Annotated in this window: 37 protein-coding genes and 1 tRNA gene (1 of these 38 running past the window's edge); 27 read left to right on the top strand and 11 right to left on the bottom strand. The window is 63.1% G+C overall.

The genetic code is table 11. From position 1 onward, the window contains the following. Positions 1–392 precede the first annotated feature (392 nt). The 9 genes from FQP90_RS20180 to xerD all read left to right on the top strand — a co-directional run bounded on the left by FQP90_RS20180 (position 393) and on the right by xerD (position 10,763). Positions 393–2,372 (top strand): hypothetical protein, encoded by a 1,980-nt coding sequence (locus tag FQP90_RS20180; RefSeq protein WP_144652850.1) that lies wholly within the window; start codon positions 393–395, stop codon positions 2,370–2,372. Beyond that, positions 2,365–3,351 (top strand): HAD-IIA family hydrolase, encoded by a 987-nt coding sequence (locus FQP90_RS20175; RefSeq protein ID WP_144652849.1) that lies wholly within the window; start codon positions 2,365–2,367, stop codon positions 3,349–3,351. Before FQP90_RS20180 ends, FQP90_RS20175 begins: the two co-directional genes overlap by 8 nt. Before the next feature lie 9 nt (positions 3,352–3,360). Next, positions 3,361–3,618, top strand: coding sequence for a hypothetical protein (locus tag FQP90_RS20170; RefSeq protein WP_144652848.1), 258 nt, complete (start codon positions 3,361–3,363; stop codon positions 3,616–3,618). Positions 3,619–3,621: 3 nt separating this feature from the next. Next, the gene (locus FQP90_RS20165) at positions 3,622–4,434 is read left to right on the top strand and encodes a TlyA family RNA methyltransferase (RefSeq protein WP_144652847.1); all 813 of its coding nucleotides are present in this window, start codon (positions 3,622–3,624) and stop codon (positions 4,432–4,434) included. Between the two features lie 13 nt (positions 4,435–4,447). Further along, entirely contained in the window at positions 4,448–5,479 is a 1,032-nt protein-coding gene (locus tag FQP90_RS20160; RefSeq protein WP_144652846.1) for an NAD kinase, read from the top strand. Positions 5,480–5,482: 3 nt separating this feature from the next. Then, positions 5,483–7,222, top strand: coding sequence for a DNA repair protein RecN (gene recN, locus FQP90_RS20155; protein WP_144652845.1), 1,740 nt, complete (start codon positions 5,483–5,485; stop codon positions 7,220–7,222). A gap of 142 nt (positions 7,223–7,364) precedes the next feature. Continuing rightward, on the top strand, positions 7,365–9,110 hold the full coding sequence (locus FQP90_RS20150) for a CTP synthase (protein WP_144652844.1): 1,746 nt from the start codon (positions 7,365–7,367) through the stop codon (positions 9,108–9,110). Positions 9,111–9,138: 28 nt separating this feature from the next. Continuing rightward, positions 9,139–9,801, top strand: a complete 663-nt coding sequence (locus tag FQP90_RS20145) for an NUDIX domain-containing protein (protein ID WP_144652843.1) — start codon at positions 9,139–9,141, stop codon at positions 9,799–9,801. After that, positions 9,774–10,763, top strand: a complete 990-nt coding sequence (gene xerD, locus FQP90_RS20140; RefSeq protein ID WP_144652842.1) for a site-specific tyrosine recombinase XerD — start codon at positions 9,774–9,776, stop codon at positions 10,761–10,763. The genes FQP90_RS20145 and xerD overlap by 28 nt, the downstream gene beginning before the upstream one ends. Before the next feature lie 32 nt (positions 10,764–10,795). Here xerD and FQP90_RS20135 read toward each other — a convergent pair whose 3' ends face one another. Then, positions 10,796–11,566: a hypothetical protein gene (locus FQP90_RS20135; RefSeq protein WP_144652841.1), complete on the bottom strand. Its 771-nt coding sequence runs from the start codon at positions 11,564–11,566 to the stop codon at positions 10,796–10,798. A gap of 56 nt (positions 11,567–11,622) precedes the next feature. On the opposite strand from FQP90_RS20135, the gene FQP90_RS20130 reads away from it, so the two are divergent. Next, complete coding sequence (locus FQP90_RS20130) at positions 11,623–12,120, top strand: 8-oxo-dGTP diphosphatase (protein ID WP_144652840.1); 498 nt, start codon at positions 11,623–11,625, stop codon at positions 12,118–12,120. Positions 12,121–12,194: 74 nt separating this feature from the next. On the opposite strand, the gene FQP90_RS20125 is transcribed toward FQP90_RS20130, so the two are convergent. The 6 genes from FQP90_RS20125 to FQP90_RS20100 form a co-directional block, all read right to left on the bottom strand. Continuing rightward, complete coding sequence (locus FQP90_RS20125; RefSeq protein ID WP_144652839.1) at positions 12,195–13,334, bottom strand: bifunctional 2-methylcitrate synthase/citrate synthase; 1,140 nt, start codon at positions 13,332–13,334, stop codon at positions 12,195–12,197. A 77-nt stretch (positions 13,335–13,411) separates the two neighbouring features. After that, positions 13,412–14,317 (bottom strand): methylisocitrate lyase, encoded by a 906-nt coding sequence (gene prpB / locus FQP90_RS20120; RefSeq protein WP_144652838.1) that lies wholly within the window; start codon positions 14,315–14,317, stop codon positions 13,412–13,414. After that, positions 14,318–15,838: an MmgE/PrpD family protein gene (locus FQP90_RS20115; RefSeq protein WP_144652837.1), complete on the bottom strand. Its 1,521-nt coding sequence runs from the start codon at positions 15,836–15,838 to the stop codon at positions 14,318–14,320. Positions 15,839–15,848: 10 nt separating this feature from the next. Next, a complete protein-coding gene (locus tag FQP90_RS20110) occupies positions 15,849–16,490 on the bottom strand; it encodes a GntR family transcriptional regulator (protein ID WP_144652836.1) in 642 nt (213 codons plus the stop codon). Between the two features lie 119 nt (positions 16,491–16,609). Further along, positions 16,610–17,323: a response regulator gene (locus FQP90_RS20105; RefSeq protein WP_144652835.1), complete on the bottom strand. Its 714-nt coding sequence runs from the start codon at positions 17,321–17,323 to the stop codon at positions 16,610–16,612. Continuing rightward, positions 17,320–18,966, bottom strand: coding sequence for a sensor histidine kinase (locus FQP90_RS20100; protein WP_144652856.1), 1,647 nt, complete (start codon positions 18,964–18,966; stop codon positions 17,320–17,322). Before FQP90_RS20100 ends, FQP90_RS20105 begins: the two co-directional genes overlap by 4 nt. 138 nt (positions 18,967–19,104) lie before the next feature. Here FQP90_RS20100 and FQP90_RS20095 point away from each other — a divergent pair, with 138 nt between their 5' ends. From FQP90_RS20095 to FQP90_RS20050, 10 genes are all read left to right on the top strand, one after another. Next, positions 19,105–20,451 (top strand): cation:dicarboxylate symporter family transporter, encoded by a 1,347-nt coding sequence (locus FQP90_RS20095; protein ID WP_144652834.1) that lies wholly within the window; start codon positions 19,105–19,107, stop codon positions 20,449–20,451. Between the two features lie 249 nt (positions 20,452–20,700). Further along, positions 20,701–21,600 (top strand): ParA family protein, encoded by a 900-nt coding sequence (locus FQP90_RS20090; RefSeq protein WP_144652833.1) that lies wholly within the window; start codon positions 20,701–20,703, stop codon positions 21,598–21,600. 6 nt (positions 21,601–21,606) lie between these two features. Then, positions 21,607–22,530: a segregation and condensation protein A gene (locus tag FQP90_RS20085; RefSeq protein ID WP_144652832.1), complete on the top strand. Its 924-nt coding sequence runs from the start codon at positions 21,607–21,609 to the stop codon at positions 22,528–22,530. Further along, positions 22,523–23,179 carry an SMC-Scp complex subunit ScpB gene (gene scpB / locus FQP90_RS20080; RefSeq protein WP_144652831.1) on the top strand — a complete coding sequence of 219 codons (657 nt, stop codon included), beginning with the start codon at positions 22,523–22,525 and terminating at the stop codon, positions 23,177–23,179. The genes FQP90_RS20085 and scpB overlap by 8 nt, the downstream gene beginning before the upstream one ends. Before the next feature lie 152 nt (positions 23,180–23,331). Continuing rightward, a complete protein-coding gene (locus tag FQP90_RS20075) occupies positions 23,332–24,543 on the top strand; it encodes a pseudouridine synthase (RefSeq protein WP_144652830.1) in 1,212 nt (403 codons plus the stop codon). A gap of 3 nt (positions 24,544–24,546) precedes the next feature. Beyond that, on the top strand, positions 24,547–25,653 hold the full coding sequence (locus tag FQP90_RS20070; RefSeq protein WP_144652829.1) for a prephenate dehydrogenase: 1,107 nt from the start codon (positions 24,547–24,549) through the stop codon (positions 25,651–25,653). After that, a complete protein-coding gene (gene cmk, locus FQP90_RS20065; RefSeq protein WP_144652828.1) occupies positions 25,653–26,366 on the top strand; it encodes a (d)CMP kinase in 714 nt (237 codons plus the stop codon). The genes FQP90_RS20070 and cmk overlap by 1 nt, the downstream gene beginning before the upstream one ends. After that, complete coding sequence (locus tag FQP90_RS20060) at positions 26,356–27,090, top strand: lysophospholipid acyltransferase family protein (RefSeq protein ID WP_144652827.1); 735 nt, start codon at positions 26,356–26,358, stop codon at positions 27,088–27,090. Before cmk ends, FQP90_RS20060 begins: the two co-directional genes overlap by 11 nt. A gap of 10 nt (positions 27,091–27,100) precedes the next feature. Continuing rightward, positions 27,101–28,651: a ribosome biogenesis GTPase Der gene (gene der / locus FQP90_RS20055; RefSeq protein WP_144652826.1), complete on the top strand. Its 1,551-nt coding sequence runs from the start codon at positions 27,101–27,103 to the stop codon at positions 28,649–28,651. Between the two features lie 141 nt (positions 28,652–28,792). Further along, positions 28,793–28,869: transfer RNA gene (locus FQP90_RS20050), tRNA-Pro, on the top strand. A gap of 74 nt (positions 28,870–28,943) precedes the next feature. Here the strand turns inward: FQP90_RS20050 and FQP90_RS20045 are convergent. Next, positions 28,944–29,390: a MarR family winged helix-turn-helix transcriptional regulator gene (locus FQP90_RS20045; protein WP_144652825.1), complete on the bottom strand. Its 447-nt coding sequence runs from the start codon at positions 29,388–29,390 to the stop codon at positions 28,944–28,946. Between the two features lie 172 nt (positions 29,391–29,562). On the opposite strand from FQP90_RS20045, the gene FQP90_RS20040 reads away from it, so the two are divergent. Then, positions 29,563–30,771, top strand: coding sequence for an MFS transporter (locus FQP90_RS20040; protein WP_144652824.1), 1,209 nt, complete (start codon positions 29,563–29,565; stop codon positions 30,769–30,771). Positions 30,772–30,832: 61 nt separating this feature from the next. Here the strand turns inward: FQP90_RS20040 and FQP90_RS20035 are convergent, their stop codons facing one another. Then, positions 30,833–31,414 carry a hypothetical protein gene (locus FQP90_RS20035; protein WP_144652823.1) on the bottom strand — a complete coding sequence of 194 codons (582 nt, stop codon included), beginning with the start codon at positions 31,412–31,414 and terminating at the stop codon, positions 30,833–30,835. Positions 31,415–31,531: 117 nt separating this feature from the next. Here FQP90_RS20035 and gcvH point away from each other — a divergent pair, with 117 nt between their 5' ends. The 5 genes from gcvH (at position 31,532) to FQP90_RS20010 (ending at position 34,601) form a co-directional block, all read left to right on the top strand. Further along, entirely contained in the window at positions 31,532–31,918 is a 387-nt protein-coding gene (gcvH, locus tag FQP90_RS20030; protein ID WP_144652822.1) for a glycine cleavage system protein GcvH, read from the top strand. A gap of 137 nt (positions 31,919–32,055) precedes the next feature. Next, the gene (locus FQP90_RS20025) at positions 32,056–32,532 is read left to right on the top strand and encodes an FHA domain-containing protein (protein ID WP_144652821.1); all 477 of its coding nucleotides are present in this window, start codon (positions 32,056–32,058) and stop codon (positions 32,530–32,532) included. A gap of 20 nt (positions 32,533–32,552) precedes the next feature. Further along, complete coding sequence (ftsR, locus tag FQP90_RS20020; RefSeq protein ID WP_144652855.1) at positions 32,553–33,269, top strand: transcriptional regulator FtsR; 717 nt, start codon at positions 32,553–32,555, stop codon at positions 33,267–33,269. Further along, a complete protein-coding gene (locus FQP90_RS20015) occupies positions 33,269–33,772 on the top strand; it encodes a bifunctional nuclease family protein (RefSeq protein ID WP_144652820.1) in 504 nt (167 codons plus the stop codon). Before ftsR ends, FQP90_RS20015 begins: the two co-directional genes overlap by 1 nt. Before the next feature lie 235 nt (positions 33,773–34,007). Continuing rightward, positions 34,008–34,601, top strand: coding sequence for a MerR family transcriptional regulator (locus FQP90_RS20010; protein WP_144652819.1), 594 nt, complete (start codon positions 34,008–34,010; stop codon positions 34,599–34,601). An 86-nt stretch (positions 34,602–34,687) separates the two neighbouring features. Here the strand turns inward: FQP90_RS20010 and FQP90_RS20005 are convergent, their stop codons facing one another. Then, positions 34,688–35,497 carry a ParA family protein gene (locus FQP90_RS20005; protein ID WP_144652818.1) on the bottom strand — a complete coding sequence of 270 codons (810 nt, stop codon included), beginning with the start codon at positions 35,495–35,497 and terminating at the stop codon, positions 34,688–34,690. Positions 35,498–35,800: 303 nt separating this feature from the next. On the opposite strand from FQP90_RS20005, the gene FQP90_RS20000 reads away from it, so the two are divergent. Further along, positions 35,801–39,196, top strand: coding sequence for a pyruvate carboxylase (locus tag FQP90_RS20000; RefSeq protein ID WP_144652817.1), 3,396 nt, complete (start codon positions 35,801–35,803; stop codon positions 39,194–39,196). A 98-nt stretch (positions 39,197–39,294) separates the two neighbouring features. On the opposite strand, the gene FQP90_RS19995 is transcribed toward FQP90_RS20000, so the two are convergent. Continuing rightward, positions 39,295–40,900, bottom strand: the 3' portion of a protein-coding gene (locus FQP90_RS19995) for an AMP-dependent synthetase/ligase (protein ID WP_144652816.1). It continues 206 nt past the right edge of the window; 1,606 of the gene's 1,812 nt are visible here — the last part of the coding sequence; the start codon falls outside the window, past its right edge — the gene reads right to left on this strand; it ends in the stop codon at positions 39,295–39,297.

Below are 40,900 nucleotides of genomic sequence, written 5' to 3'. Positions count from 1 at the left end.
AGAGTAGGACACCGCCGGACAACCATTCGAAGAGCCCCGACCACAGGTCGGGGCTCTTCACCTTTAACACCCACACAACAAATAACACCCACACAACAAATAACACCCACACAACAAATAACACCCACACAACAAACACCGTTCCAGCGGGCGGGCATGAACAGCGAACGTCCCCCCGCGGCTGATTGTTCCGGCGTCACTGCCACGTTGTGAGACTTGCCACGGGTGGCGCAAAAACACCCTCCGCGTTCTGGGGTGTTGGCGGGGTCGAATAGAATTGAACAAGATATACGAGCCGGGAGCTACGCGCTGCCGGCGGCGTGACAACGAAATAAGGGTTATGAGCGACTACGCACGCGCCAGTGGTCGGCTCGCAACAGGAGGAATCCACCATGGCTGAGCACAACGGCGGCAATCGCGGCGGCAATCGCGGAAACTTCGGCGGGAACCGGGACGACCGGGGTTCGTACCGCCCCAACAACAATTCCGGCGGAGATCCCCGTGGGTTCCGTTCCAGGGAAAACCGGGACGGCAATGACCGTCCCGCACGCGACGGCGATCGTCGCCCCTTTGGCAGCGATCGTCCGGCTCGTGATGGTGAGCGTCGTCCGTTCAACAATGACCGTGGGGATCGTAAGCCGTTCGGTGACCGCGATCGTCCGGCTCGTGATGGTGAGCGTCGTCCGTTCAACAATGACCGTGGGGATCGTAAGCCGTTCGGTGACCGCGATCGTCCGGCTCGTGATGGTGAGCGTCGTCCGTTCAACAATGACCGTGGGGATCGTAAGCCGTTCGGTGACCGCGATCGTCCGGCTCGTGATGGTGAGCGTCGTCCGTTCAACAATGACCGTGGGGATCGTAAGCCGTTCGGTGACCGCGATCGTCCGGCTCGTGATGGTGAGCGTCGTCCGTTCAACAATGACCGTGGGGATCGTAAGCCGTTCGGTGACCGCGATCGTCCGGCTCGTGATGGTGAACGCCGTTCGTTCGGTGACCGTCCTGAGCGCGGCCCGCGGAACTTTGACGGTCCCCGTCGAGACAGCGATGACCGCCGCCCGTTCAACAATGACCGCGTCAACAACGACCGCGGCGGCCGGAAGCCCTTCGGCGATCGTCCGGCTCGTGATGGTGAACGCCGTTCGTTCGGTGACCGTCCTGAGCGCGGCCCGCGGAACTTTGACGGTCCCCGTCGAGACAGCGATGACCGCCGCCCGTTCAATAACGACCGCGTCAATAACGACCGCGGTGATCGGAAGTCATTCGGTGACCGCCCGGACCGTGGCGGCGAACGCCGCTCGTTCGGAGACCGCCAGGACCGCCCGGCACGCGATGGTGAACGCCGATCCTTTGGCGGCGACCGTGGCAATTCCTGGGAAGAGCGCCCGGCCCGCGTGCCGAACGCCAAGGATATCCGCAGCGCCAACCGCCCTGACCGTGAACGTTCGCCCGAGATCGATGAAGACGTCACAGGCAAGGAACTCGACCGCGCCACGGGTCACCAGATCAAGACCCTCGAAGAGCAGAGCGCAGGCTGGGTCGCGAAGCACCTGGTCATGGCAGGCCGCTTGATTGACATCGAGCCTGAGTTGGCGTTCCAGCACGCCCTCGCTGCCAGCCGACGCGGTGGCCGTCTCTCGGCCGTCCGTGAAGCTGTGGGTCTGACCGCCTACGCTGCCGGTCACTATGGAGAAGCCCTGCGCGAATTCCGTACGTACCGCCGCATCAGTGGGTCCAATGTGCATCTGCCGGTGATGGCTGACTGCGAGCGTGGCCTTGGCCGTCCGGACCGCGCACTTGACATGGTCCGCTCTCCGGAAGCCCAGGATCTTGATGCTCCGGGCAAGGTGGAGTTGGCGATTGTGGCGTCGGGGGCGCGCGCTGACTTGAAGCAACTGGATGCTGCTGTCAGCGAGCTGGAGATCCCGCAGTTGGACATCAACCGGGCCTTCTCGTATAGCCCGCGCCTGTTCCGTGCGTACGCTGAGGCACTGAGCGCTGTGGGCCGCAATGAGGAAGCTGACAAGTGGGCCCGGCAGGCGCTCGTAGCCGAGAACGCTTTGGGTGTCGGCGACTTTGCGGAGCCGGAGATCCTTGACCTCGGCTGGGATGAGCAGGACGAGGAAGCCGCACGCAAGCCGCGCTTCCAGAAGCCTGCCCCGGAGGCCGACGTCGTGAAGGCCGAAACTGAAACGGTCATCGTGGAAGCCGCAGCGGCTGACGTTGATCACGATGATGTTGAACTGGATGACGCTGAGTCGGACTACTTCGAGTCGGATGACGCTGAGTCGGACATCGACTCCGTTGAGGACGAGGATGAGCACAAGGAAGCAGCAGAGGCTGACAACGAGGGTACCGAATCCCAGCATGGCTGATTCACTGATCTCATCATTTGATGCTGTCCTGTCCGATCTTGATGGAGTGGTCTACGCAGGACCGCACGCCATCCCTGGGGCTGTGGAGTCGTTGCGGCGTCTCGAAACCGTGGGCGTTGGCCTGGGTTACGTCACCAACAACGCATCCAGGACTCCAGCGCAGGTCGCGGCGCACCTGCGTGAGCTTGGTGCGCCGGCCGAGGACCATCAAGTGGTCAGTTCCTCCCAGGCAGCAGGGGAGCTTCTGGCTTCCATGCTGCCTGCGGGGGCGCATGTCCTCATCACTGGCAGCGCAGCATTGGCCCATGAGATCGAATTGGTGGGCCTCAAGCCGGTTCATAGCGCCGAAGAGTCTCCTGTAGCGGTGGTCCAGGGGTTCAACCCGGAGATCGGTTGGAAGGACCTCGCGGAGGCGTCGTACGTGGTGGCCGGCGGAGCCATGTGGTTCGCAACCAACACGGACATGTCCATCCCGCAGGCCCGAGGCATGGCGCCCGGCAACGGAACACTCGTTGCTGCCGTTGCCGCAGCCACAGGTAAAACACCCCTGGTGGCAGGCAAGCCTGAAGCGCCGTTGTTCCATGCGGCCGCCAAACGGCTAAAAGCCGATCGCCCACTGGTGGTTGGCGACCGCTTGGACACAGACATCCTGGGTGGCAATCGCGCAGGATTTGCGACGGCGGCAGTCCTCACCGGTGTTGACACCACCCACACCATCTTGGCTGCGCGGACCGACGAGCGCCCCGACTACCTGCTGGCGGACCTCGAGGGCCTTTATGCTCCCTATCCCGAGGTCATGGGCGACGCCGGTTCCTACCGATGCGGGGCAGCCTCAGCTGTGGCTGAAAACGGCACGGTGACGGTGACTGGTGACGCACACGACCTCGATGCGTGGCGCGCCGCGTGTGCAGCCTGGTGGGCTGCCGTCCCGGACACGTCGGTAGCGCAGGCGCCGAAGCTGGAATGGCGAACTCACTAGACTGGTGCGATGACCGAGCCCAACACTTCTCCGCTGCCCGAGACTCCCGGGCCCGACCTCGACGTTCAGTGGCCTGACGACGCCACACCCACCGGTGACGCACTTGTTGACAGGGCGCTCGGCTTGCTGGAAGGCGTCCCGGACTCCCCGGTAGCCGAGCATGGTGAACTGTACGCCGGGATTCATGACTCCCTGTTGGAGGCTTTGGATGCGGAGCCGGGGCTCCCGGCCGCGCCGAGGCCCAACAGCCCGGAAGGCGATAGCTAGCGGATGGCACGACTCGATCAGGAACTCGTCACCCGCGGGTTGGCGAGGTCCCGTACCCACGCGGCCAAACTCATCAGTGATGGCAAGGTCAGTTCCGAGGGCCACGTCCTCGGCAAGGCTGCCCACCAGGTGGACCCCGATACGGAGCTCACGGTCCAAGCCCACTTGGAGGACATCTACGTCAGCCGTGCCGGACATAAACTCGCCGGTGCGCTGGAAGCCTTTCCCGCCGTCGTGGTCGCCGGAAGGCGGTGTCTCGACGCCGGTGCCTCCACCGGCGGTTTCACTGACGTGCTGCTTCGGCAAGGTGCGGCGCACGTGGTGGCAGTCGACGTCGGGCATGGACAGTTGGTGCCGCACCTTCGGGACGATTCACGCGTGGACGTCCATGAAGGTCTCAACGTCCGGTACATGAGCCCGGAACAGATCGGCGGCACGGCTGCATTGACCGTCGCGGACCTGTCTTTTATTTCACTGACGCTGGTAGTGGGGCCCTTGGCGTACTGCACCGAGCCTGGTGGTGACCTTGTCCTCATGGTCAAACCCCAGTTCGAAGTGGGCAAGGAGCGGCTGAGCCGGACGGGCGTGGTGTCGTCGGAGAATGAACGACGCCGTGCGGTTGCCCAGGTGGCCCGCGCAGCAGTGGATGCGGGGCTGGATCTACAGGACGTGGCGGCCAGCCCGCTCCCGGGTCAAGACGGAAATGTTGAATACTTCCTGTGGATGAAGCGCAGGATGTCCGCGGAGTTGCCTAAGATCGAAGAGCGGGACGAGCACGTTGCTGCGTTGATCAAGAAACTCTGGCCAAACCACTAGAAAGCAGAACCCGATGAGCAGGCGTGTACTGGTCCTTGCCCACACAGGGCGGGAGGAATCGCTACGCGCAGCATGGGATGCCTGTACGCAACTGCACTCTTCAGGCCTGGTTCCCGTGCTGCAGAAATCAGAACTTGCCGATATCGAGCGGTTCTTCGGTGCCTTGGATACGCCGATCGAGATTCTCAACGACCACGTCAGCCTGGAGGACGTGGAGTTGGTCATGGTCCTGGGCGGCGACGGAACCATCCTGCGCGCGGCCGAACTGGTCCGTGAAGTGGATGTCCCGCTGCTGGGTGTGAACCTGGGACATGTGGGTTTCCTGGCCGAAAGCGAACGGGCTGACCTCGCCCAGACGGTGGAGTGGATCGCGAGCCGCCAGTACACGGTGGAAGAACGCATGACTATCGATGTCCAGGTGTGGATCAAAGGTCAAAAGATCTGGCATACGTGGGCTTTGAATGAGGCAGCCATTGAGAAGGCCAACCGGGAGCGGATGCTGGAGGTCGTCACCGAAGTGGATGAACGTCCACTGACGTCCTTTGGCTGCGATGGCGTGGTGATGGCTACCCCCACCGGTTCCACAGCCTACGCTTTTTCATCGGGCGGACCCGTGGTGTGGCCCGAGGTAGAGGCCCTGGTCATTGTTCCCATCAGTGCGCATGCCCTCTTTGCCAAACCGCTGGTGGTATCGCCGCGCTCCAAGCTGGCCGTCGAGATCATGAACCGGACGGACGCCCTGGGGGTGCTGTGGTGCGATGGGCGGCGGTCGGTGGACCTCCCGCCCGGTGCCCGTGTTGAAGTGACACGCTCGGCAACTCCGGTGCGGCTCGCCCGGACCCACAAAACGCCGTTCTCGGCCCGACTCGTCCGCAAATTCGAGCTCCCCATCCACGGCTGGCGTGGCCCGGCCCCCCGGAGCGGCGAAGTCCACACTGGTCCCATCCCCGTGATCCGGACCCTGTCGCCGGCTCCCTTGCCCAGTCCGCGGGATGTTGAAAGTCCCCGGGACGGTGAACCTTCCGACCCCACGAATGCGAAGTGAACCATGCTTGAAGAACTCCGAATCCGTGACCTCGGCGTCATCACTGACGCCGCCCTGCCGCTGGGCCCCGGGCTCAGCGTCGTCACGGGCGAAACCGGCGCGGGCAAAACCATGGTGGTGACCGCCGTCGGGCTTCTCCTTGGTGCCCGCTCGGACGCGGGAGCTGTCCGGAGCGGCGCCAAGTCCGCCTCTGCGGAGGCCGTGCTGAAGCTCGATCCCGCGCACAGTGCCGTTGAACGCGCCAAGGAGGCCGGCGGTGAGGCCGAGGAGTTCGACGGCGTCGCAGAGCTCCTGTTGGCCCGCACCGTGGGTGCCGATGGGCGCAGCCGTGCTTACGTTGGCGGACGTGCGGCACCTGTGGGCGTGCTGGCGGAGTTGGGCGAAAGCCTGGTGGTGGTCCATGGGCAGTCGGACCAGATCCGCCTCAAGAGTGCTACGGCGCAGCGGCATGCCTTGGACAGGTTCGCTGGCGCCCCCCTCGCCAAAAGCCTGGGGGAGTACCAGGAGCTCTTCAACCATTGGAAGGCCATCCAGGCCGAGCTCGAAACCTTGCGGAGTGAAGCTCGCGAACGTCTCCGTGAAGCTGAGTCGTTGGACGCTGCCCTCAAGGAAATCGACGATGTCGACCCCCAGCCGGGCGAGGACGAAACCCTCAAGGCCGAGGCCGTGAAGCTGGCGAATGTCGAAGAGCTGAGGCTGGCAGCGGCTGCGGCCCATGAATCTCTCATCGCGGAGGAATTCGGGGACGCCGGGGACGCAACCTCCATGGTGGATGCGGCAAAACGGACACTCGAGCATGTGGCCGAGCATGACGAGGAGTTGCGTTCTGCCGCTACCCGGCTTGCTGAAGTCGGGTTCCTCCTCAATGACATCGCGGCCGAGCTGTCCAGCTACCAGGCCGCGTTGGACACGGAAGGGCCGGAACGGCTCTCCGAGATCGAGGACCGCCGAGCCGCTTTGGCCAAGCTGATCCGCAAGTACGCCCCCAGCATCGATGAAGTGCTGGAGTGGGCAGCGGCCGCGAGGACTCGCTTGGACGAGCTGCAGGACGACTCAAGCCGTATCGAGTCCCTGGACGCCGAGGTGGCTTCTGCCGAGGGCACCTTGAGGAAGCAGGCGGCAACAATCAGCAAAGCCCGCCAGAAGGCTGCCAAGGACCTGTCATCAAGGGTCAGCGCGGAGCTGAAGGCCCTGGCCATGGCGGACGCCACGTTGGTCATCGAGGTGGACGGCAGCGGATCGTTGGGCCCGTGGGGCACCGACGAGATCGCCTTCCTCCTGCGGCCGCATTCGGGCGCTCCCGCCAGGCCACTGGGCAAAGGGGCGTCAGGCGGTGAACTCTCCAGGGTGATGTTGGCTATAGAGGTAGTTCTGGCAGCTGTGGATCCCGTCCCGACTTTCGTCTTTGACGAAGTGGACGCGGGCGTTGGCGGCCGGGCCGCCGTCGAAATCGGACGCCGCTTGGCCATGTTGGCCCGCCACGTCCAGGTGCTGGTGGTGACCCACCTGCCCCAGGTGGCTGCTTTCGCCGACCAGCACATCCGCGTGACCAAGACATCCGTGCGGGGCTCCGACGGAAAGACGACCACAGGATTCACCTCCAGCGACGTGCAGTTGCTCAGCGACGACGAACGTGTCAAGGAACTTGCCCGCATGTTGGCCGGGCAAGAGGATTCCGAGTCTGCGCAGGCCCACGCCCAGGAACTGCTGGACGACGCGAAGCTCCTGCCCCAGCGCGCCTAGCCGGCTCAGGCAGGAGGGTTTGACCGACGTGCCCACAATCACATCGCAGCACTTGGTCCGGCCCGGCTCTTGATTGGAACGCGGTCCTGGGCAACTATTGACCATTTGGGGAATCGAACCGGACGCTTGGAAGGCGTAATTGATGATAAGCTCGAATTCCGTGGTGCAGCGATCAAATTCCCGTGTAAATTCCCGGTTCCCGGGCTCGTCCAAGACGACCAAACACATCTTCGTCACCGGTGGTGTGGCGTCCTCGCTCGGTAAGGGTCTGACGGCTTCCAGCCTCGGCCACCTGCTGCGGGCACGCGGTTTGTCTGTAACTATGCAGAAGCTCGATCCCTACTTGAACGTGGATCCGGGCACGATGAACCCCTTCCAGCACGGCGAAGTATTCGTGACGGATGACGGCGCCGAAACCGACCTCGACATCGGACACTACGAGCGCTTCCTCGATGAAAACCTCGAAGGTTCGGCCAACGTGACAACCGGCCAGATCTACTCCACCGTGATTGCCAAGGAACGCCGCGGCGAATACCTCGGAGACACCGTTCAGGTCATCCCGCACATCACGGATGAAATCAAGCGCCGTATGCGACTGCCTGCCGAAGGCAAGAACGCTCCGGACGTCATCATCACCGAAATCGGTGGCACGGTGGGCGATATCGAGTCGCAGCCCTTCCTCGAGTCGGCCCGCCAGGTCCGCCAGGATGTTGGCCGCAACAACGTCTTCTTCCTCCATGTTTCCCTGGTGCCGTACATCGGTCCTTCCCAGGAACTGAAGACCAAGCCGACGCAGCACTCCGTGGCAGCCCTTCGCTCCATCGGCATCCAGCCTGAAGCCATCGTGATCCGCTCGGACCGCGAAGTGCCCGATGCCATGCGCGAGAAGATCGGCCGCATGTGCGACGTCGACATCGACGCCGTGGTCAACGCCGCGGATGCCCCCAGCATCTACGACATCCCCAAGACGCTGCACTCACAGGGCCTGGACTCCTACATCGTCCGGGCACTGGATCTGCCGTTCAAGGACGTTGACTGGAGCAAGTGGGACAAGCTGCTCGAAGCCGTCCACAACCCCAAGCACGAGGTCGAAATCGCCCTGGTGGGCAAGTACATCGACCTTCCGGATGCGTACCTCTCGGTCACCGAAGCGCTCCGTGCCGGCGGGTTCGCCAACGAAGCCAAGGTTAAGATCCGTTGGGTCCCTTCGGACGAGTGTGAAACCCTCGCAGGTGCCACCAAGTCCCTGGCCGGCGTGGACGCCATCTGCGTTCCGGGTGGATTCGGTATCCGCGGACTCGAAGGCAAGCTTGGCGCGTTGAAGTTCGCCCGTGAATCCAAGCTCCCCGTCCTGGGTCTCTGCCTTGGCCTGCAGTGCATGGTCATCGAGTACGCCCGCAACGTCGTTGGCCTGGAAGGCGCGTCCTCGAGCGAGTTCGAGCCGGATTCCAAGTACCCGGTCATCGCCACCATGGAAGAGCAGTTGGACATCGTGGAAGGCAAGGGAGACCTCGGCGGCACCATGCGCCTGGGCCTCTACGAAGCCAAGCTGGACGAGGGCTCGGTCATCGCCGAGACCTACGGCACCACCACTGTCAGCGAACGCCACCGTCACCGCTACGAGGTCAACAACAAGTACCGCGACCAGATCGCGGCCGAGGGCCTGGTGTTCTCGGGTACCTCTCCTGACGGCAAGCTCGTGGAGTATGTTGAGCTTCCCCGTGAAGTGCACCCGTTCTACGTTGCAACGCAGGCGCACCCGGAGCTCAGCTCCCGGCCTACGCGCCCTCACCCGCTGTTCGCTGGCCTGGTCAAGGCTGCACTGGAGCGTCGTGAAGGCGGCCCTGTTGCCACCAAGACCGGTGCCCGCGCGGTAGCTGCCAAGTAAACGCAAGAAAAAAGCAAAGGACGGCGCGATGCCCGGTATCTCTGAAACCCCCCGCACATCAAGGCAGGTTTCGGACATGCCGAGCCCGCGCCGTCTTTTGTCTACCAGCAAGGTTTACGAAGGCCGCATTTGGGATGTGGTCAGCGACTCGTTCCAGCTGAGCGAGGACACTGACGCCCTGGTCCGTGACTACATCGACCACCCTGGCGCAGTAGCCGTGCTCCCCATGAACGTGGACGGTGAGGTCCTGCTGCTGAAGCAGTACCGCCACCCCGTGGGCATGGATCTTTGGGAGATTCCGGCTGGCCTGCTGGATGTCGAAGGTGAAGATTTTGTGGTGGGCGCAGCACGGGAGCTCGCTGAGGAAGCCGACCTCGTTGCAGCTACCTGGAATGTACTGGTGGACTTTTTCAACTCTCCGGGCTCCTCCAGCGAAGCGGTTCGGATCTACCTGGCCCGTGGCATCACCGATGTCCCGGAGGCCGAGCGACACGTTCGCACCGACGAAGAGGCGGAGATCGAGCTCCAATGGGTTCCGTTGGACGAGGCCGTGCGTGCCGTCCTCGAAGGTAGGCTGCACAACCCCTCGGCAGTCCTCGGAATCCTCGCGGCCGCCGCTGCCAAGGCTGACGGATTCAGCAGTCTGCGTCCTGCCAACGCACCATGGCCGGCTCACCCGAGCCAGCGCTGAGCATGGCCGAGGCCGCCACGCGAACCGTCAACGGCGTTGACCGCGCAGTGACTGACTATCTTCAGCACGTCGGCGTGGAACGCGGTTTGGCCGCGAACACCTTGGCCGCTTATCGCCGTGACCTCGCAAGGTACTCAAATTTCCTCGCGGCCCAGGGGGTGGAACGGCCTGGCGACATTACCCGCCACCATGTCACCGCTTTTGTTCAAGCGTTGTCCGACGGTTCGGATGGGGCTGCCGTCCTTGGTGTCCGCTCAGCCGCACGCACGGTGGTAGCTGTCCGTGGACTACATAAGTTTTGGGCCCTGGAAGGAACAACGACGGTGGACCCCGCCAGCGATGTCCACCCGCCCATGCCGGGCAAGCGGCTTCCGAAAGCCATCAGCGTCGGTGAGGTTACGCGCATCCTGGAAGCTGCCGGCTCGGATAGTGCCACAGGACTTCGGGACCGCGCCCTCCTGGAATTTCTGTACTCCACCGGGGCCCGCATCAGTGAAGCCGTGGGACTGGACGTGGACGACGTTTCCCTCGAGGACACCGGCGGCGATCCTGCCATCGTGAGGTTGTTCGGCAAAGGTTCCAAGGAACGGCTGGTGCCGCTGGGCTCCTACGGTGCACGCGCCGTCGGGGCTTATGTTGTCCGTGGCAGGCCCTTGCTGGCGTCCAAAGGCAAAGGCACTCCGGCTCTGTTCCTGAACGCCCGGGGCGGGCGGATCAGCAGGCAGAGCGCATGGACCATCCTCAAAACGGCTGCCGAGAAGGCCAATATCACCAAGGACGTCTCGCCGCACACCCTGCGCCACTCTTTCGCCACGCATCTCCTGGAGGGCGGGGCGGATGTCAGGGTGGTGCAGGAACTGTTGGGCCATGCGTCCGTGACCACCACGCAGGTTTATACACTGGTCACCGCGGACACGTTGCGCGAAATCTACGCAGCGGCACACCCGAGGGCGCTCGGCTAGTTGCTATCGTCCCGCCTAAAACGTCCGGCCAATTAGTCCAGTACGTTCAGCGTCAGTTCCACGGCGTCCACAAACAGCGCCAGCAGCGACGTTCCCAAACCTGCTACCAGCAGGAGACCGGGGTGCGCGAGCCCTACCACTACACGCTTGAGCCGGGGCCGTCCGCGGAGGAACTTCTTAGGCACACGGGTCTTTACCGGTATCTGCCGCCAGCCGCGCAGCCTCCGCAGGAACCAAGCACAGCGCACGATGAAGGCCATCCACAGGATTGAGAGCACCAGCGGAACCGCCGCCAGCATGAGGTTGAAGCCGAGAGCAGTAACTTCCTTCTCGGAATCGCCAATCACGGACTGGACTGTCGTGGAGATCGAGGCACTCATCACGACGGAGGCCGCCCACACCATGAACGCTGCTACAAGCGCCAGGAACCGCACAAAAAAGTGGCCCAGCACGGTGGCGTCCACGGCCCTCAGGTGACTGCGGGGAGTGGCATGCAGCACCACCAGGGTGGAGACCAAGGTGGGGAGGGCGGCCACAAGGACCAGGAGGTACCACGTCCATCCGGCCAGGTCCACCACTTCGTCCAGGATGATGAGCCCTGCCCACACTACTGTCCACGCCCAACCGACGTAGAGGGGGTGCGCCACCAGCCAACGGGGCAGCCAGGAGTCCCGTTCAGGCTTGGCTGCACGGACAGGACCCGTGGCGGTCTCATCCTTGGCGTTCCCTGCCTTTGGCGGCACCTCAGCAACCTCATCGACGGCGGCCACGTTGGCACGCACGTCACCCCCACCTTCGCTCATGGGCTCACTGTAGCAATGGCGGCAACGGCTGGGGAGATCAGGTTAAGGTAGGCAGCATGACTGCAGCCCATGTGACTCTGTGCTTCCTGCTCCGCAACGGCGCGGATGGGGAGTACGTACTTCTCGGCACCAAGAAGACCGGCTTTGGCCGGGGCAAGGTGGTGGGCGTCGGCGGGCACGTTGAACTGGGGGAGACCGCATCCGAGGCGGCATGCCGGGAGGTCATGGAGGAAATCAACGTTGTAGTCCATGCGAACGATCTGGTTCCGGCAGGAACTGTGGATTTCGTGTTTCCGGCCAGGCCTGACTGGAACATGGCCACCACGGTGTTCCTCACCAGAGCCTGGGAGGGCGAGCCGTCGGAAAGCGAGGAGATCGCCCCGGCCTGGTTCCCCGTGGAGCGCTTGCCGGTGGAGCGCATGTGGGCCGATGCCGAACACTGGCTGCCGGCCATGATTTCCGGTCAACGCATCGCAGTACGCGTCGACTTGGCGGCAGACAATGAGAATGTCGCCAACGTCCACACGGTGGCGTGGACGATCCCCGAGGAGTAGAAGGAACAACGGCGGGCCGGTCGCCTCTTCGGTGACCGGCCCGCCGTCGTTCTTCCTTCTGTAAGCCAGAAGCGTTAGGGCACGTGGCGCTCTTCCGGTCCGTTGTATTCGCTCAGGGGACGGATCAGGGAGTTGGACGCCACCTGCTCCATGATGTGGGCGGTCCAGCCGGTGATGCGGCTGGCGACGAACAGTGGCGTGAACGTCTGGGTGTCGAAGCCCATGAGGTGGTAGGTGGGCCCGGCGGGGTAGTCGAGGTTGGGCTTGATGGCCTTGGCCTCATCCATGGCCTGCTCGAGTCCGTTGTACAGTCCCAGGAGTTCGGGTCGTCCGTAGTGGGCGATCATTTTGTCCAGGGCAGCCTTCATGGTGGGCACGCGGGAGTCGCCGTGCTTGTAGACACGGTGCCCGAAGCCCATGACCTTCTTCTTCTGGGCCAGGGCATCTTCCATCCATGCACGGGCACGGGTGGCGGCTTCCTCAAGGGATTCTTCGCTGCGGATGCCGATCTCGTCAAAGGTGTGCATCACGGCTTCGTTGGCTCCGCCGTGCAGCGGGCCCTTAAGGGCACCGATGGCTGCTGTGACAGCTGAGTGCAGGTCTGAGAGTGTGGAGGTGACCACGCGGGCGGTGAACGTGGAGGCGTTGAAGGAGTGCTCTGCGTACAGGATCATGGAGACGTTGAACGCCTCCACTACTTCGTCCACCGGGTCCTCGCCGAATGTCATCCACAGGAAGTTCGCCGAGTAGTCCAGGTCCTCGCGGGGTTCCACTGCGTCCTGGCCCCGGCGGCGACGCTGGTCGTAGGCCACGACGGCGGGCATGGCGGCCCAGAGGTCGATTGCCTTCTTCATATTGGCTTCGGGCGAGGAGTCCTCAGCCAGCTCGTGCCGGGCGCCGAGCACCGACGTCGCCGTGCGGCAAACATCCATGGGGTGGGCAGTGGTAGGCAACGTATCCACCACAGACTTGACCACCGGGTCCAGGGCACGGCCCGCGCGCTCACGGGCCGTAAACTCGGCGAGCTGCGTTTCGTTGGGCAGTTCGCCATTCCACAGCAGGTATGCCACCTCTTCGAAGCTGCATTTGGCGGCCAGTTCCTGGACCGGATACCCGCGATACAGCAGCGAGTTGGTGTCCGGGTTGACCTTCGAGACGGCGGTGTAGTCCACCACGACGCCGGCTAGGCCCTTTTTGATGTCAACAGCTGCCATGCTGCTCTCCTTCGTTCATTGTGCAGGCGCGCCGGGTGTTTCCGGAGTGCCCGCGTTCCCCTTGATGAATCCGGAACCTAGCGGACGCCAGGAACCTGGAAGTTGAAAACGCCGGTATCGAATTGGTTGTATGCCTCGTAGTCGACGAGTTCGTAGAGGCGCGCACGCGTGAGCATGTTTTCCACTTGCGCTTCTTGGGTCCCCGCAGCCCTAATCGATTCCAGAGTACGCTCTGCAGCGCCCATGGCAATGCGGAGCAGCGTGACGGGGTAGATGACCATGTTTACGCCGACGTTTTGGAGCTGGTCGACGGTGAACAGCTCGCTTTTGCCGAACTCGGTCATGTTGGCCAGGATCGGTACATCCACCGCGTCGCGGATGGCTTGGAACTCGTCCAGGGTTGCCATTGCTTCGGGGAAGATTGCGTCAGCGCCGGCGTCTACCAGGGCCTTCGCACGGTCCTGGGCAGCTTGGATTCCTTCCACGGCCCGGATGTCGGTGCGGGCCATGATGAGGAAGTTCGGGTCCCGGCGTGCGTCTGCCGCGGCGCGGATGCGTTTGGTGGCGGTGTCGATGTCCACCACGTTCTTGCCGTCCAGGTGGCCGCAGCGTTTCGGGTTGAACTGGTCCTCGATGTGGCAGCCGGCCAGGCCTGCGTTTTCGAGTTCCTGGATGGTTCGGGCCACGTTCATGGGCTCACCGAAGCCGGTGTCCGCGTCCACCAGGGAGGGCAGGTCCGTCATGCGGGCGATCTGCCCGGCACGGGTTGCCACCTCGGTGAGGGTGGTCAGGCCGATGTCGGGCAGGCCGAGGTCGTTGGCCAGGACTGCGCCGGAGATGTAGACCCCGGCGAAGCCCTTTTCCTCGATCAGCCGTGCCGAGAGCGGGTTGAACGCACCCGGGAACTGCTGCACGGTCCCTGAGGCGAGGAGCTCCCGCAGCCTCACTCGCTTCTGTTCGGGGGTGACTTTGGAATACAGCATTTAGAACAGTCCCTTGGGTGCGTTGTTGAGGTCGATCACGCCGGGTGCTGCGGTGATGTTCAGTTGGTCCAGTTCGCCTTCGCCCAGTTCGGTGACGCGTTCGACGGCGGCGAGGAACCTTTCGATTTCGGCTTCCTCCACGAGTCCTGCAGCGAGGGTGCGGAACTTGTTGACGTATTGCTCGCGGGCGAACGGCCGGGCACCGAGCGGGTGGGCGTCGGCCACGGCGATTTCGTCGGTGATGACCGTTCCATCAGTGAGCGTGATTTCAACAGTGCCGCCGAAGGCCTTCTCTGCGATGTCCAGCGAGTGGTACCGACGGGTCCATTCAGGGTCTTCCACGGTGGTGACCTTGTGCCAGAGTTCCACGGTGTCCTGACGCGCTGCACGCTCGGGGGCGTAGGAGTCCACATGGTGCCAGGCGCCGTCCTGCAGGGCGACGGTGAAGATGTACGGGATGGAGTGGTCCAGGGTTTCGCGGGAGGCGGTGGGGGAGTACTTCTGGGGATCGTTCGCGCCGGAGCCGATCACGTAATGCGTGTGGTGGCTCGTTTTGATCAGCACGGATTTCACGTTGGCCGGGTCCGTGGCCTCGGGGTGCTCGCGGTTGAGCTTGCGGGCGAGGTCGATCCAGGCCTGGGCCTGGTATTCGGCGGAGTGTTCCTTGGTGTAGGTGTCCAGGATGGCGCGCTTGGCTTCACCGGGCAGTGGCAGCGGGACCTCGTAGGAGGCGTCCGGGCCGTCCAGCATCCAGGCGATCACACCGTCTTCGCCTTCGTAGATCGGCACGGGGGAAGTCTGGCCACGCATGGAGCGGTCCACGGCTTCGACGGCCATCTTGCCCGCGAAGGCCGGGGCGTGGGCCTTCCACGTAGAGATTTCGCCCTTGCGGGACTGCCGTGTGGCGGTGGTGGTGTGGAGGGCCTGGCCCACGGACTGGAAGATGGTCTCGACGTCCAATCCCAACAACGTGCCGATGCCTGCCGCGGCGGAGGGGCCAAGGTGGGCCACGTGGTCGATCTTGTGTTTGTGCAGGCAGATGGCCTTGACCAGGTTCACCTGGATCTCGTACCCGGTAGCAATGGCACGGACCAGATCGGTGCCGTTGGAGCCCACGTGCTGGGCGACTGCAAGGATCGGCGGGATGTTATCGCCGGGGTGGGAGTAGTCCGCGGCTAGGAACGTGTCGTGGTAGTCCAGTTCACGGACGGCCACGCCGTTGGCCCAGGCGGCCCACTCGGGGGAAACCTGCTCTTCGATGCCGAACACGCGGGCGCCCTTGCCGTTGGCGGACGGTGCGTGGGTCAGTGCCTGGGCGCGGGCTGCGACGATCGGTGCCCGGTTCAGCGAGGCGATGGCCACGGAGGCGTTGTCGATGATCCGGTTGATCACCATGTCAGTGACTTCGGGCGATACTTCGACGGGGTCGGCGGCGACCACTGCGATCTTGTGCGCCAGCTGTTCCTCGCGCGGGAGGTTCTCTTCGCTCTTGTAGACGCGGACGTGGTTGTTCTTGACCATGGTGCTCCTTCTAATGAGGGGTATGGGTTGCCTTGACGTGGGTGAGGCTGCGGTGCAGGTGAAGTGTGGTGGCGGCTTCCGCCAGCCGTGGGTTGCCGGCTGCGATGGCCTCGGCAATGGCGGCATGCTCGGCTGCGGCTGCTCGGAGCCGGGTGGCATCGTCAGCCGCCAAACGGCGGACGCGGACCAGATGGACGCGGAGGCTGCGCATGGCATGGGCCAGGTACGAATTGGAGATCGCGGCATCGATTGCCTCATCCAGGCGGCCCACCAGGGCGTAGTAGTCATGCCGGGCTGGGTCGTTGTCACTGAGCAGCTCAGGCGCCAGCAGCAGCTGTGCGTGCAGCTCGGCGAAGACGCCGGGCTCGCCGCGCTCAGCGGCCAGGGCCGCAGCCCGTACCTCAAGGGTTTCGCGCAGTTCGAACAGTTCGTCGATGCTGTCCAGCGAGATATCGGTGACGACGACGCCGCGGCCCCCTGCCGCCATCGTCAATCCTTCAGCGGTGAGCCGGCTCAGCGCCTCCCGGACCGGCGTGCGGGACACACCGAGGCGTTCGGACTGCTCCACTTCCGCCAGGACCGTGCCCGGCCGTAGGCGCCATTCAATGATGTCTTCACGAAGGGCCGTGTAAGCCCGATCACTGGCGCGCATGATCCCAGTGTATACATGAGCGGGGTCATTAAGTCAGCAGAAGTAGGAAATCTTCGCTCTGTGTATACATTGGGCGCCACTCACGGTTGGGTCCTGAGCCCGACAGAAACGGATAAACCCTAGCCCCGGTTCCAGCCGTACTCATTCTCCGGGCGGCCGGGGGTGCCGTACCGCGGCGCCCTGGTGACTGTCCCGGCGTCGGCCAAGTACTCCAAGTACCGGCGGGCGGTGACCCGGGACATGCCCAGCGCCTCCATGACCTCGCTTGCCGACACGGCGTCCTGCCGTGCCCGCACCAGGTCCTTCACTGACTCCAGGGTGGACCCGGAAAGGCCCTTGGGCAACGGCAACTCTGTCGGGGCGCGAAGACTCGCAAAAGCTTGGTCAACGTCGCTCTGCGAAGCGCCCGCCTTTGAGATTCCGGACATCGAACCTGCCAGCTGTTCGCGGAACGTTCGGTAACTGCTGAGCTTGTCGGCGAAGGTCGCGAAGGTGAACGGTTTGATGAGGTACTGCACTACGCCGATGGACACGGCGCTGCGTACGATGTTCAGTTCCCGAACGGCCGTGATGGCGATGATGTCCGCGAAAACGCCGGCCGACCGCATCCTGCGGGCGACATCCAGGCCGTGCAGGTCCGGGAGGTTCATGTCCAGCAGGACCAGGTCCACGGGGGCGCCGGACGCGGCGAACTCGCCAAGGATCCGCAGCGCCGATTGGCCATCCGGGGCGGTTCCCACCAGCGTGAACCCGTCCAACCGGCCGATGTAGACGGAGTGGGCGTCCGACGCTATCGGCTCGTCCTCCACTACCAGGACGCGGATGTCTGTCATGCCTTCTCTTCCTCGGGAACCGGCGCGGGCAGCACAACATGGAACTGTGCACCGCCGGGATTGCTGATGGTCATCGTACCGTCCAACCGCTGGACGGCCTGACGTACCAACGCGAGGCCAACGCCGCGGCCGTGGGCACCACGAGGATTCCCTTCCGCTGACTTGGTGCTGAAACCGTACTGCAGAACATCATCGATCGAGTCAGGATCAATGCCGCGGCCGGAGTCCTTCACCAGGAACTCGACGGCGGCCGGACCCGCTTCCACTGACAACTCCACCTGCCGCGGGAACTCGCCGCCGGCCGCAGCGTCGATGGCGTTGTCGAGCAAGTTTCCAAGGATGGTCACCAGATCCTGGATTTCCAAGCCGCGAACGCCCGAACTCCCGGAAGTCCGCACCACCAGTTCCACGCCACGCTCGTGGGCCTCCGCTGCCTTGCCCATCACCAGGGCACTCATCACGGGCTCATCCACGGAAGCAACCATGTCATCGGTGAGTTGCTGGCTGAGCTCCAAGTCCTTGGTGGCAAACTCCAAGGCTTGCGGCGTTCGCCCCAGTTCCAGCAACGAGACAATCATGTGCAGCCGGTTCGCGTGTTCGTGGGTCTGCGCCCTCAAGGCGTCCGAGAGAGTCTTCATGGTCTGGAGTTCCGTGCCCAGTGATTCGATCTCCGTGCGGTCCCGGATGGTGGCGACCGTGCCATAGACCGCGGGCTTCTGGCGGCTGCGCTCAGGCACGGGCCCTACGGCAGGAGCTTGGTTGACCACCAGTATCCGTGAACCCGTGAGGTGGATTTCGTCATGGGCCGGCCTGCCGGATTCGAACAGCGCTCGCAGGCTGCCATCGAAGGGTAACTCGGACAGTTTTGGAGCAGCGTCCGGCGACCGGTCTGCGTCGGAGGGCTCCAACCCCAGCAACTCCGCCGCTTGGTCGTTGTACATCACGGCCTTGCCGTGCGTGTCGATCAGGATCACGCCTTCGCGGACGGAGTGCAGCACGGATTCGTAATAGGCGAAGAGCTGGGCCAGTTGTTCAGGGCCCCAGCCCCGGGTGACCGAGCGGAGGTAGCGGCCCAGGAGCCAGGAGGCAAAGGATCCGAACGTCAAAACCACCAGCGCTATCCCACCGATCACGCCCAGCCGTTCGGCAACGTCAGTGTCCACCGTGCGGACCGTAACGCCCGCGGCGACCAGGGCCTTAACCGTCCCGTCCGTGTCTTTGACGGGTGCGATGGTCCGGACGGAGGGCCCCAACGTTCCAGCGGTGACTTCAGTGAAGATCTCACCCCGCAGGGCAGGCTCGATAGTGCCGATATATGGCTTTCCCAGCTCTTCGGAGCGGGGATGTGTCCAGCGTGTCCGGTCGGGGGCCATGATCGTGATGAAATCGGCGTCGGCGTCCTCCATGACGTCCCGGGCATAAGGCTGCAGGACGCTGGAGGGGTCTGCCGTGCCGGCCGCTTCCAGGACCAGAGGATTGTTGGCGATCGACGTGGCGAGGGAGAGCATCCGTCCGCCGGCATTGTCATAGGCCCTGTCCCTCGCCTCCACCACGGAGAACGCGCCGAAGACGGCCGTCAGTACCAGGACGAACAGCAGGTTTGCCACGAACAAGCGGCGGGCGATGCTCCAGCTGTGAAACACGTGGACCTCCATGACCAATATGACCGCAACGGTGATGTGTGTCACCAACGGCTCAATGATGGATATCACACAAGGGCAGCGGATTGGACATCAGTGCAGGACCGCAGCGCCTTACACAGTATCCAGAAGGAGAATCCCATGACCTCTCAACGAGGAGAGTCGGCAGTAGCTGCCAAAGGTGGACGCAAGGGGCTCGATAAGTCGCACTACCTGTACATCGCTGTCATCCTGGCCGTAGTGCTCGGCGCCTTGGTCGGCTTGATGTTCCCTGAGGTCGGCAAGTCGCTCAAGCCACTCGGCGACGGCTTCATCAAGCTCATTAAGATGATGATCGCTCCGGTCATCTTCTGCACCATCGTCCTGGGCATCGGCTCCATCGCCAAGGCCGCAACGGTCGGCAAGGTCGGCGGGCTGGCATTGGGCTACTTTGTGGCCATGTCCACCTTCGCACTTGCCATTGGCCTGGTGGTGGGCAACCTCATCCACCCAGGCGAGGGCCTCAAGCTGACCCCCTACGATCCCACCAAGAAGGCCGACACCAACAGCACCGTGGACTTCCTCCTGGGAATCATCCCTGGCGATATTCCGGTCCTGCCCACGCTGCTGGCCGCGATCCTGGTTGGTTTCGCCCTGCAAAAGATGGGCAAGCAAGGGGCGCCCATCCTCGCCGCCATCGGACACGGGCAGCGACTCGTCTTCCGCATCCTCATCATGATCATGTGGCTGGCTCCGGTAGGCGCCTTCGGTGCCATCGCCGCCGTCGTAGGTGCCACAGGCGCCCAAGCGATCCTCAGCATGTTCACCCTGATGCTGGCCTTCTACATCACCTGCGCCCTGTTCATCGTGGTCATCCTGGGCACGCTGCTCCGCGCCGTAGCCGGGGTCAACATCTTCAAGCTCATGAAGTACCTGGCCCGTGAATACCTCCTGATCTTCTCCACCTCATCCTCCGAAGCGGCACTGCCCCGCCTGATCGCCAAAATGGAGCACTTGGGCGTTTCCAAGCCGGTGGTCGGCGTCACGGTCCCCACGGGCTACTCGTTCAACCTGGACGGGACGGCGATTTACCTGACCATGGCTTCCTTGTTCGTCGCCAACGCGATGGGTACTCCGCTGGATCTCGGGGCGCAGGTCTCCCTGCTGGTCTTCATGATCATCGCCTCCAAGGGTGCCGCAGGTGTCACGGGTGCCGGACTGGCCACTCTTGCCGCCGGCCTCCAGGCGCACAAGCCGGAGCTCCTGGGTGGCGTGGGCATGATTGTCGGCATCGACCGCTTCATGTCCGAGGCCCGTGCGTTGACCAACTTCACCGGAAACGCCGTGGCGACTGTCCTGATCGGTACCTGGGTCAAGGAAATCGACAACGGACAGGTGGAGCGGGTCCTCTCCGGCAGCGAACCGTTCGACGAGCAGACCATGATCGCCCACGGCGGCGAGGAGGAAGCTGCTCCCGAGGCAGACACCCGCGAGAAGGCAGCCGTCTAGCAACACCAGCACCAACGCAACACCACGGCACGAAGGTCGGCACCCGCAGGGTGTCGGCCTTCGTGCCGTTCCTGATTTCGGTAGGCCCAGGGGCAACCTTAGACCTCAACTAGAGGGTCAAGGCTCAAATAGCGGACAAAGTCAAGTTCCCCGAATAACCGTGTCGGGCGCTGTAGCCTAAAGGGGTAGTAGCGCTGTAGCTGGGGGCCAGCGGCAGGGAAGATCGTCGTCGAAAGAGTGGTTAGATACGTGAGCATCGAACGGGGAACAGCTACGCTGGAAGGCGCCGGGCTCGATCTGGAAGACGCCATCATGGGGCCCACGGGCCGCCCTCATCGCGAATTCCCGGAACCCGCTCCGCTTGACTCCCATGGTCCAGCGAGGGTTATCGCCATGGTTAACCAAAAAGGCGGTGTGGGTAAAACCACGTCAACCATCAACCTTGCAGCGGCGCTGGCGGAGTTTGGCCGACGTGTCTTGTTGGTGGACTTTGATCCCCAGGGTGCGCTTTCCGCCGGTCTCGGCGCGAACCCGCATGAACTCGACCTCACCGTCTACAACGTCCTGATGGACCGCAAAGTGGACATCCGCGATGCCATCCAGCAAACCGGCGTGGAGGGCGTGGACCTGCTCCCCGCCAATATCGACCTCTCCGCAGCCGAAGTCCAGCTTGTCAACGAGGTGGCCCGCGAACAGGTTCTTGACCGCGCCCTCAAGAGCGTCGAGGACGATTACGACGTCGTACTCATTGACTGCCAGCCTTCCTTGGGTCTGCTGACAGTCAACGCCCTGACCGCCGCACACGGTGTGATCATTCCGTTGATCTGTGAATTTTTCGCCCTGCGAGCCGTCGCCCTCTTGGTGGAGACCATCGAAAAGGTCCAGGACCGCCTCAACCCGCGCCTGCAGGTGGACGGCGTCCTGGCCACCATGTACGACGCCCGTACCCTGCACAGCCGCGAAGTAATTTCGCGCCTCGTGGAGGCATTCGGCGACAAAGTCTTCGAGACCGTCATCAAGCGTTCCATCAAGTTCGCCGACGCTACTGTGGCCGCTGAACCGATCACCAGCTACGCCGGCAATCACATCGGCGCCGACGCCTACCGCCGGCTTGCCACGGAACTGATTTCGCGCGGCGGCGCGCCCTAGCGGACGGTGGTACCGTCACTGGCTCCGACATCGGAAGCAGAACCCGCCGCTGCAGCGGAAACGCCCGACGCCGGTACCTCCGATTCCCGCAAGGCGGGCTTTGAGGTACGGCTGGCCAACTTCACCGGCCCCTTCGATCTCCTGCTCGGCCTCATCTCCAAACACAAATTGGACATCACCGAGGTGGCGCTTGCCACGGTCACTGATGAGTTCATCAAATACATCCGCCGTCTCCAGGAACTGGGGGAGGAATGGGCGCTTGATGAAGCCAGCGAATTCCTGGTGATCGCTGCCACGCTGCTTGATCTCAAGGCCGCCCGCCTTTTGCCTGCCGGCGAAGTGGAAGACGCCGAGGACATCGCCCTTCTGGAGGCGAGGGACCTGCTGTTTGCCCGGCTATTGCAATACAAGGCCTTCAAGCAAATCGCCGGAATCCTGGGCGAAACACTGGAACAGGAAGCCAGGCGATACCCGCGCCAGGTCGCGCTGGAAGGCCATTTCGCCGCACTGCTGCCCGAGCTTGTCTGGCGACACAGTCCGGAGCAGTTCGCCGAACTGGCAGCCAAGGCGCTCAAACCCAAGGAAGCTGCACCTGAGGAAGTGGGCTTGGGCCACCTCCACGCGCCGCCCGTGAGCGTCAAGGAACAAGCCGAGATCATGGGGTATCGCTTGAAACTCGGCGCCCCTCTGTCCTTCCAAACACTCATTGTCGACGCCGAGACCACCCTGGTGGTGGTGGCACGGTTCCTGGCGTTGCTGGAGATGTTCCGGGACAGGGTTGTCGCCTTCGAGCAGCCCGAGCCTTTGGCGGAACTGACAGTTCGCTGGACCGGCGACGACGCCGAGTGGGACAGTTCAAGCCTGAGTGAAGAGTATGAGGCAGGGCCTGAACCTGACGGAATCGGAAGCGGGGAAAACGGCAGTGAGTGAACAGAAAACGCTCCAGGACGGATTGGCGGAACTGGAGGCACTTCCCGGTGGCCCTCGGGCAGCGCTTGAAGCGGTGCTCATGGTCATCGACCAGCCAGCCACGTCCGAAGAGCTCGCTGCAGGACTCAACGTCACGGTCGCCGTCGTCGAGGATTTGCTGCAGGACCTGCAGCGGGAGTATAGCGGCTATACTGTTAAAGCCCCGGACGTGGATGCTGTCGGCTTTGCCGATGCCAGCACTGCACCCCGGGGTTTTGAATTGCGGAACGTCGCCGGGGGGTGGCGAATCTATTCACGGTCGGATTTCGCCGACATCGTGGGCAGGTTCGTCCTCGAAGGGCAGACCACCAGGCTTACTCAGGCAGCGCTTGAGACACTGGCGGTCATCGCCTACCGGCAACCGGTCTCCAGGGCCCGGGTGTCCGCCATTCGCGGCGTCAACGTCGATTCCGTGGTCCGGACTCTTACCCAGCGAGGTTTGATCGAGGACTCCGGAAACGATCCCGAATCGGGTGCTGTCCTGTACCGGACAACCTCGTACTTCCTGGAACGGATGGGCATCGGCTCGGTGGCGGAATTGCCCCAGCTCTCGCCGCACCTTCCGGGTTTGGAAGGAATCGACGAGTACTACGACGCCAGCCGGATGTAGCCGCAGGCTTACACCGGCGCTGCACGACAATTCCATACAGATTCACAGCACCTTTCAGGGGTGCACAGCGACAAGGGGCAGACGATGTCTGCCCGGCTGGCTAGTGTTGATTTCAACACCAAATGCCGGCCATTACTACACTAGGACGGGTCATGACACAGGCGGGACGCCAGAGTTCACCACGTAACGGTTCGGGACGCAACAGTTCTGGACGCAATGAGGCCAGGGGTGGCACGGGCCGCTCCAACGCCGGCGGCTTCTCCGGCCGCGGCGGCAGCGCCGGCGCTGGAAAGCGCAACTTTCCCCAGGGCGAGGGTCGCCCCTTCAAGGCTTCCAAGCCTCGCGAAGCGGCACCCTTCGATCCCGACAACCCCACGTCGGCCGGCGACTACGATCGCGGCCAGGCCGCCAGGCCGGCCAAGCCTTTCCGCAAGCCCGGCTCCAATAAGCCCGGCTTTGGCAAGGCCCCCGGCACGCCGGGCGCGCTGAAGCCCAAGGCAAAGCCGGCCAAGCAGTACGGCTCCAAAGCCTTCGGAAGCGAACGCTTCGGCCAGAACCTTGGTCCCATCCGCAAGCCGGGCCGCAATCGGGGTCCGCGCCAGGAGGTCCCGCAGTCTGATCTTCACGATGTCGACGGCGTCCGCCTGCAGAAGGTCATGGCCCAGGCCGGCGTGGCTTCCCGCCGCGTCTGCGAGGAAATGATCCTCGAAGGCCGCGTCGAGGTCGATGGCCAGGTCACCACCGAACTGGGCATGCGCGTAGATCCGACGTCCGCCGTGATCCACGTGGACGGCATCCGGATCCAGCTGGACGAGACCCTCGTCTACATGGTGTTCAACAAGCCCAAGGGCGTCGTTTCCACCATGGAAGACCCCGAAGGCCGCCCGTGCATCAGCGACTTCCTCAAGAACAACAAGAACAAGGGCGAACGCCTGTTCCACGTCGGCCGCTTGGACGTCGCTACCGAGGGACTGCTGCTGCTGACGAACGACGGCGAACTCGCCAACCGGCTGACGCATCCTTCGTATGAGGTACCCAAGACGTACCTGGTCCAGGTGCGTGGCCCGTTCCCGCAGGGCGTGGGCGCAAAGCTGAAGAACGGCGTCGAGCTTGAAGACGGCGTAGCTGCCGTGGACTCCTTCCGTTTGGTTGATTCCACCCCGGGCCACGTCCTCATCGAGGTCGTCCTGCACTCGGGCAAGAACCGCATTGTGCGCCGTATGTTTGACGCCGTCGGGTTCCCGGTAGAGCGGCTTGTCCGCGTCAAGGTCGGTCCCATTGGCTTAGGCGACCAGCGCCAGGGCAGCATCCGCAACCTTGGCAGGCAGGAAGTCGGACACCTCCTGGCATCTGTGGGGCTCTAGGGCATGTCGGCATTCGGTACGCACGGCCGGGGCCATCTTGATGGCCCGGTCGTCGTTCTCGGTACGGGCTTGCTTGGGGCCAGCATCGGCCTCGGCCTGCGCGGACGCGGGGTTCCGGTGTTCCTTTCCGATCCTTCGCCCACCAATCAGGCGGTCGCGGTGGATATCGGTGCGGGTCGGCCTCTGGCGGAGCTGGACGAAGAACCCCAGTTGGTAGTCGTCGCCGCTCCGCCGGATGTCACGTCCGACGTCGTGGAGAAAGCCCTGGCGGACTACCCTTCCGCCGTCGTGGTGGACATTGCCAGCGTTAAAGCGACCATCCAGGCGCAGTTGCGCGAACGTGGCGTGGATCTGTCCCGATACGTGGGAACGCATCCGATGGCAGGTCGGGAAAAGTCCGGCCCTGTCGCGGCCAGGGGTGAACTTTTCACTTCGATGCCGTGGGTGGTCTGCCCGTCGGAGGAAACCGCGGGCGACGCCGTCCAAACTGCGCGTTCACTGGCGGGGGACCTTGGGGCGATCGTTTCGCAGTTCACCGCGGACGAGCACGATGAAGCTGTGGCGCTGGTATCGCATTTGCCGCAAATCATGTCCTCGCTTCTGGCGAGCCGCTTGCAGGGTACACCTCTGCACGCTCTCTCCTTGGCAGGCAACGGACTCCGTGACACCACCCGTATCGCAGCCAGCGATCCCACCCTCTGGGTGCAGATCCTGGGTGGCAATGCGGAAAAGGTAGTGTCCATCCTGCACGGTGTCCGCGAGGACCTGAATCGTTTGATCGGCACGCTGGAAGAACCGTTGGCACCCGGTGCACGGCTTGACCTTGCACAGCTGATCAGTGAAGGCAATGCAGGCCAGGCTAGGATCCCCGGCAAGCACGGCGGACCTCCGCAGGCATACTCGTGGCTCACCATCCTGGTGGATGACAAGCCGGGCCAGATCGCACACCTCCTCACGGAGATCGGTGAGATCGGCGTCAACGTCGAAGACCTTCGCCTCGACCATTCGTCGGGACAAAACGTGGGCATGGTGGAGCTTTCCGTCCTTCCCAGCAAGCATGACCTCCTTGTTGAAGCTTTGACTGACCGTGGATGGCGGGTACTCCAGTAATGACGCGTGAATTTTTTGGACCGGAGACAGTCGCCCGTCCCGGCAAGCCGCTCGTGATTGCGATCGACGGCCCGTCAGGATCGGGAAAGTCCAGTGTCAGCAAGGAAGTCGCCAGACGCTTGAAGCTGGCGTACCTCGACACCGGTGCGATGTACCGCGCCCTGACGTGGTATTGCCTCAAGACCGGCGTCGACCTCCAAGATGGTGCTGCGGTGGAACAGGCCTCCAAGACCATGCCTTTGGAGATCAGCACCACCACGGCCACGGAGTACGTTGCTGTTGATGGAACAGACATCACGGACGAAATCCGGGATCCGTTGATCTCTTCGTCGGTGAGTGCAGTGGCTACCACCCTCGGCGCCCGTACCGAGCTGATCCGACGTCAGCGCGAGCTGGTCGACCAGCACCACCACCGCATGGTGGTGGAAGGACGCGACATCACCACCGTCGTCGTTCCCAATGCCGAGGTCCGCATGCTCCTGACCGCCAGTGAGGAAGCCAGGCTCCGGCGTCGCGGAATCCAGTTGGGCGGCACCCAAAGCAAGGAACAGCTCGCCGCCCAGGTCTTCCAGCGCGATGCCAAGGACTCCACGGTGGTGAACTTTACGCAAGCAGCCGACGGCGTGGTGACACTCGATTCCTCGGACCTCAACTTCGAAGAAACCGTGGATACCGCTCTGGCGATCGTCAGCAAGGTCATCTATGGGGACTGAGAATCAGCTTCCGGCTGAGTGGACCCGTCTGTGGAGCCGGCCGGTCGGGTGGATCCTGGACCACGTCATCTATCGGACAGCGGTGACGGGCAAAAGCAACGTGCCCGCCGCCGGGCCGGTGGTTTTCGCCGGAAACCACATCAGCTTCCTGGATGGACCAGTGATGTTCGGCGCTTCGCCGCGCCCCATGCACATTTTGGTCAAGAAAGAGATGTTCAAAGGCTTCCTGGGCAAGGTCCTCCGGGGCTCCGGCCAAATTCCGGTGGACCGGACCGGTGACCGCACCGCATTGCATACCGGCAAGAAACTGCTCGACGCCGGCCGTTGCGTCGGAATTCTGCCGGAAGGGACCCGGGGGAGTGGCGCAGCGGCGAGTATCAGTTCCGGAGTTGCCTGGCTCGCCCTCAACTCAGGAGCAACCGTCATACCTGTCGCCATCCTTGGAACCCGTCAGGGCGACGAGCATCGAGACCATATTCCAACACCACGCCGAAAGCTGTATGTCAGCTTCGGCGAACCCATCACGGTGAAGCGCCGGAAGGGCGAACCCGGGCGTGTTTCAATGGACAGGGCGGCTGCGGAGATCCGTGCAGCCCTGGCAGAACATGTCCAGGGTGCCATTCGGGCCACAGGCCAGGGCCTCCCCTCGGAGCCTGCGCCCGGATCATCCACTCCGCAGCACCGCCAATCAGCAGTAGCCGGGACGCCGGCAGACCACCACTAAGGAAAGTGCAATGAGCGATACGACTCAAAAATCCGGCCTCCACGGAGCCGGCGACGACGAATACACGCCCACCGGCACCGACCAGGTGGCTGAAAACCTGGCTGCCCTGGACGATGACGAGGCCGAGCTCCGAGCCGCCACCCTTCGCGCGGGTCTGGACGACTACGACCTCGACGACGAAGATGCTGCGCTGCTCAGCGGCGAGTACGGCGATGAAGGCGACGAAGGTCCCCTCAAGCTTGACCCCGTCCTGGCCATCATCGGTCGTCCGAACGTGGGCAAGTCCACCCTGGTGAACCGCATCCTGGGCCGCCGCGAGGCAGTAGTGGAAGACACCCCGGGTGTTACCCGCGACCGTGTCATGTATTCCGCCCGCTGGAACGGACGCAACTTCACCCTGGTTGACACTGGTGGATGGGAACACGATGCCCGGGGCATCCACGCCCGCGTGGCCGAGCAGGCCGAGATGGCCGTGGAGCTCGCTGACGCTGTTCTCTTCGTGGTGGACTCCGCCGTCGGCGCTACCGCCACGGATGAGGGCGTCATGAAGATGCTCCGCAAGAGCAAGAAACCGGTCATCATGGTGGCCAACAAGGTGGACGACTTCGCACAGGAAGCGGACTCCGCAGCATTGTGGGGCCTGGGCTTCGGCCAGCCGTACCCTGTTTCGGCACTCCACGGCCGCGGCGTGGCCGACCTCCTCGACCACGTCATGGACACCCTTCCCGAGTACTCGTTGGTGGAAGGCGTGGAGCGCTCAGGTGGTCCTCGCCGTATCGCCCTGATCGGCCGCCCCAACGTTGGCAAGTCCTCGCTGCTGAACAAGCTCGCTGGCTCCGAGCGCGTCGTGGTGGATCCGCTGGCCGGCACCACGCGCGACCCCGTCGATGAATTCATCGAACTCGGTGACCGCACTTGGCGCTTCGTTGACACCGCGGGTATCCGCCGCCGCCAGCACATGGCACAGGGTGCCGACTTCTACGCATCCCTGCGTACGCAGGCCGCGCTCGAGAAGGCGGAGGTCGCCGTCGTGCTTCTTGCCGTCGACGAAGTCCTGAGCGAGCAGGATGTCCGCATCCTGCAGTTGGCGATTGAGTCCGGCCGAGCGCTGGTGCTCGCGTTCAACAAATGGGATCTGCTGGACGACGAACGTCGCCGTTACCTCGAACGGGAAATCGAGCAGGACCTGGCCCACGTCGAATGGGCTCCCCGCGTCAACATCTCGGCCAAGACCGGCTGGCACAAGGACCGTTTGGTCCCTGCGCTGGATATTGCTTTGGAGAGCTGGGACCGCCGTATCCCCACCGGACGCCTCAACGCGTTCCTGGGCGAGCTGGTTGCAGCGCACCCGCACCCCGTCCGTGGTGGAAAGCAGCCCCGCATTCTCTTCGGCACCCAGGCATCCAGCCGACCGCCGAAATTCGTGCTGTTCACCACTGGCTTCCTGGACCCGGGATACCGACGCTTCATCACGCGTCGCCTCCGCGAAACCTTCGGCTTCGAGGGCACTCCCATCGAGGTCAACATGCGCGTACGCGAGAAGCGTGGCAAGAAGCGCTAACTGAGACGGGCATCACAGCGGAGTTTGGCTGAGATGGCGTTGGCACCCTCCAACTTCGTGTAAGCTTTTGGAGGTGGTTCGGCCGGACTGCTTAGGTGGGACTCTTCGGAGGAAAACTTAGGCGGAGAACGGTGGAACCAGCGGGCTGTAGCGCAGCTTGGTAGCGCACTTGACTGGGGGTCAAGGGGTCGCAGGTTCAAATCCTGTCAGCCCGACCATAAAGGCCGGAATCACGCGGAAACGCGGGATTCCGGCCTTTGGTCGTTAATGCCCGGGCGGGTCCGGGATTTGGCTAGACCTTCTGCAGTGCGCCGAGCGCCCTCACCAGCGGCTCGAGCTCAGGCACGGACTCGGCGGCGTCAAGGGCTGACGCCAAGGTCTCGTCATGGACCGGCTTGGCAGCTTCGAGGAGCTTCTGGCCCGCTGCCGTGAGCTCGGTGTAGATGCCACGCCGGTCATCAGCGCACAGGATCCGGGTGAGCAGCCCCCGGTCTTCGAGTCGGTTGACCAGGCGGGTGGTGGCGCTGCTGGAAAGTGCGGTGGCGCGGGCCAGTTGCTGCATCCGCATGTGCCAGCCGTCCTGGCGGCTCAGTGCATCCAGCACGGTGTACTCAACTACAGACAGGTCGCTGGAGGACTGGAGTGCCTTCTCCAGTTCCGCCTCGATGCTTCCGTGCAGGGCCGCAAGGGTTCGCCAACCCTGTGCCCGTACTTCTACGGCGTCATCCTTGATGCCCATGTCTGCTGTGCTCCTGCCTTGTTTTCGGATAAATCGCGACGCGTCCACAAAGTAGTTGCTTGCGCAAGTATCTAGCGTGTGCAACTATATATAGAGCGTCTGCAACTATTATTCTACGGTTCCCGGCGGCGCACTTCCACTTTCCGTGGAACCATCAATTAAGGAGCTCCACATGCCCGCAGGGTTGATTGCCCTTGCCCTCGGTGGATTCGGCATCGGACTGACCGAATTCGTGATCATGGGCCTCTTGCCGGAAGTTGCTGCCGACTTCCAGGTCAGCGAGGCTTCAGCTGGCTGGTTCATCTCCGGCTATGCCCTGAGTGTCACCGTTGGCGCCCTCCTGGTGACGGCCGCGGTCACCCGGCTGCCTCGCAAGCCGGTCCTTATCGGCCTGCTTGTTCTCTTTATTGCCGGCAACTTCCTTTCGGCGATTGCCGATACTTACACAGCCATGTTGATCGGTCGCATCGTTGCAGCACTGTGCCACGGTGCCTTCTTCGGCATCGGCTCGGTCGTTGCTGCCAGCCTCGTACCCGCCCACAAGAAGGCCGGTGCCATCGCCATCATGTTCACGGGGCTTACTGCGGCCAATGTGCTGGGTGTGCCGTTCGGAACCCTGCTCGGCCAGAACTTTGGCTGGCGTTCCACGTTCTGGGCCATCACCGCAATCGGCGTAGTCGCGCTGCTTGGCATCGCACTCATGGTCCCCAAAGCCAGCACTGAGCCCGCCAAGGGTCTTCGCAGCGAGCTGGGCGCCTTCAAGTCCGGCCAAGTATGGCTGTCCATCATCGTGACCATCCTCGGCTTTGGCGGCATGTTCGGCGCCTTCACCTATATTGCTTTCACCCTCACTGAGGTTTCCGGATTCGAGTCCAGCGCAGTTCCGTGGCTCCTGGTGCTCTTTGGTGGCGGTCTATTCGTTGGAAACTTCCTCGGTGGCAGGGCTGCCGACAAGGCCCTGGATAAGACCCTTATTGTCATCCTCGCCGGCCTTGTGGTGGTGCTGGTCTTCTTCGCCCTCACCGCGGGCAACAGTACTGCCACATTGATCTCGCTTGCCTTGATGGGTGGTTTTGGCTTTGCCACGGTTCCGGGGTTGCAGATGCGGGTCATGCACTTTGCGTCCACTGCCCCAACGTTGGCTTCCGGTGCGAACATCGGTGCCTTCAACCTGGGTAATGCGCTGGGAGCCTGGCTTGGCGGGGTGACCATTACCGCCGGCCTGGGCTACACCTCGCCCATCTGGGCCGGGGCAGGCATTACCGTTGCCGCACTGCTGGTCATGCTGGCAGCGGCTGCAACCGCAAAGCGCAGGGGAGGCGGGACGCCCGCCGCAATGTCCGACGTCGAACGCGAACCGCGCGAGGCGCCTGTCGCCTGACGATGGGCTGCCTGAACGAAGAAGCCCGCCGCTGACCATGTCCGCGGCGGGCTTTCGCATATTAAACGTTCGGTGTGGGGTCCTGCCGTTCCGCCTCTGCGGTTTTCGCAGCCCTGATGCGTTCGTTTTCTGCTTGCCTCAGTACCTTCATTTGCTTGCCACGCCGCCGCCAGAGCGCCCAGAGTACGGTGACCGCAATGAAGACCACCACGGCAGCGATTGCGGAAACCGCCGTCCAGGTGGTGAAGAATCCTGCATCGACGCTCAGCGTGCGTTGCCCGGCGTGGGCTGATTCCGTGCTGCCGAAGACGATGCCGGCGGTGAGCAGGTTCGGAGTAGCGATGGCGACGGCTACCAGGAGTATGACGATCTTCCACGGCCATCCCACCGATTTGCGCGTGGCCTGCCACGCAACCAGGAGTGGAAGGAAAGTGAAGACGAAACCGTAGAACATGCCCACCAGGACGCTGGCGCCGAGATCCCGACGGATCTGGCCGGCGATGACATCGGACCACCAGCGGGGAAGTATGGCACCAAGAATGAAGTAGGCTGCTACGGCGACAAGCAATGCCACCAGGATCAGGATAATTTTGACGCCCCAATTGCGCTTTTTCTGAGCTGGTACTTGTGCTTGTTCAGTCATGGGTCAATCATTGCAGAGACCCCATCAGGCGCAGGGGAATTGTGCCTATACTTTCAGCGGTGGCCGACAGTGTGGGCCGCCGTCGAGGTTCGTAATTGTCCCGATGAAAGGCCACCCGTGAGCAATATTCCAGAAGAACTTTCGTACACCGCCGAACACGAATGGGTTACCGCTCCAGATGCCGATGGCGTAGTGCGGATTGGCATTACCGACTTTGCGCAGGACGCGTTGGGTGATGTGGTGTATGCCCAGATGCCCGAACCGGGGACGAAGGTCACCGGCAATGAGGTTGTGGGCGAGGTCGAGTCCACCAAGAGCGTCAGTGACATTTACGCCCCGGTGTCCGGCGAGGTCACCAATCGCAATGACGCCCTGGACACTGATCCTGCCCTGATCAACTCGGACCCGTACGGCGAAGGTTGGCTCATTGAGGTAAAGCTCGCAGAAGCAGATGCAGTGGATTCCCTGCTCAGTGCATCGGAGTACGAACAACAGGTAGGCTAAAGTTATCTGGCCCGCCAGTCTGGTTTTCCTTAGCGGGAAAGCGCGACGGCGGGCCAGCAACCGATTTGCCCGGCGGTACCGGGATGCGGAAGTGGCTGGCAGGTTTTGGAACTGCCGGCGGATGAGGAGGAAATTCCATGGTTGGCGGCGAACAGAATCAAGCCAATGTCGGGAACGGCGCGGAGGAACAGCCGACGTCGGAGACCACCTCGATCAGCATCACGCCAACGTGGGACGAGCCAAGCGTTGCACCCAAGTTGGCCCCTGAAGAGCGTGCATCCGTGGAAGCACTTCCGCCGAACTCGGCCTTGCTCATCGCCCATAGCGGGCCCAATGCCGGTGCCCGGTTCCTGCTGGATGCGGACACCACTACGGCTGGTCGGCACCCGGATGCGGACATCTTCCTCGACGACGTCACGGTTTCGCGGAAGCATGTCCAGTTCCTCCGGTCTGCGTCCGGCTTCGAACTGGTGGACATGGGGAGCCTTAACGGAACGTATGTAAACCATGACCGCGTTGACCGCGTGCAGCTGAAAAGCGGTAACGAGGTTCAGATCGGCAAGTTCCGGTTGACCTACTACCTGAGCCCTGTCCGCGCAGCAGGCCAAGTCTGACGGGGTAACTGCCTGTGGCTATTGCCCAGCCGGACCGGCGCGGACCGCAGGTCCTGAACATTGGTGAGGTCCTTGCCCAGCTGAGCGACGACTTCCCCGGGATGACTGCGTCCAAAATCCGCTTCCTTGAGGAGAAGGGGCTCATCACTCCGAAGAGGACCCCTGCCGGCTACAGGCAGTACGTGGACAGCGACGTTGAGCGGCTCCGTTTTGTCCTGGCGCTGCAGCGCGACCAGTACCTTCCCCTCAAGGTCATCAAGGACTACCTTGACGCCATTGACAGGGGAGAACGGCCCGACAATTTGCCCCCTGGTGTTTCCGTGTCGCCCAGGGTTGTTTCTGCCGAGATGGCTGCCGAAGTCCAGGGACGTGCTCGCGCACTGACGGAAGAGCAGTTGCGTGCCGAGTCGGGCGCCAGCGTGCCGTTGCTGGAGTCGCTCCTGAGTTTTGGGCTGATCAGCCATATCGGCGGTAAATTCGATGAACACGCGCTCCAGGTAGCCAGGGCCTGCGTTCAATTGGAGGGCCACGGCCTTGAACCTCGGCACCTTCGTCCCTTCCAAGCCGCAGCGGAACGGGAATTCGGTTTGGTGGAAAGGGTTGTTGCACCCCTGACATCGCGGCGTGACGCTGCGTCCCAGGCCAGGGCAGCCGAGGCTGCGCGGGAAATCAGCGACCTCTGCCTCACCCTCCACAGGGCTCTCGTTCACGACCGAATCTCGCGGATGGACAGCTGATGATCGAAGTCGAAATCGTCGGTGTCCGGATCGAATTGCCGTCCAACCAACCGCTGGTACTCCTTCGGGAAATCAACGGTGAACGGCACGTTCCCATCTGGATCGGAACTCCCGAGGCCAGCGCCATTGCCTTGGCCCAACAGGGCGTCGTCCCGCCCCGGCCGATGACGCACGACCTTTTGGTGGATGTTGTTGAATCGCTGGGCCACTCGATTATCAGCGTCAACATCGTGGCCGTTGAGGACAACATCTTCTACGGTCAGTTGCAGTTCGACGACGGCACAGTGGTCAGCTCGCGCGCTTCGGATGCGCTGGCGCTTGCACTGCGGGCCAAATGCCGTATTTGGTGCGCCGACGCCGTTATGGAAGAGGCCGGCGTCCGTATCACCGAGCACGATGAAGGCGAGGACTCCGAGCCGGACCCCACCGTGGACGAAGAACGCGAAATGCGACGCTTCCGGGAGTTCCTGGATGACGTTGAGCCGGAAGACTTCGAAGGCTGAGCTGGCCTAAGCTTAAAGTTGAGGGTGAAACTTTCGACACGACCGGATTTTGATGCGAAGGTCTTTGACCTCGGAGCCTCACGGGCCTAACGTCGAAGATATCAAGTTCCCGTTGCATACACTGCCTGCGCAAGTCACACTGGAAGGTGCGGACTTGCGGGAATTACACTGCTGCATTTCGTCGTTGTATCAGGGTATGCACCGTCCCCAAGGGAACTGAGAACAAGGAGGTCACGTGAGTCCGAAAGGCGAAGCAGGCGAGCTGAAGCAGTCCTCTGCCAGCATGGCTGCGCCCGCATCCGGCGCCCAAGGTCTACTCTTCACAGAGGACCTTCCTGTGCTGGACGAGGACGCGGGCTACCGCGGTCCTACTGCATGCAAGGCCGCAGGTATCACGTACCGCCAACTCGACTATTGGGCACGAACCGGCTTGGTGGAGCCCGCAGTGCGCGGTGCTGCCGGCTCCGGTTCCCAGCGACTCTATGGATTCCGTGACATCCTGGTCCTCAAGGTGGTCAAGCGCCTTCTCGATACCGGGGTATCCCTCCAGCAGATTCGCACCGCTGTTGAGCACCTCCGCGAGCGGGGCGTCGAAGACCTTGCCCAGATCACGCTCATGAGCGATGGCGCCAGCGTCTACGAATGTACCTCCGCAGACGAAGTCATCGACCTCGTGCAAGGTGGACAGGGCGTTTTCGGCATCGCTGTTGGGCGCGTATGGCGGGAAGTTGAGGGAAGCCTTGCCGCGCTTCCGAGCGAGCACGCCGCGGAGCAGTCCTTTCCGGACGACGAATTGAGCAAACGCCGTGTAGCGCGTCGCATCGGCTAAACACCATCCACGGAACTTCAGATCATTCAAAGAAAGCCTCTTCCCCGCGGGGAAGAGGCTTTCTTTGTGCGTCGGTGAAGGTGTGATCAGCGCTGGCGGCGATCCCGGAATGCAGGCTGGCCTTCCAGGAGGCTCTGGAGCAGGGCATCGAAAAGTTTGGCGGAGTTCTTGGCGGAATCGCCAGGCCAGTGGTGCACCGAATGGGCTGCGCCTTGGATCTGTTGCCAATTGGCCTGTTCCGGAATGTGAGGGGTCAGCAGCAGTTCCCCGAACATTGATTCCATCTCGGCCAGGCGGAACGTGTGCTCCGCTGATCCAGTGCGGACCCGGTTGGCAACGATGCCGGCCGGGGCCAGATGGGGAGCAAACTCCTGCCGGAACAGCTGAATGGCGCGCATGGTCCGCTCAGTGCCTGCGACTGAGAAGAGTCCGGGCTCGGCGACAAGTACTACACGGTCGCTGGCGCTCCATGCCATCCGGGTCAACCCGTTCAAGGACGGTGGGCAGTCGACGAGCACCAGGTCATAGCTGGTGGTACCGGCCAGCACGGCGGACAGCCTGCGGAGGTCGCGCTTGCCAAGGTCGGGGCGGTCATAGATTCCCGTGAAGGCCGAACCCACTGCGACATCCAAAGTTCCATCACTGGAACCGTTGGAGACCCAGCTGCTGCCGGCCACGTTTTCCTGGAGCTTGGCCTTGCGAGGGCTTTTCAGCATGCGGCCGATGTCCAGTTGCCCGCCAGGCTGAACGCCGAGGGCCGTAGTGGCGTCGGCATGGGGATCGAGGTCCACCACCAAAGTAGGAATGCCGGCTGCGAGGGCTGCGGACGCCAGACCCGTGGTCACGGACGTCTTTCCCACTCCACCTTTGAGGCTGCTGATGCTGACTACTTGCACTTGAAAACCCAAAACCTAACGCCGGTTGCCGTATCGCGCTGATTCGGCTCCGGAAGCGCCGGAGCCGGGGCTTGCCGAAGCCCCCTCAACATCATATGGTGCATCGCCGTCGATTCCCGCTTTCTACGCGCCCGGCCGAGGGAGAGAAGGGTTGGCATTAGAATGCCGGCGGATCGCGCGCACGCATATACAGCCCACATGACGATTCCTTTGTGATGGTTGCCACAAAGATTTGTGTTTGATGCTGGCGGCACTACACACTGTGACCACCGACCGATCCACCCGCAATGATGCAGGAGAAGTATGTTTTCGAAAATTCTGGTGGCCAATCGCGGCGAAATCGCGATCAGGGCGTTTCGCGCTGGTTATGAACTGGGCGCCAAGACCGTAGCCGTCTTTCCGCACGAGGACCGTAACTCGATCCACCGGCAGAAGGCCGACGAAGCCTACCTGATCGGCGAGGTGGGCCACCCCGTCCGCGCCTACCTGGACGTCGAGGAGGTTGTCCGCGTTGCCAAAGAAGCCGGCGCAGACGCCATTTACCCCGGCTATGGCTTCCTCTCCGAGAACCCGGATCTCGCCCGTGCCGCCAAGGCCGCGGGAATCACTTTCGTGGGTCCCCCCGCCGAGGTCCTTGAGCTCGCAGGCAACAAGGTTGCCGCCCTGGAAGCTGCCCGCAAGGCAGGTGTGCCCGTCCTGAAGTCGAGTAAGCCGTCCAAGGACCTTGACGAACTTATTGCAGCAGCCGACGATATTGGCTTCCCCATCTTCGCCAAGGCTGTTGCCGGCGGTGGCGGCCGTGGCATGCGTCGCGTCGAGACGCGCGAAGCCCTCCCCGAAGCACTGCAGTCGGCCATGCGCGAGGCCGACGCGGCCTTTGGCGACCCCACGATGTTCCTTGAGCAGGCTGTACTGCGTCCGCGCCACATCGAGGTCCAGATCCTGGCCGATGCCGAGGGCAATGTCATGCACCTCTTCGAGCGGGACTGTTCGTTGCAGCGCCGCCACCAAAAAGTTGTTGAAATCGCTCCGGCGCCCAACCTGGACGAGAACATCCGCCAGGCCCTCTACCGTGATGCCGTCGCATTCGCGAAGGCCCTGAACTACGTCAATGCCGGAACGGTCGAGTTCCTGGTCGACACCGAGGGTGAGCGCGCAGGTCAGCACGTCTTCATTGAAATGAACCCGCGCATCCAGGTGGAGCATACTGTCACCGAGGAAATCACCGACGTCGACCTCGTGCAGGCACAGATGCGGATTGCCTCCGGCGAGACGCTGGCGGACCTCGGATTGAGCCAGGATTCCGTCTCCATCAAGGGCGCTGCACTGCAGTGCCGCATCACTACCGAAGACCCGGCCAACGGTTTCCGCCCGGACGTCGGAAAGATCACGGGTTACCGTTCCGCCGGTGGTGCCGGTGTGCGGCTCGACGGCGGTACGGTCTACTCGGGTGCCGAGATCAGCCCGCACTTCGACTCCATGCTGGTGAAACTGACCTGCCGCGGCCGCGACTACCCGGCCGCCGTGGCACGTGCACGACGAGGCTTGGCTGAGTTCCGCATCCGTGGCGTGTCCACCAACATCCCCTTCCTGCAAGCCGTTCTCGCCGACCCGGACTTCAACGCCGGCAACGTGGCCACGGACTTCATCGACAAGCGCCCGGAGCTGCTCAAGTCGCACATCTCGGCAGACCGCGGCACCAAGTTGCTCACCTGGCTGGCCGAGGTCACCGTGAACAAGCCGAACGGCGAGCTCCCTGTCCACTTGGACCCCGCAAGCAAGCTGCCTGCCATCGAGGGGCCCGTTCCAGCTTCGGGTTCGCGCCAGAAGCTGATCGAACTCGGTCCTGAGGGGTTTGCGAAGGCGCTTCGGGAGCAGCAGGCCGTGGCCGTCACGGATACGACGTTCCGCGACGCGCACCAGTCGCTCCTGGCCACCCGTGTCCGTACCCGTGACCTCGTTGCGGCAGGCCCGGCCGTCACAGCCCTCATGCCGGAACTTCTTTCGGTTGAAGCATGGGGTGGGGCAACCTACGACGTCGCCTTGCGCTTCCTCGGCGAAGACCCGTGGGACCGTTTGGCAGCCCTGCGCCAGGCACTGCCCAACACCTGCCTCCAGATGCTCCTCCGCGGACGCAACACGGTGGGTTACACGCCGTACCCGGAAGAAGTGACGGAGGCCTTCGTCAATGAGGCCGCAGCCACGGGCATCGACATCTTCAGGATTTTTGACGCCCTCAATGACGTGAACCAGATGGCCCCGGCCATCCGTGCCGTGCGTGCAACGGGCACAGCCGTTGCCGAGGTGGCCCTGTGCTATACCGGCAACCTGCTTGACCCGAACGAGGACCTGTACACCCTCGACTACTACCTGGAGCTTGCCCAGAAGATCGTCGATGCCGGTGCACACATCCTTGCGATCAAGGACATGGCCGGGCTGTTGCGTCCGGCCGCTGCTGCCAAACTCGTCACAGCTTTGCGTGAGCGTTTTGACCTCCCCGTGCACCTTCACACGCACGACACCGCCGGTGGCCAGCTGGCCACAATCCTGGCGGCTGTCGACGCAGGCGTGGATGCCGTTGATGTCGCCTCGGCGTCTTTGGCGGGCACCACCAGCCAGCCGGCCGCCTCCGCCCTTGTGGCAGCGTTGGCCAACACGCCCCGCGATACGGGCCTCAGCCTGGCCCATGTCGGTGCGATGGAGCCTTACTGGGAAGCTGTTCGCCGAGTGTACGCGCCCTTCGAGTCCGGCCTGCCCGGTCCCACAGGGCGGGTCTACCAGCATGAAATCCCCGGCGGTCAGCTGTCCAACCTTCGCCAGCAGGCGATCGCGCTGGGCTTGGGCGAGCAGTTCGAAGCCATCGAGGACATGTACACGGCGGCCGACCGCATCCTCGGCCGTCTGGTCAAGGTGACCCCGTCCTCCAAGGTGGTGGGCGATCTCGCCCTGCACCTGGTGGGGCTCAACGCTGACCCTGCCGACTTCAACGAGAACCCTCAGAACTACGACATCCCGGACTCCGTCATCGGGTTCCTCTCCGGTGAACTCGGTGATCCTCCCGGAGGCTGGCCTGAGCCGTTCCGCACCAAGGCCCTCCAGGGCCGCAGCGTCAAGGTGCGCGACGTCGACATCAGCGCCGAAGACAGTGCTGCGCTCAAGGGCGACTCCAAGACCCGTCAGCACACGCTGAACCGCTTGCTGTTCGCGGGTCCCACCAAGGACTACCTGAAGAGCGTGGACACTTACGGCAACATCTCGGTGCTTGATACCCGTGACTACCTCTACGGTTTCCAGCAAGGTGCGGAACACGTGATCGAGCTGGAGAAGGGTGTCCGCCTCATTGCCCAGCTGGAGGCCGTGTCCGAGGCCGACGAGAAGGGCATGCGTACGGTGATGTGTACGCTCAACGGCCAGTCCCGTCCCGTGGTGGTGCGCGACCGCTCGGTGGTCAGCAACGTCAAGGCAGCAGAGAAGGCAGACCCGGCTCAGCCCGGTCAGGTCGCAGCCCCGTTCGCGGGCGCCGTCACCGTGACGGTCAAGGCCGGCGATGTGGTCAACGTAGGCGACACCGTTGCCACCATTGAGGCGATGAAGATGGAAGCATCCATCACGACGCCGGTGGCGGGCACGGTCTCGCGGCTCGCCATCTCATCGGTAGAGCAGGTCCAAGGCGGCGATTTGCTGTTGGTGATCGGCTAGCCGTCCAGGAACCAAAAGTGCCCCGTCCGGTTTTCCGGACGGGGCACTTTTCTGTTCAGCCTTGCCTGACCCGTCTTGCCTGGGTCTTTTGTTAGGGTCTAGGACGCGCGGGGTGCCGAGTACATTTCCTCGATCACGGCATCGAAGTCCTTCATGACTTGGGCGCGCTTGACCTTGAGGGACGGCGTGAGGTGGCCGGAAGCCTCCGTGAAGTCGGCTGGCACAATTCGGAAAGACTTGATGGCCTCGGCTTGCGACACAGACTGGTTGGCCTTGCTGATGAGCTCCTGGACCGCGGCCTTCACCACTGGATGGGCGGTGGCCTCGGCCAACGTGGTGCTTGACGGGAGTCCGTGGCGATCCAACCACCCGGGCAGTGCTTCTTCGTCCAATGTGACGAGTGCGCCGATGAAGGGTCGGTTGTCACCGACCACCAGGACCTGGGAAACAAGGGCGTCGGCGCGGATCTGGTCCTCCAGCAGCGCCGGAACCACGTTCTTTCCGCCTGCAGTGACGATGATTTCCTTCTTGCGACCGGTGATCTTCAGGAAGCCGTTGCTGTCCAGCTCGCCAATATCACCGGTGCGGAACCAGCCATCGGTGAACGTTTCTTCCATGAGGTCGTCCCGCTTGTAGTAGCCGCGCATGACGCAGACACCCTTGGCGAGGATTTCGCCGTCGTCGGCAATCTTGACGGAGTTGCCTGGCAAGGGCGCTCCCACCGTGCCGATACGAATCATTGACGGGGTGTTGACGGAAATCGGTGCCGTGGTTTCGGTCAGGCCGTAGCCCTCCAGGATCTGGAGCCCGATGCCCTGGAAAAAGTGGCCGAGCCGTTCACCCAGGGGGCCACCGCCGGAGACTGCGTGCGCGACGTGGCCGCCCATGGCGGCCCGGAGCTTCCCGTAGACCAACTTGTCGAAGACGGCGTGCTTGATTTTCAGCCCAAGGCCCAGGGAACCTGACTGGCGGGCCTTGGAATAGGCGATCGCAGTGTCCACGGCCCGGTGGAAGATGGCTCCCTTGCCTCCGTCCTCTGCCTTGGTCAACGCCGAGTTGTAGACCTTCTCGAATACTCGGGGTACGGCAAGGATGAACGTCGGCTGGAAGCTCTGGAGGTCGGCCAGGAGGTTCTTGATATCCGGGGTATGGGCTACCTTGACGCCGCCAGCCACTGCAAGCACTGAGATAAATCGTGCGAACACGTGCGCCAGCGGGAGGAACATGATGGTCTTTGCGGACTCGTTGATGATCTCCGGCAAGGAAGCGCGGGCATTCTCGGAGAGTTCCACGAAGTTGCCGTGGGTCAGTTCACAGCCCTTCGGTCTGCCCGTGGTGCCGGAGGTGTAAATGATCGTGGCGACGTCGGCCAGGCCTGCCGAGGAACGGCGGGACTCGAGTTCGTCGTCGGGGACCCCGGCGCCTGCGGCGCGCAAGGCATCCAGTCCGGATCCCTCAAGCTGCCACACGTTTGCCACTGAACTGATGTCCTCGGCGGCAACGGCCTGGCGAATCACATCCTCGTGGTGCGCAGCTTCGCCAAAGGCTGCCACTGCTCCGGAGTCACCCAGGTTCCATGCCACCTGCGACGGCGAAGATGTTTCGTAGATCGGAACGGAGACGGCTCCTGCGAACCAGATGGCGAAGTCCACCAAGGACCATTCGTACCGGGTTCGGGACATGATTCCAACCCGATCGCCTTGG

Origin of the sequence: Paenarthrobacter nitroguajacolicus, assembly GCF_007786235.1 — a bacterium.
GTDB classification, from domain to species: Bacteria; Actinomycetota; Actinomycetes; order Actinomycetales; family Micrococcaceae; genus Arthrobacter; species Arthrobacter nitroguajacolicus_A.
Note: the sequence above shows the minus strand (reverse complement) of the source record. Positions and strands in the feature narration are given on the sequence as shown.

Coding starts and splice junctions, on each gene's coding strand:
- FQP90_RS20180 (WP_144652850.1), top strand. CDS start 393: ATGGCTGAGCACAACGGCGGCAATCGCGGCGGCAATCGCGGAAACTTC.
- FQP90_RS20175 (WP_144652849.1), top strand. CDS start 2,365: ATGGCTGATTCACTGATCTCATCATTTGATGCTGTCCTGTCCGATCTT.
- FQP90_RS20170 (WP_144652848.1), top strand. CDS start 3,361: ATGACCGAGCCCAACACTTCTCCGCTGCCCGAGACTCCCGGGCCCGAC.
- FQP90_RS20165 (WP_144652847.1), top strand. CDS start 3,622: ATGGCACGACTCGATCAGGAACTCGTCACCCGCGGGTTGGCGAGGTCC.
- FQP90_RS20160 (WP_144652846.1), top strand. CDS start 4,448: ATGAGCAGGCGTGTACTGGTCCTTGCCCACACAGGGCGGGAGGAATCG.
- recN (WP_144652845.1), top strand. CDS start 5,483: ATGCTTGAAGAACTCCGAATCCGTGACCTCGGCGTCATCACTGACGCC.
- FQP90_RS20150 (WP_144652844.1), top strand. CDS start 7,365: ATGATAAGCTCGAATTCCGTGGTGCAGCGATCAAATTCCCGTGTAAAT.
- FQP90_RS20145 (WP_144652843.1), top strand. CDS start 9,139: ATGCCCGGTATCTCTGAAACCCCCCGCACATCAAGGCAGGTTTCGGAC.
- xerD (WP_144652842.1), top strand. CDS start 9,774: ATGGCCGGCTCACCCGAGCCAGCGCTGAGCATGGCCGAGGCCGCCACG.
- FQP90_RS20135 (WP_144652841.1), bottom strand. CDS start 11,566: ATGAGCGAAGGTGGGGGTGACGTGCGTGCCAACGTGGCCGCCGTCGAT.
- FQP90_RS20130 (WP_144652840.1), top strand. CDS start 11,623: ATGACTGCAGCCCATGTGACTCTGTGCTTCCTGCTCCGCAACGGCGCG.
- FQP90_RS20125 (WP_144652839.1), bottom strand. CDS start 13,334: ATGGCAGCTGTTGACATCAAAAAGGGCCTAGCCGGCGTCGTGGTGGAC.
- prpB (WP_144652838.1), bottom strand. CDS start 14,317: ATGCTGTATTCCAAAGTCACCCCCGAACAGAAGCGAGTGAGGCTGCGG.
- FQP90_RS20115 (WP_144652837.1), bottom strand. CDS start 15,838: ATGGTCAAGAACAACCACGTCCGCGTCTACAAGAGCGAAGAGAACCTC.
- FQP90_RS20110 (WP_144652836.1), bottom strand. CDS start 16,490: ATGCGCGCCAGTGATCGGGCTTACACGGCCCTTCGTGAAGACATCATT.
- FQP90_RS20105 (WP_144652835.1), bottom strand. CDS start 17,323: ATGACAGACATCCGCGTCCTGGTAGTGGAGGACGAGCCGATAGCGTCG.
- FQP90_RS20095 (WP_144652834.1), top strand. CDS start 19,105: ATGACCTCTCAACGAGGAGAGTCGGCAGTAGCTGCCAAAGGTGGACGC.
- FQP90_RS20075 (WP_144652830.1), top strand. CDS start 23,332: ATGACACAGGCGGGACGCCAGAGTTCACCACGTAACGGTTCGGGACGC.
- FQP90_RS20070 (WP_144652829.1), top strand. CDS start 24,547: ATGTCGGCATTCGGTACGCACGGCCGGGGCCATCTTGATGGCCCGGTC.
- cmk (WP_144652828.1), top strand. CDS start 25,653: ATGACGCGTGAATTTTTTGGACCGGAGACAGTCGCCCGTCCCGGCAAG.
- FQP90_RS20060 (WP_144652827.1), top strand. CDS start 26,356: ATGGGGACTGAGAATCAGCTTCCGGCTGAGTGGACCCGTCTGTGGAGC.
- der (WP_144652826.1), top strand. CDS start 27,101: ATGAGCGATACGACTCAAAAATCCGGCCTCCACGGAGCCGGCGACGAC.
- FQP90_RS20045 (WP_144652825.1), bottom strand. CDS start 29,390: ATGGGCATCAAGGATGACGCCGTAGAAGTACGGGCACAGGGTTGGCGA.
- FQP90_RS20040 (WP_144652824.1), top strand. CDS start 29,563: ATGCCCGCAGGGTTGATTGCCCTTGCCCTCGGTGGATTCGGCATCGGA.
- FQP90_RS20035 (WP_144652823.1), bottom strand. CDS start 31,414: ATGACTGAACAAGCACAAGTACCAGCTCAGAAAAAGCGCAATTGGGGC.
- FQP90_RS20025 (WP_144652821.1), top strand. CDS start 32,056: ATGGTTGGCGGCGAACAGAATCAAGCCAATGTCGGGAACGGCGCGGAG.
- FQP90_RS20015 (WP_144652820.1), top strand. CDS start 33,269: ATGATCGAAGTCGAAATCGTCGGTGTCCGGATCGAATTGCCGTCCAAC.
- FQP90_RS20000 (WP_144652817.1), top strand. CDS start 35,801: ATGTTTTCGAAAATTCTGGTGGCCAATCGCGGCGAAATCGCGATCAGG.